Genomic DNA, 55,217 nt, shown 5'->3' with positions numbered 1-55,217 from the left:
GCGACCGTGTCGCGGATCGGCGGCACGTCGTCGATCAGGGCGTTCGCCGCGTCGATCCGGAACTTCGGCTTGCTCGTCCGCGCCGGGGCACCACGGCGGAGCCAGGCGAGCTCCTTGCGGGCGAGGTTCTGGCGGCGCTGCTCGCTCGCCGCGGCCTGCCGGTCACGCTCGACCCGCTGCAGGATGTACGCCGCGTAGCCGCCCTCGAAGGGTTCGACGACGCCGTCGTGGACCTCCCACGTGTCGGTCGACACGGCGTCGAGGAACCACCGGTCGTGCGTCACGACGACCATGCCGCCCTGGTTCGACGACCACCGGCGGTTGATGTGGTCGGCGAGCCACTGGATGCCCTCGACGTCGAGGTGGTTCGTCGGCTCGTCCAGGAACAGGACGTCCCAGTCGCCGACGAGCAGCTTCGCGAGGGCGATGCGCCGCCGCTGCCCGCCGGACAGGTCGTCGACGACGGCGTCCCACGGGATGTCCGACACGAGCCCGCCGATGATGTCGCGGATCTTCGGGTCGCCGGCCCACTCGTGCTCGGCGAGCTCACCGACGACGATGCTGCCGACGGTCACCCCGGCGGGCAGGACGTCGCGCTGGTCGAGGTAGCCGACCGTCAGGCCGCGGCGGTGGGTGACCCGCCCCGCGTCCGGCTCGAGGCGCTGCGCCAGCAGCGCGAGCAGGGTCGACTTGCCGTCGCCGTTGCGGCCGACGACGCCGATGCGGTCACCCTCGTCGAGGCCGAGGGTGACGCTGTCGAAGACGACACGGGTGGGGAACTCGAGATGCAGGTTCTCGGCGCCGAGGAGATGAGCCACCCGTCAAGGGTAGGCGGCGCGGGCGGGTGCAGGCGCCGCGGGGGCGGCGGGGGCGGGTGCAGGCGCCGCGGGGGCGGCGGGGGCGGGCGCCGCGGGCGCGCGCGGCGGTGTCGAACCACGGATCCGACGTCGAACCAAGGCGGACGGCTGGTTCGACGTCGGGAACGTGGTTCGATCCGACGAGAGCACCGCGGACCACACGGCCGGGAGGCGCGGCTCAGCTCCCCGGGGTCGGCTCGCCTTCGCCGGCGGCGTCCTTGGCACGACGCAGCCGCGCCTGCGCCTCCCAGTACTCGATCTCGCGTTCGAGCTCGGCGAGCTCCTGCTCGGTGCCGTTCACGCGCTTGTCCCCGTGCGCGGCGCGGGCGTGCCCGATGCTGGCGTACCGGTCCTCGTGGCGGTTCGGCTCGATGTAGCGGCCGTGGTTCCGGTCGTTCGCGGTCCAGTCGTGGCCGACGGCGAACCACACGATGCTGCCGACCAGGGGCACGAAGATGCAGATCAGGATCCACGCGAACTTCGGGAGTCCACGGACCTGGTCCTCGCCCCGGGTGATGATGTCGATCAGGGCGAAGACGAGCAGCACGATCCCCGCGCCGTACAGCAGAACGCTCATGGATCCGGAGTCTATGGATCGTCAGGACGCCGGACCATGCCCTGATCGGGTGGCGCGGTCACGATCGGGCGTCGGTCTCCTGCGGGTCTGTTCAGGGGATCCGCTGTGGACCTGCGCCGCCGAGGGCTCACCGACGCACGACGGCGGTCGCTTCGTCGGTTCGATCGCCTCGGGGCCGACCATGAGGACCGACTGGCCGTCAGAGTTGCGGCGCCGGGGAGTCCGCCCAGCTGTCGGCGGTCCGGCGGTCGTTGCGCGGGTCGTCGTACCGGATCGGTGGTCACTTCGTTCAGTTCACCGCGGGAGCGCCGGCGTTGCAGAGCCTGCCAGCACGCTCACGGAGTCACAGTGCGGCGACCCACTCGTCGGTGCCGTCGGTGAACTCCTGGCGCTTCCAGATCGGCGTCCGCTCCTTCACGAGGTCGATCAGCGCGGCGCATGCGGCGAAGGCCTCGGTCCGGTGCGGCGACGACACCGCTGCGGCGAGCGCCACGTCCCCGATGCCGAGCGCCCCGACGCGGTGCAGCACGGCGATGCGGACCTCGGGGTGGTCGGCGGCGATCGTTCGCGCGACCTCGGCGATGACGTCGCCCGCGCTCGGGTGCCGTTCGTAGTCGAGCGCGGTGACGCCCTTGCCCTCGTCGTGGTCGCGGACGACCCCGGCGAACGTGACCACGGCGCCGTCGCGGTCGGTGGTGACGGCGGCGGACACCTCGTCGACGGTGACCACCCGGTCGACGACGTCGGCGACGACGACGCGCTCGTCGATCCCGCGGTCGCGGCTCACGAGGCGCTCCGGGGTGCATGGCCCGCGCCGTGCAGCTGGGCGAGCACGTGGTCGAGCACGCCGTCCAGCACCGCGAGGCCGTCGGCGACACCGCCGCGTGAACCCGGCAGTGTGATGACGACCGTCCGCCCACCGGCGATGCCCGCGACCCCGCGGGTCAGCAGCGCGGTCGGCCCCGCACCGGCGAGGCCGCGACGACGGATCTCCTCGGTGAGGCCCGGCAGCTCGAGATCGATCAGGGGGGCGACGGCCTCCGGGGTGCGGTCGGTCGGGGTCACACCGGTGCCGCCCGTGGTGACGACGACCTTCGCGTCCGCGAGCAGTTCGGCAGAGACGGTCTCGGCGATCGGGCCGCCGTCGGGCACGATCGTCGGCTCGGCGACGGTGAACCCCCGCTCGCGTAGCCACGCGGCGATGACCGGTCCGGTGCGGTCCAGCGTCGGGTCGGTCGACGCCTGCGTGGAGACGACGATCACGCCGGCACGGCCCCTGCTGGCTCCGGACGTCATCGGCTGCTCCAGTCCCCCGAGCGCCCGCCGTGCTTCTCGAGCACCCGGACGTCGGTGATCACAGCCGTGCGGTCGACGGCCTTCACCATGTCGTACACGGTCAGCGCCGCCACGCTCGCGCCGGTCAGCGCCTCCATCTCGACACCGGTGCGCGAGGTCGTGCGGACCGACACCTCGATCCGCACGCGGTCGTCGTCGCCGGTGATGTCGACCTCGACGCCGGCGATGGGCAGCGGGTGACAGAGCGGCACCAGGTCGGAGGTCTTCTTCACCGCCATGATCGCGGCGATGCGGGCGGTGCCGATCACCTCGCCCTTGGGCAACGACCCGTCGAGGATCCGCTCCACGACGTCCGAGCGGGTCACGAGCGTGGCCGTGGCCGTCGCGGACCGAGCGGTGACGTCCTTGTCGGACACGTCGACCATGTGGGCGGTGCCGTCCGGGCGGACGTGCGAGAGTTCGGCGTCACGCCCGCCGTTCGGGTGGTCGTCGGTCATCGGAGGCTCCAGACGGTCAGCGGGTCCCCCGGCTCGACGTCGTCGGTGCCGAGGGGGACGTGGACGAGGTGGGTGGCGGCCGCGAGGTGCCCGAGCAGGTGCGAGCTCGGCCCGCCGACGAAGTGCACACGACCGTCGGCGACGCGACCGCGGCGGACCTGGTGCTTGCCGACGGGCGAGCTCGCCGACTCGGCAGCCGTGAGCTCCGCGGTCGGCCGGTCCGGCGCGCCGACCACCGCGGCGAGCACGGGACGCAGGAACACCTCGAACGACACGAGTGCGGACACGGGGTTGCCGGGGAAGGCCACGACGGGCACCCGCCGACCGGCCAGGTCGACGAGTCCGAGGGCCTGGGGTCCGCCGGGCTGCATCGCGACCGGGGTGACCGCGAGGCCGCGCGGCTCGAGGACCTGGCGCACGACCTCGTACGCGCCGGCACTGATCCCACCGGTGGTCAGGACGAGGTCTGCCCAGTCGTCGACGGCCGACTCGAGCCCCGGCAGGAACGCCTCGGCCGCGTCGCTCAACCGCACGCCGCGCGCGGCAGCGCCGATCTCGGCCAGGGCCGCACGCAGCGCCACACCGTTGGCGTCACGGATCACCGCCCCCGCTCCGTCGAGCCCGTCGCGCACAGCGTCGTCGGCGAGCTCGCTGCCCGTCGACACGACGAGCACCCGGACCGGGCGCACCACGGAGACCTCGCCGACACCCGCCGACGCCAGGGCTCCGAGGAGCGCCGGGGTCACCGGTGCGCCGGCCGGAGCGAGCTCGGCGCCGCGGGCGACGTCGCTGCCGGCCCGGCGGACGAACCTGCCCGCGGTCGTACCGTCCGGCACGGTGAGCCCGTCGAGCGCCAGCGCCGCTGGGAACGCTCCCGGCGGTGTCGCCTCGACCGGCACGACGGCGTCCGCGCCGTCCGGGATCCGCGCGCCGGTCATGATCGGCGCAGCGGTCCCTGGCTCGAGCGGCACGGGAACGGCACCCGCCGGAATGGGCGCGACCACCCGAACGACGTCGCCGGCCTCGGTCGACCGCACGGCGAACCCGTCCATCTGGCTGTTGTCGAACACGGGCAACGGGACGGGAGCGGTCACCGCGTGCGCGAGCACCCGGTACCCGCGACCGGCGCCGGCTCCGTCGGCGAGGGCGTCGAGCGCGAGGGTCTCCGCACCCCGCGCGGCGAGCACGGGTCCGAGGAGCGCGGCGACCTCGTCGCGGTGCTGACCGATCGTGCGCACGCAGGCCTCCGAACATCGTGGGACGCCCCCTTCCCGGTCGGATCCGGAGGGGCGTCAGTAGCGTATCCAGGGCGCACCACGCGCCGAGGACATCCGGAGGACCTGTGGAGGACCACGTGACCACGACCGCACCTGTGGACGGAACGACGGCTCGCATCGGGGTGATCGGGGGCTCCGGCCTCTACCGCCTCTTCGAGGACGGCACTGCCGACGAGATCACCGTGGACACGCCCTACGGCCCGACCTCCAGCCCGATCACGGTCGGCACGATGGCCGGCAAGCGCGTCGCGTTCCTCACCCGTCACGGCCGCGAGCACTCGGTCGCCCCGCACCTCATCAACCACCGCGCGAACGTCTGGGCGCTCCGGTCCCTCGGCGTCCGGGCGATCGTGTCGTCGAGCGCGGTCGGCGGCCTGCACCCGGACTACGCCCCCGGCACGTTCGTCGTGACCGACCAGCTCATCGACCGCACCTGGGGCCGGAAGGACACCTTCTTCGAGGACCAGGTGCAGCACCTGTCCTTCGCCGACCCGTTCGACCCGGTGCTCCGTCGCGCCGCCGTCGACGCCGTCGCCGCGCTCGACGTGCCGTTCCGGCCCACGGGCACGTGCGTCGTCATCCAGGGCCCGCGCTTCTCGACCCGAGCGGAGTCGATCTGGATGCGCGAGGCCGGTGGCCACACGATCAACATGACGATGACCCCCGAGGTGCCGCTCGCAGCTGAGCTCGGCATCGGCACGGTCAACCTGTCGTACGTCACGGACGCGGACGCCGGCCTCGCGCCCACCGAGGACGAGGCAGCTCGGTCCACCGAGGCCCCCGTCACCCACGGCGCCGTGATGGAGCGCCTGGCCCGCGCGAACGAGGTCATCGTCCGCGCCATCGGTGACGTCGTCGCCGCGCTGCCCGACGACTACACCCCGCGCGAGCTGGTCCCCGCCACGGCCAGCGAGAGCGTGCTGCGGAAGACGGTGGACGCATGAGCCGCCTGCTCGTCACCGGCGGCGCGGGCTTCATCGGCTCCGCGATCGTCCGCCGCGCCCTCGCCGAGGGCCACGAGGTCCGCATCCTCGACTCGCTGCGCGACGACGTGCACGGCGACCCCGCCGAGGTCGTCCGCGCCCACGAACAGCAGGGCCTGTCGTTCGTGCACGGCGACGTCCGCGACCGCGCCGCGCTCGAGGCGGCGCTCGAGGGCATCGACGTCGTCTGCCACCAGGCGGCGAAGGTCGGCCTCGGTGTCGACTTCCAGGACGCCCCCGACTACGTCTCGTCGAACGACGCCGGCACCGCGCACGTGCTCGCGGGCATGGACCGGCACGGCATCGGACGCCTGGTCGTCGCGAGCTCGATGGTCGTCTACGGCGAGGGCGCGTACGAGACCGCCGACGGCGAACCGATGCGACCGCCAGCACGCCGGCGCGAGGACCTCGACGCGGGACGCTTCGACCCGATCGGTCCCGACGGCCGTCCCCTCGTGCCCGGGCTGATCGACGAATCCGCCGCGCTCGACCCCCGCAACGTGTACGCGCAGACGAAGGTCGCGCAGGAGCACCTCGCCTCGTCGTGGGCCCGCGCGACCGGCGGCACCGCGATCGCCCTGCGCTACCACAACGTCTACGGACCGGGCATGCCGTCGAACACCCCGTACGCCGGCGTCGCGTCGCTCTTCCGCTCGGCCCTGGCCCGCGGCGAGGCACCGCGCGTGTTCGAGGACGGTCGGCAGCGTCGCGACTTCGTGCACGTGGACGACGTCGCAGGCGCCAACGCCGCCTCGATCGCCGCGACGGCCGAGCTGCCCGCCGAGACCTTCCGCGCGTACAACGTCGGTTCCGGCGTCGTGCACACCATCGGCGACACGGCCGCGGCCATCGCCGGCCCCGACGGCCCGCAGCCGGTCGTGACCGGTGAGTACCGGTTGGGCGACGTCCGACACGTCACGGCGTCGTCCGACCGGATCCGGTCGGAGCTCGGCTGGCAGGCGCAGGTCGACTTCGAGCAGGGGATGCGCGACTTCGCGACCGCACCCCTCCGCGCGGCCGTGCAGCGGTGACGCAGCGCGCGGCGGACGGCGTCGCCTGAGACTCGTCTCAGGCGACACGGCTGGCGCCCCCGGGCGCGAGTCGTGTCGGTCCGGCCGAGACTCGCCTGCTCCGACCAGGGTGAGGACGGACGAGCACAGGTGCACCCGCCTGCGCGAGCGGACCGACGACCGCACGCGCGCCTCCCGGCCGTCCCCCGATCGCGGGACACGCCGTCCGGAGACCGCATCCGACACGCCCCGGGGGACAGGAATCCTGTACCCCGAGACGTGTCATCGTGTTACGTCGTGAGCATGGACCGAACCCCACCCGCCGGCGACCAGCCCGACGAGGACGCGACGCGCGCGACCGGAGATCGGCCCAGTCTCGGGAGCGACCCGCACCGAATGGACCACATGACCGTCGACGTGATCCTGCCCTGCCTGGACGAGGCCGACGCGCTCCCGCGCGTCATCGGCCGCCTGCCGGAGGGGTACCGCGCCATCGTCGTCGACAACGGCTCGACCGATGGCTCCGCCGACGTCGCCCGCGCCCACGGCGCGACCGTCGTGACCGAACCGGTCAAGGGCTTCGGCTCGGCCTGTGCCGCCGGCGTCGCCGCCGCGACCGCCGAGTACGTCGCCTTCTGCGACGCCGACGCCTCGATGGACCCCGCCGAGCTGCCCGACCTCGTCGCACGCGTCGCCGACGGGCGGACCGACCTCGCCCTCGGTCGCCGCGTCCCGACCACCCGCGGAGCCTGGGCTCCGCACGCGCGCTTCGCCAACCGCGTGCTCGCCGTCCTGATGCGTCGCGCCACCGGCTACCGCCTCCGCGACCTCGGCCCGATGCGCGTCATGCGCCGGGCCGACCTGGTCGCCCTCGACCTGCAGGACCGCCGCAGCGGCTACCCGCTCGAGATGGTCCTGGCCGCACACGCGGCCGGCTGGCGGGTCGACGAGTCGGACATCGGTTACGCCCAGCGCGTCGGTGACAGCAAGGTCACCGGCACGCTCCGCGGCACGGTCAACGCCGTCCGCGACATGTCCCGCCTGCTGCGCGAGTACGGCCGGGAGGCACGCCCCCGCGTGGTCGCGCCCGGTCCGGCCCGCGACGTGGCCGGGTCCACCACGGAAGGAGCACGCTCATGACGGACGTCACGGTGGTCGTCGTGGCCAAGGAGTGCCTGCCCGGCAAGGTCAAGACCCGGCTGACGCCGGCGCTGACCCCGGAGGGTGCTGCCCGCGTCGCCTCGGCCGCGCTGGCCGACACGATCGAGACGGTGCGCGCCCTGCCCGCGTCGCGTCGCGTGCTCCTCTACGACGGCGTCGTGCTGCCCGAGGGCACCGACGACTTCGAGGTCCTGCACCAGGTCGGCGGCGGCCTCGACGAGCGGCTCGGGGCGATGTTCGACGCGATGACCGGACCGACGCTGCTCGTCGGCATGGACACCCCGCAGGCGTCGCCGGAGCACCTCGTCCCCGTCTTCGAGGACCCGGAGCGCGACGCGTGGTTCGGTCCCGCCGACGACGGCGGCTTCTGGTCGCTGTACCTCCGCGAGCCCGACGGTGCGCTGCTCCGCGGCGTCCCGATGTCCCAGGACGACACCGGTGCCGTGCAGCTCGCACGCCTGACCGACGCCGGTCTGTCGGTCGGCACGCTGCCCGCGCTGCTCGACGTCGACACCGTGGCGGACGCCGAGCAGGTCGCCGCCCTCGCGCCGACCTCGCGCTTCGCCACGGCCTTCGCCGCCGAGCGCGACACCACCATGACCACGACGACCGGAGGTGCCCGATGACGATGCACGACACCGTCACGTTCGGCGCCGGCGGCGGCGAGCCGTACGCCCGCGCGCTGCAGACCGACGGCCACCTGCGCCTGACCGACCCCGAACGCCCCGACGTCGAGGTCACGATGGACGTCGGCCGGTGGAGCGCCGCGGCCGACCGTGTCGACCGCTCGCTGCTCGAGGGCGCCGACGGCCCCGTGATCGACATCGGCTGCGGTCCCGGGCGCATGCTCGTCGCAGCGAGAGCCCTGGGCATCCCGTCGCTCGGCGTGGACGTCTCCGCCGAGGCCGTCGCGATCGCCCGACGCTCCGGCGGCACCGCGGTGCAGGGCTCGGTCTTCGACACCATCCCCGACGAGGGCCGCTGGGACACCGCGCTCGTGATCGACGGCAACATCGGCATCGGTGGCGACCCGGTCGCACTCCTGGCCCGCTGCGGCGAGATCGTCCGCGACGGTGGTCGCGTGGTCGTCGAGACGCACGCCGACCGCTCGGCCGACCGTGCGTTCACCGCGCACGTGGTCGACGTGGACGGCAACCGCAGTGAGGGCTTCCCCTGGGCCGAGGTGGGCGTCGACGCGCTGCTCGAGCACGCGGCGTCCGCCGGCCTGCAGGCTCGTCAGAGCTGGACCTCCGACGGCCGGACCTTCTGCGAGCTCGTCGCGTGAGCACACCTCGTTGTCTTGCACCATGCAAGACAACGAGGTAGCGTGGTCGTCATCAGCCGACGGCGTCCTGATCGTCGGCCCGGCGATCGGTGACCCGTGGCACGACGACGAGGAGCACCCGTGCAGAACCGACAGAACCCCCTCGGCGGTGCCTACGTCTCCGGTCTCGAGCAGCGTGACGAGCTCGGTGCCTACGCGGTCGAGGCCGCCTGGCGCCCGATCGGCAGCTACACCGGCACCGGCATCGGCCGCGCCCTGGGCCGTTTCGTGGACACGCAGTTCCGGCGCCCCGGCACCTCGACCGCCTCGGTGCGAACCGTGACCGGTTCGCTCAGGACGGCCACCGGTTCGTTCCGGACCGCCTGAGCCGCCACTCCCCCAGACCGCGAGCGGCCGCACGACCCGGGACGTCCCCCCACCTTCCCGGTCGGGCGGCCGCTCGCTCTGTGCTCACCGATCGAGTCGTGGCCCCCATGGGTGGCGCTTCGCCATCGGATGCTGGATGAGCTGCGGCGGCCACTCGTCAGGATGACGCCGCGCCCACTCGAGTGCGCGCAGGAACCGAGCCTGCGTGGACGGTGCGCAATCCCAGAGCCATCCCGACGGCTCGTCGTTGTACGGGAACTCCCACATGAGGAGCCGATGTGTGACCGCTTCGCCGAGGTCGACGCGACGGAGGGTGGCCCGATCTCCGCACGGGTCCTCCTGTCGATCGTCGCCCTCCCACTCGAGCCCCGCGTCGTCGAGCGCGTCCGCGAACGCCTCGCACGTCGGAACCGCTGGCGCGTCCTCGTGAGCAACGTCGTCGAGGTGAGCGAACAGTTCTCTCCGTAAGGCCGCAAGCCGCTGCCAGGAATCGGCAGTCACGAGCGCCTGGACCAGCTGATCTCGGTCGCGGGATCAGACGATGGTCGCTCCCTCTGGTGCGACGGATTCCGTGACGGGCTCATCGAGTCTGAGCGCCCACGCCAGGACTTCCCGCCGGGAACGAGACTCGAAGCGATCATCCTCGCAGCGCAAGCGCACGACGACCCCGGTTCGATCACCCCGCAGCGCTTCCGCCCCGGCGGTGCAACCTTCCGGCACGGAGAAGCCCCGCAACGGTCTCGATGCCCCCGCCGCGACCCATCTCCGGATGACCTCCTGGTTGAAGTCGAGAGCGTGCGCGACCGACTCGTTTGCACGGTCGACGCTGAGGAAGTAGGAGGAACCGGTCGCACCGTGTGCGCTGTCTCGCGACGTTTTCCGTACTCTCGCCTGCGTGCTGCATCGAGGACTCTCACGGGGGCGCCGCGCGAGGTCCGATCAACCACTCGCGAGACGACATGCCGAGCAGCCGATCGGCACTCCCATGCGTCGCCTCGCGCAACCAGCTGCCGCTCCAGCCGAACCTCGAGATCCTGCACCCAACCCTTCGGACTCATGCCCCACTCCGTCTCAGGCGAGAACCCAGAACCGAGCGAGAACAGCAGCGAATCGATGTCGTCATCCGAACAGACCTGGTCGATCCGGCGAAGGTCCTGGAGCATGCTCCGTAGCTGGTCGGAGCGTTCTCCGAGAACCGAAATGACGATCTCCTCTGCAGAGCGCCACTCATCGCGCCAATCCTGGTTGGCCCCCCGCCCATCAAGTTCGCGAAAGACGGCACTCTCGCCGCGAACTTCTCCATCTCGATCAAGAGTCGAGCCGTTCCTGGGCAGCGAAGATCGCGGGGTCCGGGAACGTGCTGACCACGCGGTCGTCGACGGCAAATCGTACCAAGACCGTCCGGACGATGCCCGACTGCTCGACGTAGTCGCTCACCGCGTGACCCCCGGATCAGCGCCGCTGAGGTGCCACTCGACCCGCGCAGCCACCTCCCGAAGCCAGGTACGGTCGTCGATCCCGTCGTCTGACGGGACGTAGTTGCAGTCGAGCTCGATGAGACGGCCCCCGAGGGCTGCCTCGTCCGGGAGGACTCCGTCCAGGTCACGGACGTCCTCGAGCAACTCGCTGAGCGCGCCGGGCGAAGAGCGTGCGAGGTGATCCTCGAGCGCTTGCTCCGCAGAGTACGGCTCCTCGGCCCAGTCCTGGTGGAAGTAGGTGCCGACGAAGGTGTCGAAGCCGTGGAAGTTCCGCTCTGTGATGCTCGCCACAGCGGGGTACGCCGTGAACACGAAGTACCCCGAGGAGTCGTCCGAGGTTCCGACCAGGACGACGCGGACGGCTTCGAGGTCCTGCGGTTCCAGGAAGGGGTTCCCCCGCCCTGTGACCCCGCCCGGAACCGCGTAGATCCGCAGCGGACGATGGGCGCCGTTCGCCACCCCACTCCTGATCCGCTCGTGATTGGCGTCGAGCGCGTACGCCACTGCGTCATCCGCTCGCTCGACACTCGGGAAGTAGGATCCCCCGGTACGCACCGTGTGTTCCGTCATGCTTGCCCTCTCACCTCGACGGTGATGCAACCGCGCTTCCCGGGTCTCCTCATCACTCTGCTTTCGACTGAACGTTCCGTGCTGCCCGGTCACGGAGTTCGAGCATCCACGACCGCGCTGACTGCCCGAGGTCGACCCGCGGCAAGAGGCCCGTACCCACGAACTTGAAGAAGCCGTCGACGTCACTGTCAGTCGGCAGCTCCTGCAACAGGTAGTCCAGTTCGTCGCGGTACTGGACGTTCTCGGCCCGCGATACCTCGTCGAGGTCGTTGACGAGCACGGACTCGACATCCGGCCAGTCAAGGTCCCAGTCGTAGTTGAACTCAGCCGCCAAGAGCGATCTGAAGCCCGGAGCGCGAGCCGCCACGCTCCGGTAGTACTCGTGCTTATCCATTCAGCGCTGCACGACGAGGACACCGCCGAGGGCCGGGCCCTCCGGCATCGTGACGATGAACAGCGCATCCCGCGGCGAGCGCCGCTCCGCCGTGACGGTCAAGCGGTCGGGCGTGACGGCCGCACCGTCCTCGACGATGGCGAACCTCGGTACTGCCTCGAACGCGCGCTCGACGAACCGTGACGGCGCGACGCCGAGCAGGATGCCTGGTGCCGGGTCGTGCTCGACCACGAGATCGACGTGCAGCCGCCGCCCGGGCGGGGGAGCGGTCGGGCCCACCGCCTCCGGAGCCCACCGGAAGCCGTGTTCGGCGAGCACGTGCAGCGCTGCCCACGAGACCGTCGTCCCGGCTGTCGTGTGCAGCACCGCACCGTCGCCCCGCCCGACCGCCGCGAGCAGCGCGTCGTTCGCGCGCACCGTCTCCCCCATGCCACGACGGTAGTCACCTGCGGTGTCGTTGCGCGAACCCGCGACACACGCCAGGGGGCCTAGTGCCAGGATGGGCCCATGAACGACCGCGCCGGCACCCCCGCGACCGCAGACGACCTCGTCGACCTCGACGCCCTCCTGGCCGCATACCACGAGCGCGTCCCCGACGTGTCGATCCCCGAGCAGAAGGTGGTGTTCGGCACCTCCGGCCACCGCGGCTCCTCGCTCGACACCGCGTTCAACGACACGCACATCGCCGCGATCACGCAGGCGATCGTCGAGTACCGCGCCGAGCAGGGCACGACGGGTCCGCTGTTCATCGGCCGCGACACCCACGCGCTGTCCGCCCCCGCCGAGCAGACCGCACTGCAGGTCCTCGCCGCGAACGGCGTCCGGGTGCTCGCCGACGCCGAGGACGGCTTCGTCCCGACCCCGGCGCTCAGCCACGCGATCATCAAGTACAACCGCGAGGAGCACGGCGACCCCGCCGACGGCATCGTCATCACGCCGAGCCACAACCCCCCGCGTGACGGCGGCTTCAAGTACAATCCCCCGCACGGCGGCCCGGCCGACAGCGACGCCACGTCGTGGATCGCCGACCGCGCGAACGCGATCATCGCCGACGGGAACGCCGCCGTCCGCCGCCAGGACGAGACCGCTGCCGAGGGCTACGACTTCCTCGGCTCGTACGTCGCGGACCTCGAGCACATCATCGACATCGACGCGATCAAGCGCGCCGGGGTCAAGATCGGCGCCGACCCGCTGGGTGGCGCATCGCTGCCGTACTGGGAGCGCATCCGCGACCACTACGGTCTCGACCTGACCGTCGTGAACCCCGAGGTCGACCCCACCTGGGCGTTCATGACGCTCGACTGGGACGGCAAGATCCGCATGGACCCGTCGAGTCCGTCGGCGATGGCCTCGGTGCTGGCCTTGAAGGACGACTTCGACGTCCTCACCGGCAACGACGCGGACTCGGACCGCCACGGCATCGTCACGCCGGACGGCGGACTGATGAACCCGAACCACTACCTCGCGGTCGCGATCGAGTACCTGTACGCGCACCGCCCCGAGTGGCGCGACGACGCGGCGATCGGCAAGACCCTGGTGTCGTCGAGCATCATCGACCGCGTCGCGGAGTCGCTCGGTCGTCGCCTGTGGGAGGTCCCGGTCGGCTTCAAGTGGTTCGTCCCCGGGCTCATCGACGGGTCCGTGGCGTTCGGCGGCGAGGAGTCCGCGGGCGCTTCGTTCCTCCGCAAGGACGGGACGGCCTGGACCACCGACAAGGACGGCATCATCCTGGCGCTCCTGGCGTCGGAGATCACCGCGGTCACCGGCAAGACCCCGTCGCAGCTGTACGCGGAGCTCACCGAGCGGTTCGGCGCTCCGGTCTACCAGCGGGTCGACGCCGCGGCGACGAAGGAGCAGAAGGCGCGCCTGTCCAAGCTCGACGGCGACGCCATCACCGCTGACACGCTCGCCGGCGACCCGATCACCGCGAAGCTCTCGAAGGCCCCGGGCAACGACGCGGCCGTCGGCGGCGTGAAGGTGGTCACGGACAAGGCGTGGTTCGCCGCCCGCCCCTCGGGCACCGAGGACGTCTACAAGATCTACGCGGAGAGCTTCGTCGGCCAGGAGCACCTGGAGCAGGTGCAGCGCGAGGCCAAGAAGATCGTGGACGCCGCGCTCGGCGCGTAGTCACGGACGACCGAGCAGGGGCGTCACCGGTTCGATCCGGTGGCGCCCCTGCCGTTCCCGCCCGCGCGGTCACTCCTGCACATCAGCCGGAGGACCCTGCCGATGTCCACAGGAACGACGCGGATGAGAACAATCCGTTTGCGCTGGTTGTATTTTTGCACTGCGCGCAATTAAGGCTCCCCCGCGCCCGGGTCGGAGCGCCTGCGCGCTCCAGTACGCACGGGAGACCGAATGACCCAGACGGCGACCGCACCCGCGGCCCCCACCACGTCCTCGAACGCGGTGATGAACCACCGGCAGATCCTGCTCGTCATCTACGGGCTGATGGCCGGCATGTTCCTCGGTGCGCTCGACCAGACCATCGTGGGCACCGCGATCCGCACGATCGGCGACGACCTGCACGGCCTCGACCAGCAGGCCTGGGTGACCACGGCGTACCTGATCGCGTCCACGATCACGACGCCGATCTACGGCAAGCTCTCCGACATCTTCGGCCGCCGCCCGCTGTTCCTCACCGCGATCGGCATCTTCATCCTCGGGTCGCTCGCCGCGTCGTTCTCGACCTCGATGCTCATGCTCGCCGGGTTCCGCGCGCTGCAGGGCCTCGGCGCCGGTGGTCTCATGTCGCTGCCGCTCGCGATCATGGGCGACATGCTCGCACCGCGCGAGCGCGCGAAGTACCAGGGCTACTTCCTGGCCGTGTTCGGCATCTCGTCGGTCATCGGTCCGCTCGTCGGCGGCCTGTTCGCCGGTGCGTCCGAGATCCTCTTCGTCAGCGGCTGGCGCTGGGTCTTCCTCGTCAACGTGCCGGTCGGCATCGTCGCCCTCGTCATGGTGACCACCTTCCTGCACCTGCCGAAGTTCGGCGAGCGCGGCAAGCCCCGCATCGACTGGTGGGGCGCCACCCTCGTCATCGTCACCCTCGTCCCGCTGCTCCTCATCGCCGAGCAGGGCCGCGAGTGGGGCTGGGACTCCCCCGGCGCCTTCGCCTGCTACGCGATCGGCGCGCTCGGTCTCGTCGCCTTCGTGATCGTCGAACGCTCCATGGGCGACGACGCGATCCTGCCGCTCAAGCTCTTCGGCTCGCGGGTGTTCTCGATGGCCGCCGTCCTGTCCGTGCTCGTCGGCTTCGGGATGTTCGGCGCGATGCTGACGATCCCGCTCTACCTGCAGATCGTGAAGGGCGTCACGCCGACGGAGTCGGGCTTCGCGATGCTGCCGATGGTGCTCGGCCTGATGATCTCCTCGATCGCGTCCGGCCAGATCATCTCGCGCACCGGCCGCTACGGCGTGTTCCCCGTGACCGGCACCGCGTTCACGGCGATCGGCTTCACGGTCCTGACCTTCCTGACCGCCGACAGCGCGCTGTGGTTCCTCATGCTCGGCATGTTCGGCATCGGCCTCGGGCTCGGGCAGCTCATGCAGACCCTGACCCTCGCTGCGCAGAACTCGGTCTCGCCGCGGGACATCGGCGTGGCCACGAGCGCCGCGACGTTCTTCCGGCAGATCGGCGGCACCATGGGCACCGCGGTGCTCCTGTCGGTCCTGTTCACGCTGATGCCGACGAACATCACCGGTGCGATGCAGGACGAGGCCACCCTGAAGCCGGCGTTGAACGCAGCCCTCACCCCCTCGGTCGCCAGTGCCCCCGAGAACAAGGGCGTCATGGACCAGATCTGGTCGAAGATCGTCGACCCGGTGCAGCGGAACGTCCAGCAGGGGCTCGACAAGGGCGCGGCTGCCGCGAAGCAGGCCGCCGACCAGGCCGTGACGGAGCAGGTCACCGCGCAGGTGCAGCAGCAGGTCGCCGCCGGTCGGATCCCCGCCGCCTCCGCCGACTCGGTCGTCGCCGAGCAGGTCGCCGCGAACAAGTCGGCGGCCGAGCAGCAGGCGCTCGAGACCGCCGCGTCGAAGGCGAACGCCGAGGTCGTCGACGGCACGCTGCAGATCGACTACAGCAACGCCGACCAGCGGAAGGCCGTGGTCGACGAGGTCGCGCCGAAGCTGGTCGACCAGCTGAAGGACGGCGACACGGCAGCCAGCTCGTCCGCCGGCTCGGCCACGAGCGACACGTCGTTCCTCAACGGCGCGGACCAGCGGCTCACCCGTCCGTTCCTGGTCGGGTTCAGCCAGTCGGCCGTCGTCGTGTACTGGGTCGGCCTCGGCGTGATCCTGCTCGCCTTCGTGCTGACGTGGTTCTTCCGGGTCCCACCGCTCCGCAAGGTGTCGGCGCTGCAGGAGCAGGCGAACGCGGCGAAGGACGACGCGGACCGCCTCACCGCCGACGCGCAGCAGGCGGCCGCGAACACCGGTTCGCTCGTCTCGCCGGACACCGGGTCGATGCGGGCCGTCCCGACCTCGCCCGACGTCGCGGTGCAGCAGCCGCAGGACCGGCCTGGAGGCTCCACCTCCTCCGCCACGCGGCCCGCCTCCGAAGCGGGCGGTGCAGACCGCACCGGTCGCGACCCCGAGGACGGCACCCGGGCACCGCTCACGGACGCGACCACCCACGGCGCGCACGCCGCAGCGGCGCCGGTGGACGAGCCTCCGGCAACGACGGCCACGATCCGGACGCATCCCGCGCACGCCGCGTCAGAGCAGTCGGCTGCCCCGGCAGAGCACCACGGGCGGCACACGGCGGAGTAGCAGGCCGCCGCTGCGAGGCGACATCGTCGACGTCGTACGACGTCGACGATGTCGCCTCCGTCGTCCTGCGCGTGACGAACTCAGCGCTGCCCACGCTCCTGCTCCCGGAGCTCGACGTAGTCGCCGGCCGCGCATTCCGAGGTCGCCCTGATCGTGTCGCCGCCGCCCAGATCGGACGAGGTGAACGAGATGGTCGCGATGCCGGATCCCCTGCCGTTGCGACCGGAGTAGCTGCCGTCCCCGTTGCCGCGTTCGTCCGTGCACGTCCCGAGTCGCGGGCCCTCCTCCACGGTCCAGTTCCCACCGAGCGCACTGGCCGGATCGTCGACGAGCTGCTGCACCGCTCGCTTCGCGTCCTCGGGCCGCGTCGACGGGGAACCGGTCCCGCCCGTGCACCCGACCGTGAGGGCGAGTGCGCCGACGATCACTCCGACCGCCGCCGTGCGGACACTCCTCGTCGCCATCTTCCCCGTCTCCCCGGGCGCTGCGCGTCCGCCCCGCTCCATCCTGACCGCTCCTGGCGGCAGGCGCTCAGTCCTGCTGCGCGACCGGCGACACGACCGCCGAACCGACCGCCGACTCGACCGTCGCGTGCGGCAACCGCCGACGCATCACGTCGACCGCCACCGGGTTGTCGTCCATGAGCACGAACCGCCGGCCCAGGTCGCGCGCGACTGCACCGAGGGTTCCGCTCCCCGCGAAGAAGTCGAGCACCCAGTCCCCCTCGCGCGAGGACGCCTGCACCATGCGCCGCAGCACCCCCTCGGGCTTCTGCGTCGGGTACCCGGTCTTCTCGCTGCCGGTCGGCGACACGATCGTGTGCCACCACACGTCGGTCGGCAGCTTCCCGCGCTCCCGCTTCTCCGGCGTGACGAGCCCCGGCGCCATGTACGGCTCCCGGTCCACCGTCTCGGAGTCGAACCAGTACCGTTCCGGGTCCTTCACGTAGACCAGGATCGTGTCGTGCTTCGTGGGCCAGCGGGACCGGGACTTCGCGCCGAAGTCGTACGCCCAGATGATCTCGTTGAGGAACGCGTCACGGCCGAAGAGCGCGTCGAGCAACACCTTGGCGTAGTGCGCCTCGCGGTAGTCGAGGTGCAGGTAGAGCGTGCCGTCGTCGGTGAGCAGGCGCCAGGCCTCGAGCAGCCGGGGCTCGAGGAACGCCCAGTAATCCTCGAACCGGTCGTCGAAGCGCATCAGGTCACCCCTGATGCGCTCGTACGTGCGCCCGCGGAAGCCCGTGATCGTCCCGGCGTCGCCGGCGGTCCGGCGTTCGGCGGTCACCGCGTGCCGTCGCTGCTTCCGGCCGGTGTTGAACGGCGGGTCGAGGTACACCACCGTGAACGACGCGTCGGGCAGGGTCGGCAGCACGTCGAGGTTCTCGCCCAGCACGACGAGGTCCGGGGTCCGGTCGTCGAGGCTGCGCACCGCCCCATCCTCCCGCAGCGCGCAGCCCCGTCGGACCACGGTGCTCAGGACGTCTGCGACGACCCGGTGTCGTCGGTCGCCCGGCATGTGACGCCGCCCGCGACGACGTCCGATGCGTCGTCGGTGCCACCGACGAACACGTCGGTCGCTCTCCCGCTCCGCAGGGCGGTGACCACCGCGAGGTCGTGCGGCGCGGCCACGGTGCCGATCGCCGCGGCGACCCGGAACTGCACGGCCGCAGCGGCACAGTCGTCCGGCGCCGTCACGGCGAACGCGACGCAGCCCTCCTGCTCGCACCCCGCCGGCACGTCGGTGTCGACGTGGTCCTCGGCGCGCTGCGTCGCGGACACGCGGTCGGCGTCGGCCCCACCGTCGGTGACGCAGGACACGTCGCCGACGTCGGAGACCTCTTCGTCGTGGTTCTCGACCAGGACCAGCGGCACGTCCGCCGTGAGCGCGACCGTCCGCTCCTCGACACGGCTCGGTTCGTCGTCGTCGGCGCTCGTGAAGAACCCGACCGTGACGACCGCGGTGCAGCTCCGGTCGGTGTCGATCTCGTACGCGTCGCAGGTCGCGTCACCCGGCGTCGTGTCGCAGGTGCCCTCCCACTCGTCATCGCCAGCCAGCCACGTCACGTTCGTGTGGCCGTCGTCGGAGGACCACTCCGGCTGCTGGGGGTCGTCGCTCCCACCGGCCCCCGGGTCCGAGGAGCCGAACACCTGCGCGGCGACCTCCTGCACGTCGGGGACGAGGGGCAGGACCGCCAGCGATGCCCCCGCCACGAGCACGGCGGCCGCGACCCCGGCGGTGACCGACACCAGGACACGCTGGACCCGGGGCACGGACCGCGAGGGCGGGCCCTCGACGAAGGGCCGGGCAGACGGCACCGACCACGCGTCTGCCGACGAGGCGGCGAGCGCGGCCGCCTGGTTCGCGTCCGGGTGCGCCGCGACCGCGTGGGCGGACAGCGCATCCGCACGACGGGCAGCGGACCGGTCGCGGACCCGGCCGACCGCTGCCACGACCCCGTCGGCGTACCGGAAGGCCCCGACCACCCAGAGCGCGACACCCGCGATGAGGGGTGCGAGCGCCAGGACGGCCGGTCCGTCGGCGACCCAGAGGACGCAGAGGACCAGGAAGGAGGCGAGCGTCACGGCGGCACCGACGACGAGCGCCGCGGTCGCGCCCCGGCCGACCGAGCGGCGCAGCACGCGCGTCGGCACCCAGAACACCCACCCGGCGGGCGCCGTCGGCAGGTCGTCAGCGGGGGTCCACCCGGCAGCGGGCTCGGCACCCTCGTACAGGTCGGCCCAGTCGGCGGACGGCGTCGGCCATCCCGGTGGGGTGCGGAAGCGGAGCGGGGGCGTCGAGTCGGGCACGGGGAGACAGTAGTGCCCGCAGCGACGCCGCACGGCCCCACGTTCGGGGCAGCTCCGGGCGCCGGTCAGGCCCGCGGCGTACCGTCACCGCCATGGCATCACCCGAGGTCCGCAACGACACCGACGCGCAGCAGTACTCCCTGATCGAGGACGGCGAGGTCATCGGCTTCGCGGCGTACGAGGTCGACGGCGACGAGATCCGCTTCACCCACACCGAGGTCGACCCCGCCCACCGCGGCGGCGGTCACGCGTCGATCCTCGTCCAGCACGCGCTCGACGACGTCCGCGAGGGCTCGCTGCGCGTCGTCCCGCTCTGCAGCTACGTGAAGGCGTGGATCGAGCGGCACCCGGACTACCAGGAGCTCACGACGCGCTAGCGTGCGCAGCAGCCCGGTGCGTCAGTAGGTGCGGTCGAGCGTGCCGGGTCGCGCCTCGTGCCGACCGGCGTGGCCCACCGACGGCACACGGATGAGCACGTTGCCGCTGAGCAGGTCGTGGTCGTCGTCCGCGGGCGTCGGGGCCTCCTTCGGGAGGCGCGACTGCCGTTCGTACTCGGCCTGCGACTCGTGACGGGTCGGCGCGAACACCTCGTCCATCATCGAGACGACACCACCGGATCCGCCGCTGCGCGTGGCCTTGTTCGACAGGTCGATCCACCCCGCGCGATCGGCGATCCACATCACGACGACCGCTGCGGCCACCGCCCCCAGGAGGATCAACCAGTTCACGCTCCCGACGCTACGTCAGTCGCTCGGCCAGTGCCTCCGCCGCGCGGATGATCCTCGCCATCAGACCGATCAGGGCACCCGCTCGAGCCACTCCCGCGTCGCGAACTTCGTCTCGACGAGTTCCCGCGCCCGGGCACGCTCGGCCTCGGTCACGTGCCCCTCGTGTGCCCCGTACAGCTTCGTGAAGGTGCCGATCAGCCGGTCGATGACCTCGGCACGGGTGAGGCCGGTCTGCGAGCGCAGGGGGTCGACGCGCTTGGCGGCCGAGGTCGTTCCCTTGTCGCTCATCTTCTCGCGCCCGATGCGCAGGACCTCGACCATCTTCTGGCCGTCCATGTCGTAGCTCATCGTGGCGTGGTGGAGCAGGGCGCCGGTGCCGAGCCGCTTCTGCGCCGCGCCGCCGATCTTGCCCTTCGTCGACGAGATGTCGTTGAGCGGCTGGTAGTAGGCCTCGATGCCGAGGGACTTCAGCGCCTCGATCACCCACTCGTCCAGGTAGGCGTACGAGTCGGCGAACGTCATGCCCTGCACGAGGTCGGTCGGTACGTACAGCGAGTACGAGATGATCGCGCCCGCGTCCATGAACATCGCGCCACCGCCGGAGATGCGCCGGACGACCTCGACGCCGTGCTTCTCGGCGCCGGCCGGGTCGACCTCGTTCTTCAGGGACTGGAACGACCCGATCACGACCGCGGGCTGGTCCCACTCCCAGATGCGCAGGGTCGGGCCGCGGCGGCCGGCACCCACCTCCTCGGTGAGGACCTGGTCGAGCGCGAGGTGCTCGTTCGGCGAGATCGGCCCTTCGTGGATGATCTCCCAGTCGTACTCCTGCCAGGTCGACGCCCGCGAGAGCGCTCGGCGGACGGCGACCCCGACGGACTCGGGCGTGAAGCCGAGCAACACCGCACCCTCGGGCAGCGCCGCGCGGACCGCGGCGGCGACGCCGGCCGCATCCGTGGTCGCGGGCAGGCCGTTCACGGCCTGGTCGATCAGCGGCAGCGCGTCGTCCGGCTCGAGGAAGAAGTCGCCTGCCAGTCGGAACTCCTGGATGCTCCCGTCGACGACCTCGAGGTCGACGACGACCAGCTTGCCTCCGGGGACCTTGTACTCACCGTGCACGGAACGAGCCTACGCCCGCCACCTGTCGGCCTGGAGGCGCGGCGCGGCACCGCCCCGTGCCTCCAGTCCGCCCCGTGGTCGCGTCAGCGAGCCACGTGCCGGTCCAGCCACGCGACCAGGTCGGCGACCACCTCGTCCCGGTTCGTCTCGTTGTAGACCTCGTGCCGCGCGCCCTCGTACACGTGCACCTGCACGTCGGACAGCTTGCCGCGACGGCGGTACGCCTCGGCGAGCCGCTCCACCGAGCGGGGTCCACCGAGGGTGTCGTCGGACCCGACCTGCAGCAGCAGCGGCAGGTCGTGCGGGATCGACCGCCGCGGCACCCCGAGCAGTCGGAGCGCGTCCGCGACACCGAACAGCCTGATCACGTCGGCCTCGACCGCGAGCGGGTCGGCCGCGATCGCCGCGATGACGGCGCGGTCGCGCGTGATCCACTCGTACTTGGTCGGCCCGGAGCCGGCGTGCCGCGCGTTGAGGTCGCCGCTGTTCATCCACCCGGGCAGCCGGTACGCGGTCGCGGAGAGCACGACGCCGTCGTACCGCTCCGACGACGTGTTCACGATCCGCTGTGCCATGAGCGACCCCCACGAGTGCCCGAGGAGCACCAGCGGGATGCCGGGGTCCTGCTCGCGGGCGACGGCGGTCATCTGCTCGACGGCCGCGATCGCCGCGCGCAGGCCGCCCGGTCCGAGCCTGCCGAGCCGCGCGTGGTCGCCGTCCCACTGCCCGAGGCCGGTGCGTCCGTGCCCGCGGTGGTCGTTCGCGTGGACGGTGTACCCGGCCCGGACGAGGTCCTGCGCCAGCGGCTCGTACCGGAGCCCGTGCTCGCCGACACCGTGCGCGATCTGCACGATGCCCTTCGGCTTGCCGGCACGCCAGGTCGAGTAGACGATCTCGACGCCGTGCGCGTCGGTGAACGAGGAGTCCCCTCGGGCTGCGGAGAAGGTCGGCACACCCGCATCCTGGCAGACGCCGAGCGCCCCGGGGGTGTTCATCCGGCGTTCACGCAGCGGGCTCGGAGCCGGCCTAGCGTCACGCCCATGGACGTCCTCGTCACCGTCGTGCTGGTGATCGTGGTGGCCCTCGTGTTCGACTTCACGAACGGCTTCCACGACACCGCGAACGCCATGGCCACCTCGGTCGCCACCGGAGCCCTGAAGCCCCGGACCGCCGTGCTCATCTCCGCCGTGCTCAACGTGGTCGGCGCGTTCCTGTCCACCGAGGTCGCGAAGACGGTGTCGCAGGGCATCATCCGCGAGGGCCAGGACGGCATCCAGATCAGCCCGACCATGATCTTCGCGGGACTCGTCGGCGCCGTGCTCTGGAACCTCGCCACCTGGTACTTCGGCCTGCCGTCGTCGTCCACGCACGCGCTGTTCGGCGGGCTCATCGGAGCGTCGATCATCGGCGCCGGACTGCACTCCGTCGACTGGGCCACCGTCGTGTCGAAGGTCGTGCTCCCCGCTCTGCTCTCCCCGGTCATCGCGGGCGTGATCGCCCTCGTCGCGACGTACATCGCGTACTCGCTCACGAGGAACGCGACCACGCACGGCGCGGCGACGGGCTTCCGGCACGGGCAGACCGTCTCGGCGTCGCTGGTGTCGCTCGCGCACGGGACCAACGACGCGCAGAAGACGATGGGCGTCATCACGCTGACCCTGATCGCCGCGGACTACCAGCCGTCCGGCAGCGGTCCGGCGCTCTGGGTGGTCCTCGCCTGCGGCCTCGCGATCGGCCTCGGGACCTACATGGGCGGCTGGCGCATCATGCGGACCGTCGGCAAGAAGATCTCCGACGTGCAGTCGCCGCAGGGCTTCGCGGCGGAGACGAGCTCGGCCGCGACGATCCTGGTGTCCTCGCACCTCGGATTCGCCCTCTCGACGACCCACGTGACGAGCGGCTCCGTGGTCGGCTCGGGACTCGGCAAGAAGCTCGCCGACGTGCACTGGTCCGTCGTGGGTCGGATCGTCGTGGCGTGGGTCGTCACGCTCCCCGCCGCCGCGGTGGTGGGAGCCCTGGCGACCCTGGTCGCGTCGACGAGCACGATCGGCCTGGTGGTCGTGGCCGTGCTCGCCCTCGCGGGCGGGCTGACCTTCTTCGTCCTCGCGCGCCGGAAGCCGGTCACGAAGGACACCGTCAACGACGAGCAGCCGACCGCCGAGTCGGTCCCGGCCTAGGAGGACCAGCGTGGACATCGACCTGAGCAGCATCGGGATCGTCGCGGGCGTCGGCTTCGTCGCCGCGGTCGGCGTGGTGCTCGTCTACACCCTCGGCCTGCGGTTGCTCGGGACCGGGCAGCCCGTCGACGTCGCCGGGGAGCGCACGGAGTACCGGGACGAGACGCCGCGGTCCGGGCACACCCCGCCGGCGGCGACGGCCGGAGCGGTGCTGTGCTTCGCGGTCTGCGCCGCTGCGGTCCTCACCGGCATCTGGCTGACGATCCCACAGTTCCACCAGTAGCGGACGGGAGGGGCGGTGCGGGTGACCGACGGCGGTCACCCGCACCGCGCCTCCCGTCCGCGGTCAGCGGTCAGTGCGCGCTGTAGCCGCCGTCGACCAGGTGGTAGCTGCCGCTGATGAACGAGGCCTTGTCGCTGAGCAGGAACAGCACGAGCGCCGCGACCTCGGCGTCGGTGCCGAGCCGCTTCGCCGCGTGCTCGCCCTCGAGCGCCGCGAGCTCCTCGCCGGACAGCGACGCGCGCACGAGCGGGGTGTCGATGAAGCCCGGGCCGACCGCGTTCGTGCGGACGCCCTGCGCCGTGTACTCGAGCGCCGCGACCTTCGTGAGCCCGACGAGCGCGTGCTTCGACGCCACGTAGGCCGCGTTCTGCGCGATGCCGACCGAGCCGAGCACCGAGGCCATGTTGACGATGGCACCGCCGCCGGCCTGCAGCATCGCCGGGATCTCGTAGCGGAGCCCGTAGAACACACCGTCGAGGTCGACCGCGCGGACGCGGTCCCACGCCTCGACGTCGTACTCGCCGATCGGCTTCGGCGCCGCGCCGATGCCGGCGTTGTTCACCGCGAGGTGCAGCGCACCGTAGGTGTCGACCGCGTACTGCACCATCCGCTCGTTGTCGGCGGCGACGGCGGAGTTCGCCTCGAACGCGGTGGCCGTGCCGCCCGCGCCCTCGATCTCCGACACGACCCGCTCCGCTGCGTCCCGCTTGATGTCGGTGACGACGACCTCGGCCCCGGCCGCGGCCAGTTCCTTCGCGATCGCCTCGCCGATGCCGCTGCCGCCACCGGTGACGACGGCCACCTTGCCCTCGAACTCGGACATGTTCTCCTTCTCTCTCGGCAACACGTGTTGTCTATTCGGAAGCATACACCCGGTCGCCCAGTTCGTTCACTGAACTAATCAGTTAGACTGCGGACCGTGACCGACGGTTCCCTCTCCACCGACCTGCGGATCGCCGTGAACCGTCTCTCGCGGACGCTCCGGGCACAGAAGGCCGACACGACCATGACCGACGGGCAGTTCTCCGCCCTCGCACGACTCCACCGCGACGGCGCGATGACCCTCGCCGAACTCAGCCGTCAGGACGGCGTCACACCGCCGAGCATGACGAAGACCGTGACGGTCCTGGTCGAGCGGGGCCTGGCCACGAAGGGCGGTCACGACGACGACCGGCGCAAGGTCCGGATCTGCACGACGCCCGCCGGTGCCGCGTTCGTCGAGGAGACCCGACGGCACCGCGACGACTGGCTCACCCCGCGCCTGGCCGAGCTCACCGACGAGGAACGCACCACCCTGGCCGACGCCACCGAGATCATGAGGAGGCTGGCCCAGCAGTGACCGCCATGTTCCGCTCCCTGTCCGCCCGCAACTACCGCATCTGGTTCGCCGGCGCCCTGGTGTCCAACGTCGGCACCTGGATGCAGCGCACCGCCCAGGACTGGCTCGTCCTCACGAAGCTGTCCGACAACGACGCCATCGCGGTCGGCATCACGATGGCGCTGCAGTTCGGACCGCAGCTGCTCCTCCTGCCGTTGACCGGGCTCGCGGCGGACCGGTTCGACCGGCGGAGGACGCTCATGCTCACGCAGGGCCTCATGGGCGCACTCGGGCTCGGCCTCGGGATCATGGTCCTCACCGACACGGCCACGCTCTGGTCCCTCTACGGCTTCGCCCTCGCGCTCGGCATCGTCGCCGCGTTCGACACCCCCGTCCGCCAGGCCTTCGTGTCCGACGTCGTCCAGGGCGAACACGTGGCGAACGCCGTCGCGCTCAACTCCGCGTCGTTCAACGCCGCGCGGCTGATCGGCCCCGCGGTCGCCGGTGTGCTCATCGCTGCCATCGGCTCCGGCTGGGTGTTCGTGATCAACGCCGGATCGTTCCTGGCCGTCCTCGTGGCCCTGCGGTTCGTGGACCCCGCGCAGCTCGCCGAGCGCATCCGGCCGACGCGCGGCAAGGGGCAGATCGTCGCAGGCTTCCGGTACGTGCGGACCCGCCCGGACATCGTCGTCGTGCTGTGCATGATCTTCGTCGTCGGCACGTTCGGCGTGAACTTCCCGATCTTCACCTCGACCATGGCCCGCGTGGAGTTCGGCAAGGGCGCCGGAGAGTTCGGTCTCCTCAACTCCGTGATGGCGATCGGGTCCGTCGCCGGCGCGCTGCTCTCCGCCCGGCGCGACCGACCGCGGATGCGCACCCTCGTCGTCGCCTCCGCAGGGTTCGGGCTCGCGTGCACCGCGGCCGCCCTCGCCCCGACCTACTGGACGTTCGCCATCGTCCTCGTGTTCGTCGGGCTCGCCTCGCTCACCTTCATGACGACCGCGAACGCACTCGTGCAGACCACCACGAAGCCCGCGATGCGCGGCCGCGTGATGGCGCTCTACATGGCGATCTTCGCCGGGGGCACGCCGATCGGCGCCCCCGTCGTCGGTGCCGTCGCCGACGCGTGGGGTCCGCGGTGGGCCATCGTCGTCGGCGCGGTGTCGGGGTTCGTCGCCCTCGCGATCGCCCTGGTCTGGCTGGTGCGCTGGGAGCGGTTCCGACTCCGGTACGACGCCGACGCACGGCTGCACCTGGCGGTGACGCACGCGGTACCGGTCGTCGGGTCGCGGAGCGCGCGTGCCGCGCTGCGGCGCGACCTCGAGCGCGACGAGGCGGTCGCGGACCGGTCCAGCGCGGTCTGAGCCGCTCGGTCACCACCCGCCGGACGGGAGGCACGGTGTGACCCCGCCCCGGCCCTCCCGTCCGTGACGCGGTCACCCGCACGGCCGCGGTGCACGGACCGGTGCACGGGGCGCGGTGTCCGGGCCGACGCGGGTGCCGAGTCGATCAGCGCGCCGGTGCGGCGACCGCGAAGACCCGCTGGTCGAGCGCGTCGACGACCGCTCCGACCGCCACCGCCAGGCGGCCCGCCGCCGAGCGCAGCGCGTCGGGTTCGGCAGGGTCCACACGTCCCAACGCGGTCCGCGCCGCCCGGAAGGCGCCGACCTCCTCGTCGACACAGGCCGGTGCGACGTCCGCCAGGCAGTCGTCCGCCCGGGCCGCGAGGAACGCGAGCGACCGCGGGCTGTGCACGTCGTGCAGCAGGAAGTGGGCGGCGTCCTGCGCCTCGACACCGTGGTGGTCACGCCCACGCCGGAAGGCCTCGCCCGCGCCGCACGCGCGCAGCGCCGTGCTCCACGACGCGGACGAGGACGCGTCCACCAACCTCGACGCCAGGAGCCGCGCCGTGAGGCCGCAGCGCAGCAGGGAGCGTCCGAGCGTGAAGAACTCCCACACCTCGTCACGACTGGCGTCCCCCTCGACGACCCCGACCGCCAGGGCACTCCGCTCGCGCACCCACCCGAGGAACTCGTGCGCGCGGTCGACGGCGACCTTGCGCGGCATCCGGGAGCGGGTGACGTCGAGGCAGTCCCAGAGCTCGGTGGACACGACCTCGCGGGCACGCCGGGCGTGGTCGCGAGCGACGCCCACCGCATGGGCGATCGACGCCGGCTCGTGCCGGTCGAGCGCGAGCGCGTCGACGGTGGCCGAGCGGTCCCCGGTGCGCGACGGCCCGTCGACGCCGACCACGCCGCCCAGCGCGGCTCCGACCGCACCGTCCTCGTCGGCGACGCCCGCGTCCGGCCGGACGACGTACACGTCGAGCATCCGCGCGACGACGTCGGCCCGTTCGACCGCGCTCCCGACGTGGAAGACGCTCCCCGCGAGTCGGCTCAGCACGTCGGCTCCTGCATGCGGCGAAGCTACCGAGCGGTCGTTGCGTCGGTGTTTCCGAACCGCGTCGCCGGTGTTGCGGACACCATCCGCCGCACGCGTTCACAGCACACTCGCTAGACAATCTAACTAGAGCGTCTAGCATTGTCCGCATGACGACCGAGGTGACGAACACCACCACGGGCTTCTGGTATGGCGCAGGTTCCAGGGTCGACGCGGTGGACGTACTGAACGCGCTCCGCAGGTACCGGAGCGCCGAGAGCGCTGCCCAACGCCGAGCCCGCGAAGCCCTGGGCATCGGCGAGAACGCCCTGCTGGCACTCCGGGTCCTGCTGGACGCCGAGTCCGAGGGCCGGTCCGTGAACGCCAAGGAACTCGCCGACCGACTCGAGATCACGCCGGCGTCCACGTCCGCCCTGGTCGACCGGCTCGTCCGGAGTGGGCACGTCGAGCGACACGCCGACCCGCACGACCGACGCGGCGTGATCCTCACCGCATCCGGTGGGTCGATGCGGCAGGTCCTGCAGGTGATCGACGAGCTCGACACCCGCGCGATCGAGGTCGCCGAGCACCTGCCGCCGACCGACATGGCGGTCGTCGTCGGGTTCCTCGAGGAGATGGCCCGCGTCGTCGACCACGACGAGCACGCTGCCGACACGGAGCGGTCCGCGTAGCCTCGTCCCATGCGCAGCGCTCCGGACGAGCCCGCCGGGGTGCCACCGCACACCCCCGAGGACGACATGCCCCTCGCGGAACTCGACGCACGCGCGCGGGCGGACGCCGCCCTCCGCCGGATCCGTGACGGCGCCGATCCTGCCCGCGAGGCGTTCGACCTGGCGAACACGATGAACGACGAGGCCGTCGGACGGCTCGGCGGAGCCATCCGACGGTGGCTCCGCCGGTCCTGACCCGCGGCTACTGCGCGTCGCGCCGGAAGGCCGTGCCGACCGCCGCGATGTCCTCCGCACCGTGCCCGGCCGCGCTCGCCTGGGCGTAGACCCGGTCGAGGGCGTCGAGGAGCGTCGTCGACACACCGGCGGACCGCGCCGCCTCCCCGATGAGTCCGATGTCCTTCCGCAGGCCGTCGAGCGCGAACTGCGGTGCGAGGTCGCCGCCGACCATGGCGGCGCCCTTCGTGTGCGCGTACGGCGAGTCACTGGCCGTGCCCTGGATCGCGTCGAGGAAGAGCTGCGGGTCGAGCCCGAGGCCCCGGGCGATCGCGAGCGACTGCCCGGTGGCGGCGGTGATCGATGCGATCCACGCGTTCGCCGCGAGCTTGAGGGCAGTACCGTCGCCGACGCGGTCCCCCGCGCGGACCGTCTTCGCCCCGATCGCGTCGAGCACCGGAACCACCCGGTCGAGCACGTCGGCCGGGCCGGCGGCGAGCATCGTCAGCGTGCCCTGTTCGGCCGGGCCCTTCGTGCCGAGCATCATCGCCTCGACGAGTGTGATGCCGTACTTCTCAGCGAGTTGCACCACGGTCTCGGTGCCCGCGACGCCGACCGTCGAGGCCTGCACCCACACGGCGCCCTCCGGAGCGTCACCGCCGGCGGCCTCGAGGACGTCGACGACCGCATCCGTGTCGAACAGCGTGAGGAGCACGACCTCGGCGTCGGCGACCGCCCCGGCGGCGGCGGTCGCGACGGTGGCCCCGTCGTCGGCGAGCGGTCGGGCCTTGTCCGCGTTGCGGTTCCAGACCGTCACGCGGTGCCCTCCGCGCAGCAGGGACCTCGCGACCCCCGCACCCATCGTCCCCGTACCCAGCACCGTCACGCGCACCAGCGTCTCCGTCCTGCGGTCGACACCCTGCCACCGCGGTGTCGACGCTACGCCCGCACCGGCCCGGTTCAGGACAGCCCACGCGCCGCGAGCCAGGGGGCGGGGTCGACGGGCGTCCCGCCGACGATGACCTCGAAGTGGAGGTGCGCTCCGGTCGAGATGCCCGTGCTGCCGACGGCGCCGAGCTGCTCGCCGGCCGCCAGGAACTGCCCGGGCACGACGTCGATCCGCGACAGGTGGCCGTACCGGGTCTGCGTGCCGTCAGGGTGCACGAGCAGGACCTGGTTGCCGTACCCACCGAGCGGACCCGCGGACACCACCCGCCCCGCGGTCACGGCGAGGACGGGCGTCCCCGCGGGTGCCGCGAAGTCGAGGCCACGGTGGTTCGTCGAGCACGCACCGCAGCCGGCGACCTGGCGACCACCGAAGCCGCCCGCCGTGGGGATCCGTCCGTCGACCGGTCGCACCACTGCGCCTCCGGTCGTGATGCGCGGCCCGCGGTGCAGGTCGTCCTGCGGTCGGCCGTGGACGGCGAAGTCGTCACGGGTCACCGTCACCGTGACGCCGGGTGCGGCTCGGTAGTGCTGCCCGTCCGGGGCGACGACCGACGTCGCGATCCCCGCCCCGGACCCGACGGGTCCGTCGACCGCGGCGGCCGGCGTCGAGACCGACACCACCAGGCAGGCCGCGAGGGCAGAGGCGGTGGCCGGCAGTGCCCGCGCCGGGAACGCGCCCTGACGAGCCTGCGCGGTCCGCGGGCGCGGCTGGCCGCCAGCAGCAGCTGGGGAGCGGTCGCGACGTCGACGCCGGGCGCGTGCAGGCCCGGGGCGGTCAGCAGCGGAGGCGGACGTCGGAACGGTGGACTGCAGGGTGGCGGGCACCCGCGAGGTGGGCAGCCGAGAGGTGGGCACCGGGACGGCGGGCGGGGGAACCGCCGCCCCGGTGGTCGGGCGACCGACGCGCGAGGCTCGCATGGCCTCGGCGTTCGCAGCACGTCGGGCCGCACCCCGGGGGCGCAGGGGCAGCGTGGTGCGATCGTCGGTCGTGGTCATCGTGTGGTCGTGGGTGTGTCGGCGTCGGTCGGGGGCGAGTTGGGGCCGTGGTGCGGCGGTGCGGTCCCGCCTCAACCGCGGACGATGCCGTCGCGGGTGATCCGTTCGAGCTCGCCGACGACGGCGTCCACGACCGCGCGGGTGATGGCGTCGGTCACCGCCTCGACCAGAGCGAGCTGGTCGGGCGCCACAGCGACCTGGCCCGGTGCCACGCCGACCCGGTGTGGGATCTCGTCGATCGCCGCGACCAGGGCTGCGGGTACGAGTGCGGACGCACGCGGCGACACCGGGGGCGTCATCGGCGACGTCGGAGCCGGTCGCGCCGGGGTCGGAGCTGCCGAGACCTGTGCCGCCGGGACCTGGGAACCGGACGCCGGACCCGTCGACGGCGGCACCGAGGGAGAGGAGGCGCGTCGGGAGATCGCGTCGAACACGGGCGTGGAGGACATGCTGCTTGCCTTCCGTTCAGTGGCTGGGCGGATCGTGTCGGGCGACCCGTGGGACTCGTGCTGATGCGCACGAGGACCATTCAACCACTGATATACAGCATGTGCAATAGCGCCGAGGATCAGTCCGGCTCGACCGCCTGCGTCGGGTCGTCGCGCCGCAGCACCTGCTTGACGCGCTCGACGATCGTCGCCGGCGGGTTGTTGTACGCGTTCGCGGGCTCCTGGCCGCTCAGCGCCTGGATGGCCGCCATCACCGCGTCGGTCGCATGACGCCGGGCACGACCGGACGACGCCTCACCGAAGTGCGACAGGTCCATCGGCTCGCCGAACTCGATCGTCACGCGCGCGAGCTTCGGGAAGCGGGACCCCACCGGCTGCACGTCCTGGGTACCCGTGAGCGCGACGGGGACGACCGGAGCGCCGCTCGTCAGCGCGAGCCAGGCCACCCCCGTCCGCCCTCGGTACAGGCGACCGTCCAGCGACCGGGTCCCCTCCGGGTAGATGGCGAAGGCCTCGCCCGCCCGCAACCGCTCGAGTCCGAGGTCGAGGGCCTGCTGGGCCGCAGCGCCGGCACCGCGCTCCACGCCGATGGCGCCGATGCCGCCGAAGAACGCCCGGGACAGGGCGCCGCGGAACCCCGTTCCGGTGAAGTACTCCTGCTTCGCGAGGAACGACACCTTACGCGGTGCCATGAGGGTGATCGCGGGCGAGTCGATGAACGACCGGTGGTTGCTCGCGAGGATCACCGCGCCGTGCTTCGGGACGTTCCTCCGGCCGACGATCCGCGGACGCCAGAGCAGCCGTGCGAGCGGCGTGACCACCGCACGGCTCATCGTGGTGGCGAACTTCGTCGATCCGGTCACCCGGGGCCTCCTCGTCGTGGGAGGTTCCGAGTGTACTGAGCGGCAGCCGCCGCACATTCCGCCTGCGGAATGCGTCTCAGTCGTGTGCCGCCACGACGTCGAGTACCGCCCGTCCGTACCGTTCGAGCTTGGCCCCGCCGACGCCTGAGATCTCGGCCAGCGCGTCCTCGTCCGCCGGCTTCACCGCCGCGATGCCCCGGAGGGTCGCGTCGTTGAAGACCACGTACGCGGGCACGCCCTGCTCGCGGGCCTGCGCGGCACGCCAGGCGCGCAGGGCCTCGAACAGGCCGAGCGCCTCCTGCGGCATGTCGGTGACGACCTGTCGACGTGCACGCGACGCCCGCGGCGCCTTCACGGGGTCACGCCGCATGAGCACCCGGGTGCGACCACTGAGGACCTCGGCGCTCGTCGGGCTCAGGACGACCGTGCCGAAGCCGTCGCCGGACACCGCTGCGTAGCCCTGCGCGAGGAGCTGCCGCGCGACCGCGCGCCACTCCCCCTCGCCCAGGTCGTTGCCGATGCCGAACGTGGCGAGGGAGTCGTGTCGGAGCTCCTGCACGCGGGGTGACTGCTTGCCGACGAGGATGTCGACGAGGTGGGCGACGCCGTACCGCTGGCCCCGCTCACGCTCGAGCCGGACGACGGTGGACAGGAACTTCTGGGCGGGCACGGTGCCGTCCCAGGGCTCGGGCGGCGCAATGCACGTGTCGCAGTTCCCGCACGCCGTGGACTCCTGCCCGAAGTAGGCGAGCAACCGGACGCGCCGGCACTCGATCGTCTCGCACAGCGCGAGCATGGCGTCCAGGTGCGCGCTGAGCTGCCGGCGGTGTGCCGCGTCACCCTCGGACTGGTCGATCATCCGCCGCTGCTGCACGACGTCGTTCAGCCCGTACGCCAACCACGCGGTCGAGGGCAGGCCGTCGCGCCCCGCACGGCCGGTCTCCTGGTAGTAGCCCTCGACCGACTTCGGCAGGTCGAGGTGGGCGACGAACCGGACGTCGGGCTTGTCGATGCCCATGCCGAAGGCGATCGTCGCGACCATGACGACGCCGTCCTCGCGCAGGAAGGTCGACTGGTTCCGCTCACGGACCCGTGCGTCGAGCCCGGCGTGGTACGGCAGCGCCGGGATCCCCTGGTCGGCGAGCGCGGCCGCGGTGCGCTCCACCGAGTTGCGCGACAGGCAGTACACGATGCCGGCGTCGCCGCTGTGCTCGGTCTTGATGAAGGTGAGGAGCTGCTGCAGCGCGCCCGTCTTCGGCTCGATGCGGTACTGGATGTTCGGCCGGTCGAAGTCGGCGACGAAGTGCGCGGCGTCGTCGAGGCCGAGCCGGCCGGAGATCTCGCGGTGGGTCTGCGGCGTCGCCGTGGCGGTCAGGGCGATGCGCGGCACCGTCGGCCAGCGCTCGTGCAGCACGCTCAGCTCGAGGTAGTCGGGCCGGAAGTCGTGCCCCCACTGGGCGACACAGTGGGCCTCGTCGATGGCGAAGAGCGCGATGCGCGCACGGTCGAGCAGCGATCGGGTGGACTCGAGTCGGAGCCGTTCGGGCGCGAGGTAGAGCATGTCGACCTCGCCCGAGACGACGGCTCGCTCGACCCGGGCACGCTCGTCGGGGCCCTGCGTCGAGTTGAGGAAGGCCGCCCGGACGCCGTTCGCGGCGAGGGCGTCGACCTGGTCCTGCATCAGGGCGATGAGCGGCGAGACGACCACCCCGACGCCGTCGCGCACGAGCGCCGGCACCTGGTAGCAGAGCGACTTGCCGCCACCGGTCGGCATGAGCACCAGGGCGTCGCCACCGGTCACGACCCGGTCGATGATCGCGGCCTGCTGCCCGCGGAAGTCGTCGTAGCCCCACACCCGGTGGAGCACGTCGAGCGCCGCCGCGCGCGAGGGCGACGGCGCCGGCGCGACGGAGGGCGCTGGCGTGGTACTCATGGCACGAGCCTACGGGCGACGGGCGACACCCGAGGCACTGTCCACAGGTGCGGCACCGTCGGTGCCGGCGCCCGGCGCGGAGCCCTCGGAACCGGCGGTGGCGACCGCACCGCCACCCGACGTGCGACCGGCCGACCCGGAGACGCGGGCCGGCGCGAGCGACCAGCTCGTGCCTCCCGGCCGGGTCCACTGCCGGCCACCGGCCCAGACCGGCGGGGTCCCGCGGAAGCGCGGAGCCTCGTGCCCCGGGAACCGGCGGTCGAGCCGGCGCCACCTGGCCAGCAGCTCGACCATGCTCCAGAACGCGAGCGACGTCCCGAACGAGAACACGAAGCTCTCGGGCGTGCTGTTCGACGAGTCGAGGTCGACCTTCGACCAGCCCGGCGCCTGCAGCACGAAGATCATGATGTTGTTGAAGGCGTGCTGCAGCACGGTGGCCTCCATGCCGCCGGTCCGGAGGACGATGATCGCCGCGACCAGACCGAACGAGCCGACGTCGAGGATGCCCCAGACGTTGTAGCCGTTCGCGATGTGCCCGGCCGCGAACAGGACGGTCGACACGGTCACGGCGACCACGACCCCGACGATCCGGACCGGGATCCACGACGCGATGGTCTGGACGAGGAACCCGCGGAAGACGTACTCCTCGGCCGCGCCCTGGAACGGCACGAGCAGCAGCACCATCACGATCGTCAGGGTCAGCATCCCCGGGGACACGGTCGACTGACCGATGGCGGCGTGGTCCCACCCGAAGCCGCCGTCGAACGTGAACATGCCCCAGGTCTGCAGCAGGAACATCGGGATCGCGATGACGATGGTGGGGAGCAGGCACCAGAGCGTCCAGCGCCAGCGCACCCGGAACCGCACCGACGACAGCGTGCCCGCCGGACCGATCCGGGCGATCTTGACCGCGAGCAGGACGCCCGGCAGCAGTACCACCAGCGAGACGAGCGTGAGCGACAGGATGAGCGGGTCGGTCGGGTCGAGGGCACCGCTGGCCAGGTCGTCCTGGAGACCGGTGACCCCGGTGACCCCCTGCGTCGCGCCGATCGGCACGAAGTACGCCACCGCGATCACGATCTGGGTGACGACGTACCACCCGACCAGGAACGCCAGGGCGACCAGCGGGCGCCACCAACGCCAGCGGCCATCGACACGGGGCAGGCGGTGGTACGGAACGCTCACCCTCGGGAGGGTACCGGGCCGGGCAGGATGGGAGCCGTGCTCACCGTCCTCCTCGCACTGACCGGCGCGGTCGTCTACGGTGCCGCGGACTTCCTCGGCGGGCTCGCAGCCCGGACGACCCGTGCCGTGGCCGTCGCGGCGGCGGCGGCCGCCGTCGGCCTGCTGCCGTTGCTCGTCGGTGCACTCGTCGTGGGCGCGGTCTTCTCGGGTCCGGCCGTGCTGGTCGGCGCCGCCGCCGGCGTCTCCGGGTCGGTGGCGGTGCTGCTGCTCTACCGCGCACTCGCCGTCGGACCGATGAGCGTGCTCTCGCCGCTGACCGCGGTGTTCGCGGCAGTCACCCCGGTCGTCGTCGCGCTGGTGGGCGGGACGGTGCTGTCGGTCCCCGCCTGGGCCGCGCTCGTCGTGGCGGTGCTCGCGGTGGTCCTGGTGGCGGCCGTGCGCGAACCGTCCGGTGCCCGGGTCACGGTGGGCGGCGTCGTGACGGCGGCCGTGGCCGGATGCGGCTTCGGCGGGATCGTGCTGGCGTACGACGCGGTGCCGGAGGACGCCGGGGTCGCGTCGCTCCTGGTCGCGCGGGTGGTGCAGGCGGTGCTGCTCGGGACCGTGGCGGTCGTGGTGGCGCTCCGGCCGGGAGGCACGACGGACCCCGTCACGCCGGCCCACCCCGTGCTCACTGCCGCTCCCACCGTGCGGCGGTCGGCGCGGTGGTCACCACGGCTGGTGGTGACGGTCGCCGCGTGCGGTGTGCTCGACGCGCTCGCGAACGCGTGCATCCAGGCGGCACTGCACCTCGGACGGAGCGACGCGGCGCTCCCCGTGGTGAGCGTCCTCAACGCGCTCTACCCGGTCGGGACGGTCGTGCTCGCCGGGATCGTGCTGCGCGAGCGGCTCACCGCGGTGCAGTGGACGGGGATCGTGCTGGCGTTCGGTGCCTCGGTCGGGTTGGCGCTGGCCTAGGGTGTCCGGCTCCGTCGGTCGTCGACGACGAGGCGCTTGCCGAGCGAGACCGCGCGGTCCTCGGCGTACCCGAGCGAGGCGTAGAAGCCGAGCACCTGCTCGTTGCCCTCGCGCACCTGCACGTTGACCTTCGGGCAACCGCGCGCCCGGAGCAGGCGCTCGAACTCGGCCATGAAGGCCCGGCCGAGTCCGGAGCCCTGCTGGTCGGGGCGCACGGCGAGGTAGTTGACCCAGCCGCGGTGTCCGTCGTAGCCCGCCATGCCGGCACCCACGATCCCGAGGGCCGGGGCCGTGCTCGGGTGCATCCCGCTCGGGCCGGTTGCGTTCGGCCCGGTTGCGCTCGGGTCGGCTGTGCTCGCGTCGACCTCGGCGACCAGGAACAGCTCGGGCTGCTCCGCGACCTTGCGGGCGATGTCGCGGTACGGGTCGTTCCACGGTCGCAGCAGTCCGCACGTGTCCCACAGGGCGACGACCGCCTCGGTGTCGTCGGGACGGAACGGACGGAACACCGGGGTCATGCGAGCACGCTACCGGGAGCCGTGGGCATCCACAGGCGGTGAGGACTCGTCAGCACGACGACACCGTGGTCTGATAGACCTGTCCGACCACCCCATCCGGATCAGGAGCACCGTGACCGCACACGACACCGTCGAGACGCGTGGGTCCTCGCGTCCCGACGACGACTCGCGGCCCCCGCGGCGCCCCCGTCGTCGCCAGACCGTCGGCGGGGCACTCGTCGCACTCCTCGCCGAGCTGCTCATCATCGCCGGGGCCGGGACGGGTCTGTACGTGGCGTGGACCGCCTGGTGGACGGACGTGGTCGCCGTGAACGAGCAGACGAAGCTCGTCGACGACCTGGGCCAGCGTGCGGCGCCCAAGGTCGAGGGGTCCGAGCACCGTGGCGAAGCGCCCGTGCTCGCCGAGCCGCCGGACCTCACCGCCGTGTTCGGCACGATGCAGATCCCGCGGTTCGGTGCCGACTACCTGCGCCCGATCGGTGAGGGCACCGACCGTGAGCGGGTGCTCAACACGATCGGCCTCGGCCACTACCAGGACACCGCGATGCCCGGGGCCGAGGGCAACTTCGCCGTCGCCGGTCACCGTGTCACCTACGGCAAGCCGCTCAACCAGATCGCCGAGCTGAAGACCGACGACGCGATCGTCGTCCGGGTGACGGACGAGGCGACGGACTTCGACGTCTGGTACGTCTACAAGGTCACGGACTCCCAGATCGTCACGCCGGACAAGATCGAGACGATCGCCCCCGTGCCGAACCAGCCGGGCGTCACGCCGACCGCCGACGACCGCTGGCTGACCCTCACCGCCTGCCACCCGATGTGGTCCGCGAAGGAGCGGTACGTGACCCACGCCAAGCTCGACTACTGGATGCCCGCGTCGGAGGGCACCCCGAAGGAACTCTCGGAGACGCCGAAGTGATCTTCCCGTTCGTCTGGCGGGTCCTGCCGGGCCCCGTCGCCCTGAAGGTCCTCGAGCTCCTCGTGCTGCTCGCCGTGATCGTCTACGCCCTCTTCACCTGGGTCTTCCCGTGGATCGCTGCAGACATCCTGCCGCCGCCCGACGGAACGGTCGACGTGTCGCCGTCACCCTGACCGACCGGTCCGTCGCGCCGACCGGTCCGTCGCTCCGGTCGGTCCGTCGCTCCGGTCGGTCGTTGCGGTCGCTCCGGTCCGTCGTCCGGCGGTCAGACGGTGGTCGTCACCCGTGACCCGCCGTCGGGAGCCCTGCGGACGGCGATCCGTTCCGGGATGCGCTGCTTGAGCTCCTCGACGTGGCTGACGATGCCGACCTGCCGCCCGCCCGCCGTCAGTCGGGCGAGCTGCCCGATGACGTCGTCGAGGGTCTCCGGGTCGAGGGTGCCGAACCCCTCGTCGACGAACAGCGTCCCGAGGGACACCCCGCCCGCCTCGGCCTGCACGACGTCGGCGAGCCCGAGCGCCAGGCACAGCGAGACGGTGAACGTCTCGCCGCCGGACAGGCTGCCGGGCGCGCGACGGGTGTCCGTGGTGTGGTCGTGCACCGCGAGGGCGAGCCCCGTGCGCCGTGCTCGCGACCCCGCTTCGCGCTCGTCGGAGGTCTCGAGCGTGAAGCGCCCGGCGAGCATCCCGCGCAGCCGGTCGTTGGCGGCGGCGACGACGTCCTCGAACCGGCGCATGAGCACGTAGGTCCCGAGGGTGATGCCGGTCGGGTTCACCGTCGCGACGCCGTTCGCCACGTCCGCGAGCCGGACGACCGCGCGGCTGCGCGCCGAGGTGTCGTCACGCGCCCGCACCGCCCGAGCGAGCTCGGCGGCGCACCGGTCGGCCGACGCGGCGCGGTCCGCAGCGGACACCGCGGCGCGGGTCGCGGCATCGGCGGTCTCGACCGCAGCGGCGTGGGCCGCGCGGGCGGCGTCGAGGTCGAGGTCCGCATCGGCCTCCGCGGCGGCGGCGACCACGGCGGGTTCCGCCAGCCCGGCGTCCACGACGGCACGTTCACGTTCGGCCGTCTCGACCGCGGTCCGGAGCGCAGCGGCCTCGTGCGGGGTCAGGGCCGCGGCACGAGCGGCCCCGAGGGTGTCGAAGTCCTGGTCGGCCAGGGCACGAGCGAGCTCCGCCGCACGTTCCTCCACGGCCTGTGCCGCCGCGACGGACCGGTCGTCCGCCGCGATCACGGCGCCTGCTCGCGCGATCAGCCCGTCGAGCTCCTGGACGGCGTCGTGCAGCGATGCCGGGCCCGGCGAGCCCGTACCGGAGGAGTCGACCGACCACGGGTCGACCACGAGCGCCGTGGCCCGCTCGAGGGCGGTCGCCACCGCGTCGGCGTCCTGCTCCAGTCGGTCGGCCTCGGCTGCGCCCGTGGCCAGCAGCACGGCGTGCTCGGCCTGCACGGTGTTGTGCTCACCCTCGAGCGCCCGGGTCTCCTCGTCGTGGGCGGACCGGCGCTGCTCGACCTCGGCGACCCGAGCAGCGGCGGCGCGTGCCGCCCGGACCCGTTCGGCGGCCGCCGTGGTCTGCTCGGCGAGCGCGTCGACGTCCGTGTCACCGACGGCGGCCGCGAGCCGGTCGAGCGTGGCCCGTTCGACCGCGAGCGCCGTCGCGGCATCGGCCAGCGCGTGCTCGGCCGCTCGCGCCGCGGCAGCGGCGGCGTCGACGGCGTCGGCACCCGGGTGGTCGGCCTGGGGCAGGGCGACGTCCGGGTGCTCGGCCGCGCCGCAGACGGGGCACGGGTCACCGGGACGGAGGGCGGCGCCGAGCTCGCCCGCCAGTCCGGCGATCCGGCGAGCGCGGAGCGTCTGCTCCGTCCGCAGGAGTTCCTCGGCCCGGAGGCGGCGCTCGGCCACGACCTGCTCGGCCCGGGCGACGGCGACGGTCGCTGCGTCTCGCGCGTCGAGGTCGGACCGGAGCCGCGCGAGCCGCTCGACCTCGACCCGGGCGGGTTCGGCGTCCCCCGCTGCCGTCGCCGCGCTGCGGGCCTCCTCGACCAGGGCAGCCCGCTCGGCGGGACGGGCCTCGAGCCGCCGGTCGAGCTCGGCGCGGCGGGCGACGAGTCGCTCCGCTCGGGCCGCGGCGTCCGTGATGGCGCGGCGCCGACCGGGCAACGCGGCCTCGACCGCGACGAGGTGGCGGACCGCCCCGGCGCAGGCGACGAGGTCGGCACGACGGGCGGGCACGTCGCCGTCGGTCGGGACTCCCGACCGGACACGGAGGTCGTGCGCGGTGCGGGCGGCCTCGTCCCCGCGCGCCCGAGCCGCGTCGAGCCCGTCGGCGGTCGCCGTGACCCGGGCTGCTCGTTCGGCGAGACCGAGTCGTTCCCGCGCCGCCGTGACCGACTCCGCACCGTCGTCGAGCTGCTGGCGGCGTTCGAGCAACGCCGCCCGACGGACGCGGGCGGTGCGTCGCGCGGCCACGTCCTGCTCGTGCGCACGGGCTCGCTCGGCCGTCGCGACCGCTTCGGCTCGCCGGGCAGCGGTCTCGGTGGCGAGTGCCCGGAGGGTGCCGAGGGTGTCCGGCACGGACTGCTCGTCCGGCTCGTCGACCCCGGCGGCCTGGCCGAACCGGCTCAACGCGTCGCGGACCCGGGCGTCCGCCGCGTCGACCTCGGCCTGGACCGCCCGCCGGCGCGCGGCGAGCTCGTCGGCGGTGCGGTCGTAGACCTGCGTGCCGAAGAGGGACTGCAGGAGCTTCCGGCGCTCCTCGCCCGGGGAGCGCAGGAACCGGGCGAACTCCCCCTGCGGCAGCACGACCGTCTGCAGGAACTGGGCGCGGTCGAGCCCGACGATCCGAGCGACCTCGAGCCCGATCTCGGGGATCCGCGAGGACACCGGCTCCCCCACGGCGTCCGTCGGGTGGGCGAGCCGGAAGAGCTGGGCGGACGCCTGCTGTCGGACGGTCCCCTGGCCGCGCTGCTTCGGGCGGTCGTACTGCGGGGTGCGACGGACCCGGTACACGCCGGCGCCCGTCTCGAAGACGAGCTCGACGAAGGGCTCGACCCCGGGGTCCGCGTGCTGGCTGTGCAGACGGTCGTGCGTCGACCCCTCGCCCGCCAGACCGCCGTACAGCGCGAACACCACCGCGTCGATGATGGTCGACTTGCCGGAGCCGGTCGGGCCCTCGAGCAGGAAGACCCCGGACGCGGCGAGCGCGGCGAAGTCGATCGTGACCAGGCCTGGGTAGGGCCCGATCGCGCGGAGCTCGAGACGGTGCAGGTACATCAACGCCCCCGGTCGTCGTGCATCGCGAGGGCGGCTGCCTCGTACGCCTCGGTCAGGACCGCACGGTCGTCGTCGCTCGGGGCGGCTCCGGTGGCGAACGCGACGAAGTCGGCGGCCACCTCGACGGGGTCGGACGTCGCCGTCACCGTGCGTGCCGCTGCGCGCTCGGGTCGGTCGGCTGGCTCGTGCGTGATCGCGAGCGCGTGCGGGAATTGCTCCTTCACCCGGGCGTACATGCGCTCGGGGTGCACCGTGTCGGTCACGGCGACCCGGACCCAGGCGTCCGCATCCGAGCGGTGCGCGCCGGACTCGATCGCGTCGATCGTGGCGCGGACGTCGACGAGGCGGCGGGGCACGGGCGCGGGGACCGTCTCCACCGCGACCGCGCCGTCGGCGGCGAGGTCGACGATGGTCACGCTCTTGCGATGGTGCCGTTCCCCGAACGAGAACGCCAACGGCGACCCGGCGTAACGGATCCGGTCGTCGGTACCGACGCGCTGCGGGCCGTGCAGGTGCCCGAGGGCGACGTAGTCGACCCCGTCGAACACCGAGGCGGAGACCATGTCGACCCCGCCCACCCGGATGTCCTGTTCGCTGTCGCTCGGTTCGGCACCGCCGACGAACGCGTGCGCGACGACGACACTGCGGGTCCCCGGTCGGGCGGCGAGGTCGGCACGGATCCGCTCCATCGCGGCCCCCACGACCGCCTGGTGCGACCGGGCGAGCGGTTCGTCGGGGACGGCCGCGAGCGCGTAGCGCGTCAGGTCCGGGTGCAGGTACGGGATGCCGTGCACCGCGACCGGCCCGTGGTCGTCGGCGAGGAGCACGGGTGTGCCGATGCCCGCGGGCTCGGCCAGGATGCGCACGCGGTCGTGCATGATGCCGGCGCCGAAGCCGAGACGCGCCGCCGAGTCGTGGTTGCCGGGCGTGAGCACCACCGTCGCGGTCTCGGCCAGACGCTCGAGTGTGCGGGAGAGGATCCGGACGGCGTCGACCGGTGGGATCGCGCGATCGTAGACGTCGCCCGCGATCACGACGAGGTCGACGGCCCTGGTGCGGACGGTGTCCACGAGGAAGTCCGTGAAGGCCGCCTGGTGCTCGAGCAGGTCCGCGCCGAGCAGGGTCCGGCCGAGGTGCCAGTCGCCCGTGTGCAGGATCCGCATGCCGCCACGGTAGCGGCGGCCGCGGACATCACCGGCATGCCTCCCCCGAGGTGTGGAGAACGCGGATCGGCCCTCCCCACTGTTGGGGGTGTCTCAATCGTTGAGATACTAGTTCCATTGATCCTGACCGGTTCCGCCGCGTCCCGTCGATCGCCGCCGCGGTCACCACCCGAGAAGAGCCCCGTGCCGGACACCTCCCCCGCCCTCCCGCCGTCGACCCTGGCGCCCCTGACCCCGGCATCGCTGACCCCGGCATCGCTGACATCGGCGGTCCCGGCCCTGCCGCCGGCACCCGTCTCCCCCGACGTCGAGGTGCCCGACCTGCCCGTCGGCACGGCCGAGCCGGGGCTCGCCCGCCTGATGGAGGCCTTCCGGACCCTGCAGCTCCGGCACGCCCGCGTCCTCGCTCACGAGAGCGCCACGCACGGTCTCGGCGTGACCGACACCCGCTTCCTGCTGCACCTGGCCGCGGCGGACGACCAGGCCACCACGCCCAAGCGGGCCGGGGAGCTCCTCGAACTGAGCACCGGCGCGACGACCTCGCTGCTCGACCGGCTCGAGCGGCACGGACACCTCGAGCGCCGCCCGAACCCCGGCGACCGACGGAGCATCCTCGTGCACCTCACGCCCTCGGGCGCCGCGGTCGCACGCGCGATCGTGTCCGCGTACGCGGACGCCTTCAGCGAGGCCGTGGCACCGGCCGAGCGCGCCGGCGTGGCCGTCGCGTTCGAGCAGATCGGCGCGGCACTCGACCGGCGGCCCAGGGCAGCGGCGGCGGGCTGACGCACGGGGCGCGTAGCGTCGGCGCCATGACCCCAGCGGAACTCCTCACCGAAGCGTTCTCCCGCGTGCCCGAGACCGTCGCACGCGCCCTCGACGGCCTGTCCGCGGACCAGCTCGCCACGCGGCCGGCCGCCGGCGCGAACACGCTGGCCTGGCTGGCCTGGCACACCGCCCGCGGCCAGGACGCGCAGGTCGCGGACCTGGCCGGCACCGAGCAGGTCTGGACCGTCGACGGATGGGTCGAGCGGTTCGGCCTGCCCTTCCCCGCAGAGGCGCTCGGCTACGGCATGTCCCGCGACGACGTCGGGCGCGTGCGGGCGTCCGCCGACCTGCTGAACGGGTACCTGCGAGCGGTCCACGAGCGCACCGTGGCGTACCTCGCGACGCTCGGCGACGACGACCTCGACCCCGTGGTCGACGACTCCTGGGACCCGCCCGTGACGCGCGGGGCCCGGCTCGTCAGCATCCTCGACGACTGCACGCAGCACGCCGGCCAGGCCGGCTACGTGCGGGGGCTGCTCTTCTTCTCGCGCTGAGCGCGTCGCACCGGACGACGGACGGGAGGCGCGGTACCGGCCGGCACCGCGCCTCCCGTCCGACGCGTGGTCCGGCGACACGGTCCCACCGGCGAGACACGGTTCCACCGGCGGGACACCGCTCCGTCACCGGGACACCGCGGGATGCGGCGGCTCGGCGCGCCGGGGTCGTCGCACGACGACGCCCCCGTCCCGCCGGACAGGCGGGACGGGGGCGTCGTCGGTCTGGTCGCGACTAGCGGGCGGCGAGCTCCGCCACGATGCCGTCACCGGGGGCGGCGTCGACGAGGTCCGCCTCGATCTCCGCGTTCTCGAGGATGCCCTCGATCTTGCGGCGACGGCCACGCGGCACGAGGGTCACGACGGTGCCCTCCTTGCCGGCACGACCCGTCCGACCCGAGCGGTGCAGGTACGCCTTGTAGTCGTCCGGTGCGTCGGCCTGCACGACGAGCGACACGTCGTCGACGTGGATGCCGCGCGCGGCGACGTCGGTCGCCACGAGGACGTTCACCCGGCCGCTCGTGAGGAGCTGCAGGTTGCGCGTGCGGCGCGACTGGTTGAGGTCACCGTGGAGCGAGGTCGCACGGATGCCGGCGTCCTCGAACTGGTCGGCGAGGCGCTCCGCGTAGGCACGGGTGCGGGCGAAGACGATGGTCTTGCCGTCTCCGGCGACGAGCTCCTCGAGCACGCGGTCCTTCTGGCGCTGCTCGACGACCAGGACGCGGTGGTCGATCGTCGAGGAGGCCTGGTCCTCGCCGGCGACCTCGTGGACGCTCGGCTCGTGCAGGAACTCCGACACGAGCGACGCGACCTGGGCGTCGAGCGTGGCGCTGAACAGGAGCTTCTGGGCGCGGTCGCCGTGCGGGGTGACCTCGGCCGTCGCGGAGAGGATCTCGCGCACCGGCTCGAGGAACCCGAGGTCGCACATGTGGTCGGCCTCGTCGAGCACGGAGACGACGACCTCGCTGAGGTCGAGCTTCCCCTTGTTCATGAGGTCCTGCACCCGGCCCGGCGTGCCGACGATGATGTCGACGCCACGCTCGAGGGCGCCCTCCTGGCGACCGTAGGGCACACCGCCGTAGATCTGGGTGGTGAAGAGCCCCACCGAGCGGGCGATGGGCTGCACCGTGCGGTCGATCTGCAGGGCGAGCTCGCGGGTCGGGGCGAGGATGAGCGCACGCGGCGCGCGGCCCATCTTGCGCTTGGTGCCGCCGCCGTGCTCCATGAGCTTCTCGACGAGGGGCGCACCGAACGCGATGGTCTTGCCGGAACCGGTGCGGCCGCGACCGAGGACGTCCTTGCCCGCGAGCACGTCGGGGATCGTGGCCGCCTGGATCGGGAACGGGCTGGTCGCGCCCATCTCGGCGAGGGTGCGCGAGATGTTGCCGCCGATGCCGAGGTCGGCGAAGGTCACGCCCTCGACGTCGGCAGCGACGGTCGCCTCGGCCTGGAGCTTCTCGAGCTTGACGTCGTCCGCGGGGACGTAGGCCGGACGCGAGTCGTCGCGGTCGCGGCGGGGGGCGCGGTCCTCGTCGAACGAGCGACGCTGCGGGCGGTCGTCACGGTCGAAGCGGCGGGCACCGCGGTCGTCATCGCGACGCGGGGCACGATCGTCACGGTCGAAGCGACGCTGCGGGCGGTCGTCACGGTCGAAGCGGCGGGCACCGCGGTCGTCATCGCGACGCGGGGCACGATCGTCACGGTCGAAGCGACGCGGCGCACGGTCATCACGGTCGAAACGGCGGGCACCGCGGTCGTCATCGCGACGCGGGGCACGATCGTCACGGTCGAAGCGACGCGGCGCACGGTCATCACGGTCGAAACGGCGGGCACCGCGGTCGTCGTCACGACGCGGGGCACGGTCATCACGGTCGAAACGGCGCGGCGCACGGTCGTCGTCACGACGCGGCGCACGGTCGTCACGGTCGAACCGGCGCGGCGCACGGTCGTCACGGTCGAAGCCGCGTCCACCACGGTCGCGGTCGTACCCGCGCCCACCACGGTCGTCGCGGCGCTGGCCGCCGTCGCGCGGCTCCCAGTTCGGGCGCGCGGGGCGCTCGCCCTGCGCGGAACGCCCACGGCGCTCCTCGGCGTCCCAGCGCTGCTTCTGGCGAGGCTGCGACGGGTCGGCGGCGCGGAAGCCGCGGTGCTTGCTGCTGCGGGCGGCGGGGGTGCCGTTCGCGTGGCGGACTCGGTCGTCGGCACGCTGACGCGCGCCCTTGTCGTACGGGGCCATTGCTACTTTCCGGGGTGCAGACGTCCCACAGGGCCCGACAGCGACTTCGGCGGGGGCTCTTCAGCGGGGAGGGGGTTCTTCCCGTCGCGGATCGACGTGAATCCAGCCCTCGAGCGCACACACACCCAGAACGATCTCCGCGGTCACGATGCCGCGGTGCCGAAGGCCGACCGAGAGAGTCTACGTGACATCGGTCGCCGGGGCCAGCCCCGGATCGGACGGGAGGCGCGGCACGGTCCGCGGGCGCGCCTCCCGTCCGCTCGTGGTCGGCTCAGGACTCGGCGAGCCGCCGGCGCTGCTCGGCCACGTCGAAGTCGGCCGCGGGCCAGGTGAGCTGCATGTCCTCGAGCGCGCGGAGCAGGAGCTGCTGCACGGCCAGCCGGGCGTACCACTTGCGGTTCGCGGGCACGACGTACCAGGGCGCGCGAGCGGTCGAGGTGCGGTCGAAGACCGTCTGGTAGGCGGCCTGGTACTCGTCCCACAGCAGGCGCTCGTCGATGTCGCCCGGGTTGAACTTCCAGTGCTTGTCGGGGCGGTCCAGTCGGTCGCCGAGGCGCTCGCGCTGCTCGTCCTTCGAGATGTGGAGCATGACCTTGACGATCGTGGTGCCCTCGGCGACGAGGCGGTCCTCGAAGTCGACGATCGCGCCGTAGCGACGCTCGATCTCCTCGGGCGGGGCGAACGAGCGGACCTTCTGGATCAGGACGTCCTCGTAGTGGGAGCGGTCGAAGACCCCGAGCTGCCCTGCCGCGGGGAGCTGCCGTTCGACGCGCCAGAGGAAGTCGTGCGCTCGTTCCTCGTCCGTGGGGGCCTTGAAGCCCGCGTAGTGGACGCCGTTCGGGTCCACCGCGCCGACGACGTGGGAGACGATGCCGCCCTTGCCCGCGGTGTCCATGGCCTGCAGCACGAGGAGCACACGGCGCTGGTCGCCGGCGGTGCTCGCGGCGTACAGGCGCTCCTGCAGGGCGGCGAGCCGGTCCGCGCCGGCGGCGAGCGACTCGAGCCCGTCGATCTTGCGACCGGGGAAGCCCGGGGTGCCGTCCGGGTCGACGCGGTCGAGGCGGAAGCCCCGCTCGACGCGGAGCAGCGGTTCGGGGTCGGTGTTCCAGGCCTTGCGACGGCTCACGGGTCCTCCTGCGGGTCTCGCGCCCATCCTGGCACCCGCACGGGCGACGGGGCCGGCGTTCTCGGTGCCGTGCGCTTCCGGGCGGTTCCGGGCGTACCTCGCGGGATCGGGCGTACTCGCGCGGGTTCGCGCGTCCGGCGGTTCCGGGCGAGATCGGGCGTACCTGGCGGGATCGGGCGTACTCGAGCGGGTTCGGTTCCGGGCGAGATCGGGCGTACCTGGCTGGATCGGGCGTACCTGGTCGGCCGGTTCGACCCGGCACGCCCGGTTCCACCTGGCATCGCGTCCGTCATGGGAAGGAACGGGCAGGGGCGGACGCACCGGTCACCCGGCACCGGGCACCGGCTCGACCGCTGGGAGGCCGCTCGTCCGGACGGCGGACGCGACACCGAGCGGGCCGGGTTAGCGTGGTCGTCGATGAGGTCCGGACGTCGAACACTGCTCGCGCTCCTGGCCGCGTGCGCGACGCTCGGGTCGCTCGTCTCGTGCGCCGGGGCGCCGGCGGGCGACCGGAACGACGTCGTGACCGCCGATCCCGTGATCTACCCGCTCTCCCTGCGCTACCCGGGCATCGACGTCGTCGCGGACGTGCCGTACGGGGCGGAGGACCTGCAGCGACTCGACGTCTGCCTGCCCCCGGACAGTGCACCGGACACGACCGCGACCCCGACGCCGACGACCGCTCCGTCGGACGGGTCCGGCGGAGCCGAACCGGACGGCGACCGCCCCAGAGGTGGGCGCCCCGCCGTCATGATGATCCACGGTGGGAGCTGGTCGCACGGCGACAAGGCCACCGCCGCCTACCGCGCGGTGTGCCAGTACCTGGCGTCCGAGGGCTTCGTCACGGTGAACGTCGACTACCGCCTCGCTCCGACCGACCCCTTCCCCGCGGGCCTCGACGACACGCGGCGGGCGCTCGACTGGGTGTTCCGTCCGTCGACCCTCGAGACGTACGACATCGACCCGGACCGGGTGGGACTCTTCGGCGGGAGCGCCGGGGGGAACCTCGCCGCCATGCTCGCCGTCACCGACCACGAGTCCGCCGGGTGGGCCGCGGGCGACCGGGTGCGTGCCGTGGTGGACCTGAGCGGACCGACCGACCTGACCACGCGGTCGACCGAGCCGGACGGGGTGTCGGCGTCGTTCCAGCGCAAGCAGCTGCTCTACCTCGGCTGCCGGAGCTACGCCGACTGTCCGGCGGCACGGCAGGCGTCACCGGAGTACCACGTCACCGAGGAGACGCCGCCGTTCTTCGTCGGACACTCCACCGACGAGTTCATCCCGCTGTGGGAGTCGCAGGACTTCGTCGCGACGCTGCGGGAGCACGACGTGCCGGTGACGTTCGTCGCGGTCGAGGGGACGGCGCACTCGATCGCGCAGCTCGACCGGGCGATGAGCGAGCGCGTGGTCGCGTTCCTGCGCGACCGACTGCGCTGACCGCGACGCTCCGGACCGGCGTGCCCCGAGCGGGTGCCACCCGGATTCGGGTGTGCGGGGGTCGGCGCGGACCACGAGACTCCAGTGTGTGACCGACACCACGACCCGCTCCGCGCGCCCCACCGCCGAGTGGCCGGCCCGGACCTCCGTCCGGACGTACGCGGAGCTCCTGCTCGGGTTGTCGTTCACCGCGGCCGTGGCCTTCGGCGGCTACTCCGCAGCGACCGGGCACATGGCCATCGCCGCCCAGGGTGCCGCAGTGGTGTTCCTCGTCACGCTGACCTGCGTGGTCGTCTCGTGGTTCCGCGAGGTCGACGCCGAGGAGGCCGGCAGCCGCGACTGACCGGCGCCGACGCACGACCGCGCCCGCTCCGACCTACTCGGTCACAGCAGCCTGCTCCGCACGGGACCCGTCCGCCGCGTCCTGGTCCTTCGCCGCCCGACGGTCCGCACGACGCTCGAAGAACCCCTCGACGACGGCGTAGAGCGCCGGCAGCACCACGAGCGTCAGCACCGTGGACGACACCAGACCGCCGATCACCACGAGGGCGAGCGGCTGCGAGATGAACCCGGACTTGCCCGTGAGGCCCATCGCCATCGGCAGCAGCGCGAAGATCGTCGCCAGCGCCGTCATGAGGATCGGGCGGAGTCGCCGGGTGGCACCCTCGATCAGCGCCTCGCGCACCCGCAGCCCGCGTCGGCGGTACTGGTTCACGAGGTCGATGAGGACGATCGCGTTCGTCACCACGATGCCGACGAGCATGAGCAGACCGATGAGCGACGCCACGCCGAGCGGGATGCCCGTGACGATCTGCAGCAGCAGCGCACCGGTCGCTGCGAACGGGATCGACATGAGCAGCATGACCGGCTGGCGCAGGCTGCGGAACGTCGCGACCATGATCACGTAGACGATGAGGACCGCGACCAGGACGGCGAGCAGCAGCTGGCTGAACGCCGACGACTGGCTCGATGCGACACCGCCGATCGACGCCGATGCACCGCGCGGCAGGTCGAGGTCGTCCACGGCCTTGGTCACGTTCTGCACCGCCTGACCCAGGTTCGTCGAGTCCGGCGTCACCGTGATGGTCGCCGTGCGGACGGCGTCCGAGGTCGTGATCGTCGTCGGGCCGTCGGACTGCTCCACCGTCGCGACGTCGGAGAGCGGGACCTCGCCGTTCGCGGTGGGGATCGACAACGACCTGAGCGCGTCGATCGTGGTCGGCGGCTCGGGGTCGGCGATGTACACGTCGAGGGTCGCGTCGTCGATCTCGACGCTGCCGGTGTCGCGCGGCGAGACCGCGGCGGCGACGATCCCGCCGACCTGCGTCTCGGTGAGCCCGCGCTCGGCGGCCTTGCTCCGGTCGACCTCGACGGCCAGGTAGGGCTCGGCGGCGGACAGGTTGCTCGTCGCCCCGGTCGTGCCGTCGACGTCCCGCATCTCGTCGAGCACCTGCCGGGCGGCCGTCTGGAGCGCGGCCTGCGTCGGCGCGGTGACGTCGACCTCGATGTCGCTCGAACCACCGAAGCCGCCGCCGGCCGACGACAGGCTGACCTCGCCGACGCCGTCGATGTCCGCGATGCGGTCGCGGGCGGTCGACTGGATCGTCGTCTGGTCGGCACCGGCGTCGGTGGTGACGTTGTACTGGACGGAGGCCGAGGCCCCGCCGCCGAAGGCCGCCTGGATCGACTGCCCGCTCGACCCGATGGTGGTCTGCACGGTCTCGACGCCGGACACACCGCGGAGGACGCGCTCGACCTTCCGTGCGGCGTCCGACTGGTCGTCGAGGCTGGTCCCCGGTTCGAGGTCCTGCGTCACCGTGAAGGTGTTCTGCCCCGAGTCGCCGAGGTAGTTCGTCTTGACGAGCGGCACCGCCGCGGCGGTGCCACCGAGCACGAGCAGGGCCAGCACGAGGACGAGGGCCGGACGCCCGACCGCCCAGCGGAGGACGGGCAGGTAGCCCCGACGCAGCCGGTCGGACGTGCCGGCGTCGTGCAGGTCGTCGGCCGATGCCAGGGCGCCCGTGGACGCCGAGCCGGCGGACACCGGCTCCGTGCCGCCCGCCGCGTGGCCCGCGTGGCGGTGGGTCTTCGGGGCCCGGAGCCACCAGTACGCGAGCACGGGGACGATCGTCAGCGAGACGAACAGCGACGCGATCAGGGCCATGGTGACCGTGAGCGCGAACGGCCGGAACAGCTCGCCGACGAGCTCGGCGACGAACGCCACCGGCAGGAACACCGCCACGGTGGTGAGCGTCGACGCGGTGACGGCCCCCGCGACCTCGTGCACCGCGTCGAGCACCGCCCGACCGCGGTCCACCCCGGGCTGCAGGTGCCGCTTGATGTTCTCGATGACCACGATGGAGTCGTCCACCACGCGCCCGATCGCGATCGTGAGCGCGGCGAGCGTGATGATGTTGAGCGTGTAGCCCGCGGCCTGCATGCCGATCGCAGCGAGCAGCACGGACGTCGGGATCGAGATCGCGGTGACGAGCGTCGACCGCCACGACAGCAGGAACACCAGGATCACGACGACGGCGAACCCGAGTCCGAGCAGTCCTTCCTCGGCCAGGGAGTCGATCGACTGCTGGATGTACGGCGCCTGGTCGAACACCACCGTGAACTGCGGGTCACCGGCGACCTTCGCCTCGATGCCGGGCAGTGCGGCCTTCACCGTCTCGGAGACGTCGACGGTGTTCGCCTCCTGTGTCTTCGTGATGGCGATCGTGAGCGCGGTCTTGCCGTCGACGCGGCTGATCGACGTCCGCGGCGACTCCTCGATCTCGACGGTCGCGACGTCGCCGAGCGACGTCGGCGTGGAGGCCGTGCTCGCGGTCGTCCCCCCGGTCGCTGCGCCGTCGGCGCCGGTCTGCCCCGCGGCGGAGCCGCCGGCGGTCCCGTCACCGGAGCCGCCCGTCCCGCCGGTCGCCGCACCCGTGCTGCCCGGAGCGCCCGCGGCGGCACCGGCCCCCGTACCCGAGCCAGAGCCAGAGGACGAGGACGCCCCGGAGCCGTTCGACGCCGTGAGCGGCAGCCCACGGATGTCGTTGAGGGACGCGATGCGCTGCCCCGTCTGCACCGACAGCGTCTTGCCGTCCTGGGTGATGGTGCCGCCCGGGATGAGCGTGCCGTTGTCGTCGAGGGCGTCTGAGATCGACTGGGTGGTGAGCCCGCGGGCCGCGAGCTCGTCGGTGTCCGGCGTGATCACCACGCGTCGACCCGGGTTGCCGAAGACGTCGGCCTGGCGCACCCCGTCGAGCTTCTCGAGGTCGGGCACCGCCGTCGCGTTCAACCGGTCGACGAGCTGCTCCTGGTTGCCCGACGCGGTGACCGCGAGCTGCAGCACGGGCAGGTCGTCGAAGGACCCGGTGACGATCTGCGTCTGCACGGTGTCGGGCAGCGACAGGGCGTTCACGGCGGTCTGGATCTTGTCCTCGGCGCTCGCGAGGTTCGAACCGTAGTCGAACGAGGCGGACACGACGCTCTGCCCGGTCGACGACGTCGCGGTCGTCGACTCGAGGTTCGGGACCACCTGGATCGCCTGCTCGATCTTCGTCGAGACGTCGTTCGACACGACCTCCGGCGTCGCCCCGGGGTAGGCGCTGACGATCGCCACCTGGGGGAACTGGACGCTGGGGATCAGCTCCTGCTTGAGGTTCGTCAGCGCGACACCGCCGAACACCGCCACGACGATCGTGACGAGCGCGATGAGGGCCCGGTTGCGGAGGCTGAAGACCGAGAGGAGGTGCACGACGACGATCCTCGCAGTTCCACCTGCGAAGCGGACGGTGTTCGCGGGCCCTGTGGACGACCGATCGGCCGCCGGTCGGTGCGACCGATCAGCCGCCGATCAGCAGGTAGGCCCCGAGCACCCCGACCGCCCCGGCGATCCCCGTGCCGACCGCGACCACCCGGGCCACCGGCGTCCGCGCGGTCGCCGTCGCGACGACGAGCACCACGAGGCCCACCACGACCTGCGCGACCCAGCCACCGGTCGTCGCGTCGTCCGCGACCCGCAGCAGGGCCCGGACCCCCTCGCCGACGAGGATCGCGGCGGTCACGCCGAGCGCCGCGGCGCGCCAGCGGTCGTCCCGCGTCCGCAGGCCCACGGCGACGGCGCCCGCGAGCACGCCCGCGGGCAGGCCCACGACGACCCAGAAGTTCGTGATCGACAGCACGTCCGGGTACCCGCGGAGGTTCGACGCAGCCCAGTAGCCGACGTGCATGAGCTCGAGGGAGGCGACCCCGAGCACCGCCGCGAGCACGAGGCCCGACCGACCGACGCGCACCCCGGCGAGCGCGCAGAGCGCCACGGCGACGACGAACCAGGGCCCGGCGGCGTTCGCGGCCACGGCGAGCGCCGGCACCGCCTGTCCGAACGAGGTGAGCACGCCGACGAGGACCGACGCGGTGAGGGCGATCGAGACGCGGACGGCGCGCGGGACCGGTCGGGGCGCCGACACGGGAGCGGGACGGTGGGTGACGACGGTCGGGGTCATGTCCCGAGCCTCGCGGACCCGGCCGCCGCGCACGTCACCCCAGGGGGCGAGAACGCACCGCGGGGCCTCCGTCGCGCGGATGACGTCTAGACCACCGCGGCGAGCGACCCCCGTGTGCCCGCCCCCTCGCCGCCGATCCGTGCCCAGGAGCGCTCGAGGACGTCGACCAGGCGCGTGCGGTCCACCGCGCCCATCGTGAACGGGACGCGCAGGTACCGCTCGAAGCCGCCGTCCGGCCCGAACACCCCGCCTGACGCGAGCACCACGCCCTCGGCGCGTGCCGCGAGCACGAGCGCACTCGACACCGGCCGACCGATCCCGACCCACGTGGTCAGCCCGCCCGCCGGTGACGGGACGTCCCACTCGGGGAGCCGCGTGCGGAGCGCGGCCACGACGTCGTCGCGACCGGTGCGCAGGAAGCTGCGTCGGGCCTCCAGGACGGCCGCGGTCCGCGGCACCAGCTCGCGTGCGACGAGCTGGTCGAGGACGGGCGTGCCGAGGTCACCCGTCGGACGCGCGAGCAGCAGGCGCTGCAGCAGGTCCGGTGCGGCCCGGATCCACCCGATCCGCAGGCCGCCCCAGAAGACCTTGGCGGCCGAGCCGACCATGACGACCGACGCACCGGACGGGTCGGCGGCGGCGAGCGGCGGCGCGGGCTCGCCGTCGATGCGGAGCTCCCCCATCGTCTCGTCGGCGACGACGACGGTGCCGGTCGCGGCGGCCACGGACAGCAGCAGGTCCCGCGTACCGGGTGCCATCGTCGCGCCGGTCGGGTTGTGCAGCTCGGGCATGACGTAGGCGACCGACGGTGCCGTCCGGCGCAGCGTCGTCTCGAGGGCGGCGGCGTCCCACCCCGTGCGCGCGTCGACGGGCACGCCGACGAGCCGTGCACCGACCTCGCGGAAGGCCTCGTGCGCGTGCGGGTAGGTCGGCGACTCCACGAGCACGGCGTCCCCGCGGCGCACCAGCACGCGGGCGAGCAGGGCGATGGCGTGCTGCGCCCCGATCGTGACGACGACCTGCGACGGGTCGGTCGGCAGGCCCCGCTCGGTGTACCGGGCGGCGATCGCGGCACGGAGACCCGGGTCGCCGACGGTGTCGTACCCGATCCCCGCGAGCGCGGCGGGCACGTGCCGCACCGCCCGCTCGACGGCCTCGCCGACCTCCGGGGCCGCGTGCAGTGCGGCCTTGCGGAGGTCGAGCAGGTCGCCCGCGACCACGCCGCCGAGCCGCTCGGGGTCCGGCCGTCCCGCGAGGTCGCGCGGCAGGTGCACGACGCTGCCGGACCCCCGGAGCGAGACCACGAAGCCGTCCTCCCGCAGCCGGGCGTAGGCGTTCGCGACGGTCGTCCGTGAGACCCCGAGGGCCTCGGCCAGCCCGCGCTCGGCGGGCAGTCGGACGCCGAGCGGCACCCGGCCGTCGATGACGAGCACCCGGATCGCGTCGGACAGCGCTTCGTACGCTGGTGCGTCGGTCCCGTCGCGCCAGTCGGCGAGCAGCAGGGCGGCAGAGCGGGCGCTGAGGTTGACCGGGTGCACGAGAACCACGCTACCCGGATTGGCTCTCGACGACCATGCCAATCAGTCGCGACCATCGGGGCATGTCCCGCTCCGCCGCACTCGTGCTCCGCTTCGTCCAACTCGCCGTCGGCCTCTTCCTCTACGGGGCCTCCACCGCGCTGCAGGTGCGCGCGGTCGTCGGCGTCGGGTCGTGGACGGTGCTGACGCAGGGGCTCGAGAACGTCCTGCCGTGGTCGTTCGGCGTGATCACGGTCGTGTCGAGCGTCGTCATCCTGCTGCTCTGGATCCCCCTCCGACAGCGGCCGGGCATCGGCACGCTCTGCAACGTCCTGGCGATCGGGCCCTCGGCGGACGTGGTGCTCTGGCTGGTACCGGAGCCGGACGGCCTGGTCGCCCGGGTGCTCCTCTTCGCCGCAGGCCTGGCCCTGCTCGCGGTCGCGACGGCGTGCTACATCGGCGCGGGCCTCGGCACCGGTGCACGGGACGGCCTGATGGTCGGCGTGCACGAGCGGTTCGGCTGGCCCCTGTGGGTCGCCCGGACCGTCATCGAGCTCACGGTCGTCGCGGTCGGGTGGCTGCTCGGCGGGAACGTCGGCGTCGGCACCGTGGTGGCCGCGTTCGCGATCGGCCCGATGGTGCAACCGCTCATGCCGCTCTTCCGTCGGCTGCCGTGGTCGCCGACGCGGTCGGGCAGGGTCGGCACGCGGTCGAGCACGGTCGGCACCGGCCGGGAGGCACACCCCACCCCCGTCACGTCGCCCCACCTCGCCGACACAGACACGACCCCCGTCGGTGGAGCAGGAACCGTCGGGTGACGACACCGCACCCCACGGTTACTGCTCCGCGGCCGGACACAGAAGATCCTCGACACCCACCGACTCGCGATGTACCGTGACTCCCACAACGCGATACATCGCGAGTTCGAGGAGGCAACATGGCCCAGGAGAAGTGGCTCGTCGAGGAGCCCAAGGTGATCGACACCGGGATCGTCCGCGCCCTGCGCGTCGGGCTCGCCGGTGGTCAGGTCGACGTCGTCGCGCACGACGAGCCGACCGCCCGCGTCGAGGTGCACAGCGTGTCCGGCAAGGCGCTCAAGATCGAGCTCGAGGGCGACACGCTCACGATCGACCACCCGCAGATCCGCTGGGACGACCCGGTCGGGTTCCTGCGGTCCTTCCGCGGCCGCGCCTCGGCCGACGTCAGCGTCCTCGTCCCGCGCGACGCCCGCGTCACGGTCGGCGTCGTGTCCGCCGGTGCGCTGCTCTCCGGCACGAACCGCGGCGCGTCGCTCAACACCGTCTCCGGCGACGTCGTCGTCGACGGGCTCGCGGGCGACCTCGCCGTGCACGCCGTCTCCGGCACCACCACGGTCCGCGACCTCGAGGGCGACCTCACCGTCCGCACCGTCTCGGGCGACGTCGTCGCGACCGGTGCGATCCCCCGCTTCGCGGCCGACGGCGTGAACGCGGACGTCGTCCTCGACCTGCAGGGCACACCGGACGCCGCGCGCGTGAACACCGTGTCCGGCTCGGTGAGCGTCCGACTCGAGGACGGCGTGCCCTACCGCTGCACCGTGAGCACGGCCTCGGGCAAGCTGCAGTTCGACGACTCGGAGATCCGCGGGGTCCGCGGGTCGTA

Annotated in this window: 57 protein-coding genes (2 of these 57 running past the window's edge); 25 read left to right on the top strand and 32 right to left on the bottom strand. The window is 72.7% G+C overall.

Translation table 11 applies throughout. The features are described 5' to 3' along the window. From DEJ22_RS02995 to DEJ22_RS02970, 6 genes are all read right to left on the bottom strand, one after another. Positions 1 to 818, bottom strand: partial view of an ABC-F family ATP-binding cassette domain-containing protein gene (locus tag DEJ22_RS02995; protein ID WP_111226644.1) — the 5' end (the start) only. Its footprint begins 1,030 nt before the window's first position; only the first 818 of its 1,848 coding nucleotides appear in the window; it begins with the start codon at positions 816 to 818; its stop codon lies off the left edge, out of view. 217 nt (positions 819 to 1,035) lie between these two features. Beyond that, complete coding sequence (locus DEJ22_RS02990; RefSeq protein ID WP_111226645.1) at positions 1,036 to 1,434, bottom strand: PLD nuclease N-terminal domain-containing protein; 399 nt, start codon at positions 1,432 to 1,434, stop codon at positions 1,036 to 1,038. Between the two features lie 343 nt (positions 1,435 to 1,777). Then, the gene (locus DEJ22_RS02985; protein WP_258379578.1) at positions 1,778 to 2,221 is read right to left on the bottom strand and encodes a molybdenum cofactor biosynthesis protein MoaE; all 444 of its coding nucleotides are present in this window, start codon (positions 2,219 to 2,221) and stop codon (positions 1,778 to 1,780) included. Further along, positions 2,218 to 2,730, bottom strand: coding sequence for a MogA/MoaB family molybdenum cofactor biosynthesis protein (locus DEJ22_RS02980; protein WP_111226646.1), 513 nt, complete (start codon positions 2,728 to 2,730; stop codon positions 2,218 to 2,220). Before DEJ22_RS02980 ends, DEJ22_RS02985 begins: the two co-directional genes overlap by 4 nt. Continuing rightward, positions 2,727 to 3,227, bottom strand: a complete 501-nt coding sequence (gene moaC / locus DEJ22_RS02975) for a cyclic pyranopterin monophosphate synthase MoaC (RefSeq protein ID WP_111226647.1) — start codon at positions 3,225 to 3,227, stop codon at positions 2,727 to 2,729. The genes DEJ22_RS02980 and moaC overlap by 4 nt, the downstream gene beginning before the upstream one ends. Then, positions 3,224 to 4,465, bottom strand: a complete 1,242-nt coding sequence (locus tag DEJ22_RS02970) for a molybdopterin molybdotransferase MoeA (protein WP_111226648.1) — start codon at positions 4,463 to 4,465, stop codon at positions 3,224 to 3,226. The genes moaC and DEJ22_RS02970 overlap by 4 nt, the downstream gene beginning before the upstream one ends. Before the next feature lie 116 nt (positions 4,466 to 4,581). Here DEJ22_RS02970 and DEJ22_RS02965 point away from each other — a divergent pair, with 116 nt between their 5' ends. From DEJ22_RS02965 to DEJ22_RS02935, 7 genes are all read left to right on the top strand, one after another. Beyond that, the gene (locus tag DEJ22_RS02965) at positions 4,582 to 5,448 is read left to right on the top strand and encodes an MTAP family purine nucleoside phosphorylase (RefSeq protein ID WP_258379579.1); all 867 of its coding nucleotides are present in this window, start codon (positions 4,582 to 4,584) and stop codon (positions 5,446 to 5,448) included. Continuing rightward, a complete protein-coding gene (locus tag DEJ22_RS02960; protein ID WP_111226649.1) occupies positions 5,445 to 6,518 on the top strand; it encodes an NAD-dependent epimerase/dehydratase family protein in 1,074 nt (357 codons plus the stop codon). Before DEJ22_RS02965 ends, DEJ22_RS02960 begins: the two co-directional genes overlap by 4 nt. 375 nt (positions 6,519 to 6,893) lie before the next feature. Further along, positions 6,894 to 7,637 (top strand): glycosyltransferase family 2 protein, encoded by a 744-nt coding sequence (locus tag DEJ22_RS02955; RefSeq protein WP_058728516.1) that lies wholly within the window; start codon positions 6,894 to 6,896, stop codon positions 7,635 to 7,637. Then, complete coding sequence (locus tag DEJ22_RS02950; protein WP_111226650.1) at positions 7,634 to 8,284, top strand: TIGR04282 family arsenosugar biosynthesis glycosyltransferase; 651 nt, start codon at positions 7,634 to 7,636, stop codon at positions 8,282 to 8,284. Before DEJ22_RS02955 ends, DEJ22_RS02950 begins: the two co-directional genes overlap by 4 nt. After that, positions 8,281 to 8,943 carry a methyltransferase domain-containing protein gene (locus DEJ22_RS02945; protein WP_111226651.1) on the top strand — a complete coding sequence of 221 codons (663 nt, stop codon included), beginning with the start codon at positions 8,281 to 8,283 and terminating at the stop codon, positions 8,941 to 8,943. The genes DEJ22_RS02950 and DEJ22_RS02945 overlap by 4 nt, the downstream gene beginning before the upstream one ends. A 120-nt stretch (positions 8,944 to 9,063) precedes the next feature. After that, positions 9,064 to 9,309: a hypothetical protein gene (locus DEJ22_RS02940; protein WP_111226652.1), complete on the top strand. Its 246-nt coding sequence runs from the start codon at positions 9,064 to 9,066 to the stop codon at positions 9,307 to 9,309. Positions 9,310 to 9,585: 276 nt separating this feature from the next. Next, a complete protein-coding gene (locus tag DEJ22_RS02935) occupies positions 9,586 to 9,777 on the top strand; it encodes a hypothetical protein (protein ID WP_111226653.1) in 192 nt (63 codons plus the stop codon). Positions 9,778 to 10,617: 840 nt separating this feature from the next. On the opposite strand, the gene DEJ22_RS02930 is transcribed toward DEJ22_RS02935, so the two are convergent. Genes DEJ22_RS02930 through DEJ22_RS02915 form a run of 4 tightly spaced genes read right to left on the bottom strand, consistent with a single transcriptional unit; the run spans position 10,618 to position 12,180 of the window. After that, positions 10,618 to 10,746: a hypothetical protein gene (locus tag DEJ22_RS02930; protein WP_258379580.1), complete on the bottom strand. Its 129-nt coding sequence runs from the start codon at positions 10,744 to 10,746 to the stop codon at positions 10,618 to 10,620. After that, complete coding sequence (locus DEJ22_RS02925) at positions 10,743 to 11,357, bottom strand: contact-dependent growth inhibition system immunity protein (protein ID WP_146241711.1); 615 nt, start codon at positions 11,355 to 11,357, stop codon at positions 10,743 to 10,745. The genes DEJ22_RS02930 and DEJ22_RS02925 overlap by 4 nt, the downstream gene beginning before the upstream one ends. Before the next feature lie 52 nt (positions 11,358 to 11,409). Beyond that, positions 11,410 to 11,751 (bottom strand): contact-dependent growth inhibition system immunity protein, encoded by a 342-nt coding sequence (locus tag DEJ22_RS02920; RefSeq protein WP_111226655.1) that lies wholly within the window; start codon positions 11,749 to 11,751, stop codon positions 11,410 to 11,412. Further along, positions 11,752 to 12,180 carry a hypothetical protein gene (locus tag DEJ22_RS02915; protein ID WP_111226656.1) on the bottom strand — a complete coding sequence of 143 codons (429 nt, stop codon included), beginning with the start codon at positions 12,178 to 12,180 and terminating at the stop codon, positions 11,752 to 11,754. Positions 12,181 to 12,258: 78 nt separating this feature from the next. On the opposite strand from DEJ22_RS02915, the gene pgm reads away from it, so the two are divergent. After that, the gene (gene pgm / locus DEJ22_RS02910) at positions 12,259 to 13,878 is read left to right on the top strand and encodes a phosphoglucomutase (alpha-D-glucose-1,6-bisphosphate-dependent) (RefSeq protein ID WP_111226657.1); all 1,620 of its coding nucleotides are present in this window, start codon (positions 12,259 to 12,261) and stop codon (positions 13,876 to 13,878) included. A 231-nt stretch (positions 13,879 to 14,109) separates the two neighbouring features. Continuing rightward, on the top strand, positions 14,110 to 16,524 hold the full coding sequence (locus tag DEJ22_RS02905) for an MDR family MFS transporter (RefSeq protein WP_111226658.1): 2,415 nt from the start codon (positions 14,110 to 14,112) through the stop codon (positions 16,522 to 16,524). 80 nt (positions 16,525 to 16,604) lie between these two features. Here DEJ22_RS02905 and DEJ22_RS02900 read toward each other — a convergent pair whose 3' ends face one another. The 3 genes from DEJ22_RS02900 to DEJ22_RS02890 all read right to left on the bottom strand — a co-directional run bounded on the left by DEJ22_RS02900 (position 16,605) and on the right by DEJ22_RS02890 (position 19,331). Continuing rightward, positions 16,605 to 16,988, bottom strand: coding sequence for a hypothetical protein (locus tag DEJ22_RS02900; RefSeq protein ID WP_146241712.1), 384 nt, complete (start codon positions 16,986 to 16,988; stop codon positions 16,605 to 16,607). A gap of 67 nt (positions 16,989 to 17,055) precedes the next feature. After that, positions 17,056 to 17,952, bottom strand: coding sequence for a DNA-methyltransferase (locus tag DEJ22_RS02895; protein WP_258379581.1), 897 nt, complete (start codon positions 17,950 to 17,952; stop codon positions 17,056 to 17,058). A gap of 44 nt (positions 17,953 to 17,996) precedes the next feature. Next, the gene (locus tag DEJ22_RS02890) at positions 17,997 to 19,331 is read right to left on the bottom strand and encodes a hypothetical protein (protein ID WP_111226661.1); all 1,335 of its coding nucleotides are present in this window, start codon (positions 19,329 to 19,331) and stop codon (positions 17,997 to 17,999) included. Between the two features lie 92 nt (positions 19,332 to 19,423). Between DEJ22_RS02890 and DEJ22_RS02885 the strand changes: the two genes are divergently transcribed. Then, on the top strand, positions 19,424 to 19,708 hold the full coding sequence (locus DEJ22_RS02885; protein WP_111226662.1) for a GNAT family N-acetyltransferase: 285 nt from the start codon (positions 19,424 to 19,426) through the stop codon (positions 19,706 to 19,708). A 21-nt stretch (positions 19,709 to 19,729) separates the two neighbouring features. On the opposite strand, the gene DEJ22_RS02880 is transcribed toward DEJ22_RS02885, so the two are convergent. The 3 genes from DEJ22_RS02880 to DEJ22_RS02870 all read right to left on the bottom strand — a co-directional run bounded on the left by DEJ22_RS02880 (position 19,730) and on the right by DEJ22_RS02870 (position 22,131). Continuing rightward, positions 19,730 to 20,059, bottom strand: coding sequence for a hypothetical protein (locus DEJ22_RS02880; protein ID WP_111226663.1), 330 nt, complete (start codon positions 20,057 to 20,059; stop codon positions 19,730 to 19,732). Positions 20,060 to 20,128: 69 nt separating this feature from the next. Next, positions 20,129 to 21,178, bottom strand: a complete 1,050-nt coding sequence (gene lplAB, locus DEJ22_RS02875) for a lipoate-protein ligase LplAB (RefSeq protein WP_111226664.1) — start codon at positions 21,176 to 21,178, stop codon at positions 20,129 to 20,131. An 83-nt stretch (positions 21,179 to 21,261) separates the two neighbouring features. Continuing rightward, complete coding sequence (locus DEJ22_RS02870; protein ID WP_258379582.1) at positions 21,262 to 22,131, bottom strand: alpha/beta hydrolase; 870 nt, start codon at positions 22,129 to 22,131, stop codon at positions 21,262 to 21,264. An 87-nt stretch (positions 22,132 to 22,218) separates the two neighbouring features. On the opposite strand from DEJ22_RS02870, the gene DEJ22_RS02865 reads away from it, so the two are divergent. After that, positions 22,219 to 23,355 (top strand): inorganic phosphate transporter, encoded by a 1,137-nt coding sequence (locus DEJ22_RS02865; protein WP_111226666.1) that lies wholly within the window; start codon positions 22,219 to 22,221, stop codon positions 23,353 to 23,355. Positions 23,356 to 23,365: 10 nt separating this feature from the next. Continuing rightward, positions 23,366 to 23,638: a hypothetical protein gene (locus DEJ22_RS02860; protein WP_111226667.1), complete on the top strand. Its 273-nt coding sequence runs from the start codon at positions 23,366 to 23,368 to the stop codon at positions 23,636 to 23,638. Between the two features lie 70 nt (positions 23,639 to 23,708). Here DEJ22_RS02860 and DEJ22_RS02855 read toward each other — a convergent pair whose 3' ends face one another. After that, positions 23,709 to 24,461, bottom strand: coding sequence for an SDR family NAD(P)-dependent oxidoreductase (locus tag DEJ22_RS02855; protein WP_111226668.1), 753 nt, complete (start codon positions 24,459 to 24,461; stop codon positions 23,709 to 23,711). Between the two features lie 96 nt (positions 24,462 to 24,557). Between DEJ22_RS02855 and DEJ22_RS02850 the strand changes: the two genes are divergently transcribed. Together DEJ22_RS02850 and DEJ22_RS02845 are read left to right on the top strand one after the other, a co-directional pair. Then, positions 24,558 to 24,977 (top strand): MarR family winged helix-turn-helix transcriptional regulator, encoded by a 420-nt coding sequence (locus DEJ22_RS02850; protein WP_111226669.1) that lies wholly within the window; start codon positions 24,558 to 24,560, stop codon positions 24,975 to 24,977. After that, positions 24,974 to 26,320 carry an MFS transporter gene (locus DEJ22_RS02845; RefSeq protein WP_111226670.1) on the top strand — a complete coding sequence of 449 codons (1,347 nt, stop codon included), beginning with the start codon at positions 24,974 to 24,976 and terminating at the stop codon, positions 26,318 to 26,320. The genes DEJ22_RS02850 and DEJ22_RS02845 overlap by 4 nt, the downstream gene beginning before the upstream one ends. Before the next feature lie 145 nt (positions 26,321 to 26,465). Here the strand turns inward: DEJ22_RS02845 and DEJ22_RS02840 are convergent, their stop codons facing one another. Further along, a complete protein-coding gene (locus DEJ22_RS02840; protein WP_111226671.1) occupies positions 26,466 to 27,359 on the bottom strand; it encodes an alpha-E domain-containing protein in 894 nt (297 codons plus the stop codon). Between the two features lie 146 nt (positions 27,360 to 27,505). On the opposite strand from DEJ22_RS02840, the gene DEJ22_RS02835 reads away from it, so the two are divergent. Beyond that, on the top strand, positions 27,506 to 28,027 hold the full coding sequence (locus DEJ22_RS02835) for a MarR family winged helix-turn-helix transcriptional regulator (RefSeq protein WP_111226672.1): 522 nt from the start codon (positions 27,506 to 27,508) through the stop codon (positions 28,025 to 28,027). Positions 28,028 to 28,036: 9 nt separating this feature from the next. After that, complete coding sequence (locus DEJ22_RS02830) at positions 28,037 to 28,261, top strand: hypothetical protein (protein ID WP_111226673.1); 225 nt, start codon at positions 28,037 to 28,039, stop codon at positions 28,259 to 28,261. 7 nt (positions 28,262 to 28,268) lie between these two features. Here the strand turns inward: DEJ22_RS02830 and DEJ22_RS02825 are convergent, their stop codons facing one another. The 6 genes from DEJ22_RS02825 to DEJ22_RS02800 form a co-directional block, all read right to left on the bottom strand. Further along, entirely contained in the window at positions 28,269 to 29,126 is an 858-nt protein-coding gene (locus DEJ22_RS02825; RefSeq protein ID WP_220033757.1) for an NAD(P)-dependent oxidoreductase, read from the bottom strand. 74 nt (positions 29,127 to 29,200) lie between these two features. Further along, the gene (locus DEJ22_RS02820) at positions 29,201 to 30,184 is read right to left on the bottom strand and encodes a M23 family metallopeptidase (protein WP_220033758.1); all 984 of its coding nucleotides are present in this window, start codon (positions 30,182 to 30,184) and stop codon (positions 29,201 to 29,203) included. Between the two features lie 71 nt (positions 30,185 to 30,255). Beyond that, positions 30,256 to 30,633, bottom strand: coding sequence for a hypothetical protein (locus DEJ22_RS02815; protein ID WP_111226674.1), 378 nt, complete (start codon positions 30,631 to 30,633; stop codon positions 30,256 to 30,258). A 119-nt stretch (positions 30,634 to 30,752) separates the two neighbouring features. Continuing rightward, positions 30,753 to 31,466: a lysophospholipid acyltransferase family protein gene (locus DEJ22_RS02810; protein WP_258379605.1), complete on the bottom strand. Its 714-nt coding sequence runs from the start codon at positions 31,464 to 31,466 to the stop codon at positions 30,753 to 30,755. Between the two features lie 106 nt (positions 31,467 to 31,572). After that, positions 31,573 to 33,429 (bottom strand): DNA helicase RecQ, encoded by a 1,857-nt coding sequence (gene recQ, locus DEJ22_RS02805; protein ID WP_111226676.1) that lies wholly within the window; start codon positions 33,427 to 33,429, stop codon positions 31,573 to 31,575. Positions 33,430 to 33,438: 9 nt separating this feature from the next. Then, positions 33,439 to 34,614: a CPBP family intramembrane glutamic endopeptidase gene (locus tag DEJ22_RS02800; RefSeq protein ID WP_111226677.1), complete on the bottom strand. Its 1,176-nt coding sequence runs from the start codon at positions 34,612 to 34,614 to the stop codon at positions 33,439 to 33,441. A gap of 36 nt (positions 34,615 to 34,650) precedes the next feature. Here DEJ22_RS02800 and DEJ22_RS02795 point away from each other — a divergent pair, with 36 nt between their 5' ends. Further along, a complete protein-coding gene (locus DEJ22_RS02795) occupies positions 34,651 to 35,571 on the top strand; it encodes an EamA family transporter (RefSeq protein WP_146241713.1) in 921 nt (306 codons plus the stop codon). Here DEJ22_RS02795 and DEJ22_RS02790 read toward each other — a convergent pair. Further along, positions 35,568 to 36,089 (bottom strand): GNAT family N-acetyltransferase, encoded by a 522-nt coding sequence (locus tag DEJ22_RS02790; RefSeq protein ID WP_111226679.1) that lies wholly within the window; start codon positions 36,087 to 36,089, stop codon positions 35,568 to 35,570. The two genes, DEJ22_RS02795 and DEJ22_RS02790, sit on opposite strands and share 4 nt — an antisense overlap. A gap of 112 nt (positions 36,090 to 36,201) precedes the next feature. Between DEJ22_RS02790 and DEJ22_RS02785 the strand changes: the two genes are divergently transcribed. Both DEJ22_RS02785 and DEJ22_RS02780 read left to right on the top strand, forming a co-directional pair. Next, entirely contained in the window at positions 36,202 to 37,008 is an 807-nt protein-coding gene (locus DEJ22_RS02785; RefSeq protein WP_111226680.1) for a class E sortase, read from the top strand. Beyond that, positions 37,005 to 37,181: a hypothetical protein gene (locus tag DEJ22_RS02780; protein WP_181430760.1), complete on the top strand. Its 177-nt coding sequence runs from the start codon at positions 37,005 to 37,007 to the stop codon at positions 37,179 to 37,181. Before DEJ22_RS02785 ends, DEJ22_RS02780 begins: the two co-directional genes overlap by 4 nt. A 92-nt stretch (positions 37,182 to 37,273) precedes the next feature. Here the strand turns inward: DEJ22_RS02780 and DEJ22_RS02775 are convergent, their stop codons facing one another. Beyond that, the gene (locus DEJ22_RS02775) at positions 37,274 to 40,282 is read right to left on the bottom strand and encodes an AAA family ATPase (RefSeq protein WP_111226681.1); all 3,009 of its coding nucleotides are present in this window, start codon (positions 40,280 to 40,282) and stop codon (positions 37,274 to 37,276) included. Beyond that, positions 40,282 to 41,445, bottom strand: a complete 1,164-nt coding sequence (locus tag DEJ22_RS02770; RefSeq protein ID WP_111226682.1) for a metallophosphoesterase family protein — start codon at positions 41,443 to 41,445, stop codon at positions 40,282 to 40,284. Before DEJ22_RS02770 ends, DEJ22_RS02775 begins: the two co-directional genes overlap by 1 nt. 183 nt (positions 41,446 to 41,628) lie before the next feature. On the opposite strand from DEJ22_RS02770, the gene DEJ22_RS02765 reads away from it, so the two are divergent. Both DEJ22_RS02765 and DEJ22_RS02760 read left to right on the top strand, forming a co-directional pair. After that, a complete protein-coding gene (locus DEJ22_RS02765; RefSeq protein WP_220033759.1) occupies positions 41,629 to 42,228 on the top strand; it encodes a MarR family winged helix-turn-helix transcriptional regulator in 600 nt (199 codons plus the stop codon). 26 nt (positions 42,229 to 42,254) lie between these two features. Further along, entirely contained in the window at positions 42,255 to 42,764 is a 510-nt protein-coding gene (locus tag DEJ22_RS02760; protein WP_111226683.1) for a mycothiol transferase, read from the top strand. 235 nt (positions 42,765 to 42,999) lie between these two features. Here the strand turns inward: DEJ22_RS02760 and DEJ22_RS02755 are convergent, their stop codons facing one another. Continuing rightward, positions 43,000 to 45,000 (bottom strand): DEAD/DEAH box helicase, encoded by a 2,001-nt coding sequence (locus tag DEJ22_RS02755; protein WP_284174775.1) that lies wholly within the window; start codon positions 44,998 to 45,000, stop codon positions 43,000 to 43,002. Between the two features lie 271 nt (positions 45,001 to 45,271). After that, on the bottom strand, positions 45,272 to 46,153 hold the full coding sequence (locus tag DEJ22_RS02750; protein ID WP_111226685.1) for a PPK2 family polyphosphate kinase: 882 nt from the start codon (positions 46,151 to 46,153) through the stop codon (positions 45,272 to 45,274). Between the two features lie 390 nt (positions 46,154 to 46,543). Between DEJ22_RS02750 and DEJ22_RS02745 the strand changes: the two genes are divergently transcribed. Then, the gene (locus DEJ22_RS02745; protein ID WP_181430719.1) at positions 46,544 to 47,563 is read left to right on the top strand and encodes an alpha/beta hydrolase; all 1,020 of its coding nucleotides are present in this window, start codon (positions 46,544 to 46,546) and stop codon (positions 47,561 to 47,563) included. Between the two features lie 88 nt (positions 47,564 to 47,651). Further along, entirely contained in the window at positions 47,652 to 47,906 is a 255-nt protein-coding gene (locus DEJ22_RS02740; protein ID WP_111226687.1) for a hypothetical protein, read from the top strand. Between the two features lie 33 nt (positions 47,907 to 47,939). Here the strand turns inward: DEJ22_RS02740 and DEJ22_RS02735 are convergent, their stop codons facing one another. From DEJ22_RS02735 to yczR, 3 genes are all read right to left on the bottom strand, one after another. Next, complete coding sequence (locus tag DEJ22_RS02735) at positions 47,940 to 51,311, bottom strand: efflux RND transporter permease subunit (RefSeq protein WP_111226688.1); 3,372 nt, start codon at positions 51,309 to 51,311, stop codon at positions 47,940 to 47,942. A gap of 88 nt (positions 51,312 to 51,399) precedes the next feature. Next, entirely contained in the window at positions 51,400 to 52,059 is a 660-nt protein-coding gene (locus tag DEJ22_RS02730) for a DUF6518 family protein (protein WP_181430720.1), read from the bottom strand. Between the two features lie 86 nt (positions 52,060 to 52,145). Beyond that, the gene (gene yczR, locus DEJ22_RS02725) at positions 52,146 to 53,597 is read right to left on the bottom strand and encodes a MocR-like transcription factor YczR (RefSeq protein ID WP_181430721.1); all 1,452 of its coding nucleotides are present in this window, start codon (positions 53,595 to 53,597) and stop codon (positions 52,146 to 52,148) included. A gap of 62 nt (positions 53,598 to 53,659) precedes the next feature. On the opposite strand from yczR, the gene yczE reads away from it, so the two are divergent. Both yczE and DEJ22_RS02715 read left to right on the top strand, forming a co-directional pair. Then, complete coding sequence (gene yczE, locus DEJ22_RS02720; protein ID WP_258379584.1) at positions 53,660 to 54,394, top strand: membrane protein YczE; 735 nt, start codon at positions 53,660 to 53,662, stop codon at positions 54,392 to 54,394. Between the two features lie 119 nt (positions 54,395 to 54,513). Next, positions 54,514 to 55,217, top strand: partial view of a DUF4097 family beta strand repeat-containing protein gene (locus tag DEJ22_RS02715; RefSeq protein WP_111226690.1) — the 5' portion only. 142 nt of this gene lie beyond the right edge of the window; the window shows 704 of its 846 coding nt (coding positions 1-704); it begins with the start codon at positions 54,514 to 54,516; its stop codon lies beyond the right edge, outside the window.

Origin of the sequence: Curtobacterium sp. MCSS17_007 (assembly GCF_003234175.2) — a bacterium.
GTDB lineage: Bacteria > Actinomycetota > Actinomycetes > Actinomycetales > Microbacteriaceae > Curtobacterium.
The sequence above is the reverse complement of the archived record's forward strand: the minus strand, read 5'-3'. Positions and strand labels throughout refer to the sequence as shown.

Excerpts from the sequence above, each read along its gene's own strand:
- yczE (WP_258379584.1), top strand. The coding sequence starts at position 53,660 with ATGTCCCGCTCCGCCGCACTCGTGCTCCGCTTCGTCCAACTCGCCGTC.
- DEJ22_RS02990 (WP_111226645.1), bottom strand. The coding sequence starts at position 1,434 with ATGAGCGTTCTGCTGTACGGCGCGGGGATCGTGCTGCTCGTCTTCGCC.
- recQ (WP_111226676.1), bottom strand. The coding sequence starts at position 33,429 with ATGAGTACCACGCCAGCGCCCTCCGTCGCGCCGGCGCCGTCGCCCTCG.
- DEJ22_RS02835 (WP_111226672.1), top strand. The coding sequence starts at position 27,506 with ATGACGACCGAGGTGACGAACACCACCACGGGCTTCTGGTATGGCGCA.
- DEJ22_RS02745 (WP_181430719.1), top strand. The coding sequence starts at position 46,544 with ATGAGGTCCGGACGTCGAACACTGCTCGCGCTCCTGGCCGCGTGCGCG.
- DEJ22_RS02885 (WP_111226662.1), top strand. The coding sequence starts at position 19,424 with ATGGCATCACCCGAGGTCCGCAACGACACCGACGCGCAGCAGTACTCC.
- DEJ22_RS02855 (WP_111226668.1), bottom strand. The coding sequence starts at position 24,461 with ATGTCCGAGTTCGAGGGCAAGGTGGCCGTCGTCACCGGTGGCGGCAGC.
- DEJ22_RS02755 (WP_284174775.1), bottom strand. The coding sequence starts at position 45,000 with ATGGCCCCGTACGACAAGGGCGCGCGTCAGCGTGCCGACGACCGAGTC.
- moaC (WP_111226647.1), bottom strand. The coding sequence starts at position 3,227 with ATGACCGACGACCACCCGAACGGCGGGCGTGACGCCGAACTCTCGCAC.
- DEJ22_RS02960 (WP_111226649.1), top strand. The coding sequence starts at position 5,445 with ATGAGCCGCCTGCTCGTCACCGGCGGCGCGGGCTTCATCGGCTCCGCG.
- DEJ22_RS02950 (WP_111226650.1), top strand. The coding sequence starts at position 7,634 with ATGACGGACGTCACGGTGGTCGTCGTGGCCAAGGAGTGCCTGCCCGGC.
- DEJ22_RS02905 (WP_111226658.1), top strand. The coding sequence starts at position 14,110 with ATGACCCAGACGGCGACCGCACCCGCGGCCCCCACCACGTCCTCGAAC.
- DEJ22_RS02920 (WP_111226655.1), bottom strand. The coding sequence starts at position 11,751 with ATGGATAAGCACGAGTACTACCGGAGCGTGGCGGCTCGCGCTCCGGGC.
- DEJ22_RS02775 (WP_111226681.1), bottom strand. The coding sequence starts at position 40,282 with ATGTACCTGCACCGTCTCGAGCTCCGCGCGATCGGGCCCTACCCAGGC.
- DEJ22_RS02770 (WP_111226682.1), bottom strand. The coding sequence starts at position 41,445 with ATGCGGATCCTGCACACGGGCGACTGGCACCTCGGCCGGACCCTGCTC.
- DEJ22_RS02790 (WP_111226679.1), bottom strand. The coding sequence starts at position 36,089 with ATGACCCCGGTGTTCCGTCCGTTCCGTCCCGACGACACCGAGGCGGTC.
- DEJ22_RS02760 (WP_111226683.1), top strand. The coding sequence starts at position 42,255 with ATGACCCCAGCGGAACTCCTCACCGAAGCGTTCTCCCGCGTGCCCGAG.
- DEJ22_RS02750 (WP_111226685.1), bottom strand. The coding sequence starts at position 46,153 with ATGGGCGCGAGACCCGCAGGAGGACCCGTGAGCCGTCGCAAGGCCTGG.
- DEJ22_RS02955 (WP_058728516.1), top strand. The coding sequence starts at position 6,894 with ATGGACCACATGACCGTCGACGTGATCCTGCCCTGCCTGGACGAGGCC.
- DEJ22_RS02945 (WP_111226651.1), top strand. The coding sequence starts at position 8,281 with ATGACGATGCACGACACCGTCACGTTCGGCGCCGGCGGCGGCGAGCCG.
- DEJ22_RS02935 (WP_111226653.1), top strand. The coding sequence starts at position 9,586 with ATGTGTGACCGCTTCGCCGAGGTCGACGCGACGGAGGGTGGCCCGATC.
- DEJ22_RS02900 (WP_146241712.1), bottom strand. The coding sequence starts at position 16,988 with ATGGCGACGAGGAGTGTCCGCACGGCGGCGGTCGGAGTGATCGTCGGC.
- DEJ22_RS02810 (WP_258379605.1), bottom strand. The coding sequence starts at position 31,466 with ATGAGCCGTGCGGTGGTCACGCCGCTCGCACGGCTGCTCTGGCGTCCG.
- DEJ22_RS02730 (WP_181430720.1), bottom strand. The coding sequence starts at position 52,059 with ATGACCCCGACCGTCGTCACCCACCGTCCCGCTCCCGTGTCGGCGCCC.
- DEJ22_RS02815 (WP_111226674.1), bottom strand. The coding sequence starts at position 30,633 with ATGTCCTCCACGCCCGTGTTCGACGCGATCTCCCGACGCGCCTCCTCT.
- DEJ22_RS02830 (WP_111226673.1), top strand. The coding sequence starts at position 28,037 with ATGCGCAGCGCTCCGGACGAGCCCGCCGGGGTGCCACCGCACACCCCC.
- DEJ22_RS02980 (WP_111226646.1), bottom strand. The coding sequence starts at position 2,730 with ATGACGTCCGGAGCCAGCAGGGGCCGTGCCGGCGTGATCGTCGTCTCC.
- DEJ22_RS02925 (WP_146241711.1), bottom strand. The coding sequence starts at position 11,357 with ATGACGGAACACACGGTGCGTACCGGGGGATCCTACTTCCCGAGTGTC.
- DEJ22_RS02820 (WP_220033758.1), bottom strand. The coding sequence starts at position 30,184 with ATGACCACGACCGACGATCGCACCACGCTGCCCCTGCGCCCCCGGGGT.
- DEJ22_RS02865 (WP_111226666.1), top strand. The coding sequence starts at position 22,219 with ATGGACGTCCTCGTCACCGTCGTGCTGGTGATCGTGGTGGCCCTCGTG.
- pgm (WP_111226657.1), top strand. The coding sequence starts at position 12,259 with ATGAACGACCGCGCCGGCACCCCCGCGACCGCAGACGACCTCGTCGAC.
- DEJ22_RS02915 (WP_111226656.1), bottom strand. The coding sequence starts at position 12,180 with ATGGGGGAGACGGTGCGCGCGAACGACGCGCTGCTCGCGGCGGTCGGG.